The 56,707-nt window shown below is 74.5% G+C and carries 50 protein-coding genes, 1 pseudogene and 2 riboswitches (2 of these 53 only partly in view); of the genes and pseudogenes, 31 read left to right on the top strand and 20 right to left on the bottom strand.

Going from position 1 to position 56,707, the window contains the following annotated elements; genetic code table 11:
* The 9 genes from ABZW10_RS23365 to ABZW10_RS23325 form a co-directional block, all read left to right on the top strand.
* Positions 1–642 carry the 3' portion of a DUF881 domain-containing protein gene (locus ABZW10_RS23365; protein ID WP_355369015.1) on the top strand. 492 nt of this gene lie to the left of the window's left edge, so the window shows 642 of its 1,134 coding nt (coding positions 493–1,134); its start codon lies off the left edge, out of view; its stop codon occupies positions 640–642.
* On the top strand, positions 639–971 hold the full coding sequence (locus ABZW10_RS23360; protein WP_344340336.1) for a small basic family protein: 333 nt from the start codon (positions 639–641) through the stop codon (positions 969–971). The genes ABZW10_RS23365 and ABZW10_RS23360 overlap by 4 nt, the downstream gene beginning before the upstream one ends.
* A gap of 304 nt (positions 972–1,275) precedes the next feature.
* Positions 1,276–2,055: a DUF881 domain-containing protein gene (locus ABZW10_RS23355; protein ID WP_355369029.1), complete on the top strand. Its 780-nt coding sequence runs from the start codon at positions 1,276–1,278 to the stop codon at positions 2,053–2,055.
* Positions 2,056–2,170: 115 nt separating this feature from the next.
* On the top strand, positions 2,171–3,043 hold the full coding sequence (locus ABZW10_RS23350; RefSeq protein WP_355369013.1) for an FHA domain-containing protein: 873 nt from the start codon (positions 2,171–2,173) through the stop codon (positions 3,041–3,043).
* Positions 3,044–3,222: 179 nt separating this feature from the next.
* Complete coding sequence (locus ABZW10_RS23345; protein ID WP_355369011.1) at positions 3,223–3,918, top strand: MerR family transcriptional regulator; 696 nt, start codon at positions 3,223–3,225, stop codon at positions 3,916–3,918.
* An 86-nt stretch (positions 3,919–4,004) separates the two neighbouring features.
* Positions 4,005–4,481: a bifunctional nuclease family protein gene (locus tag ABZW10_RS23340; protein ID WP_030062493.1), complete on the top strand. Its 477-nt coding sequence runs from the start codon at positions 4,005–4,007 to the stop codon at positions 4,479–4,481.
* A gap of 260 nt (positions 4,482–4,741) precedes the next feature.
* Complete coding sequence (locus ABZW10_RS23335) at positions 4,742–5,404, top strand: MerR family transcriptional regulator (RefSeq protein ID WP_355369009.1); 663 nt, start codon at positions 4,742–4,744, stop codon at positions 5,402–5,404.
* A 135-nt stretch (positions 5,405–5,539) separates the two neighbouring features.
* Positions 5,540–6,244: an ElyC/SanA/YdcF family protein gene (locus tag ABZW10_RS23330; protein WP_355369027.1), complete on the top strand. Its 705-nt coding sequence runs from the start codon at positions 5,540–5,542 to the stop codon at positions 6,242–6,244.
* A gap of 52 nt (positions 6,245–6,296) precedes the next feature.
* Entirely contained in the window at positions 6,297–7,694 is a 1,398-nt protein-coding gene (locus ABZW10_RS23325; protein WP_355369007.1) for a DNA polymerase IV, read from the top strand.
* Between the two features lie 137 nt (positions 7,695–7,831).
* Here ABZW10_RS23325 and ABZW10_RS23320 read toward each other — a convergent pair whose 3' ends face one another.
* Entirely contained in the window at positions 7,832–9,322 is a 1,491-nt protein-coding gene (locus ABZW10_RS23320) for an MFS transporter (RefSeq protein WP_355369005.1), read from the bottom strand.
* Between the two features lie 156 nt (positions 9,323–9,478).
* Positions 9,479–10,612, bottom strand: coding sequence for a DUF2382 domain-containing protein (locus ABZW10_RS23315; RefSeq protein WP_355369003.1), 1,134 nt, complete (start codon positions 10,610–10,612; stop codon positions 9,479–9,481).
* Positions 10,613–10,827: 215 nt separating this feature from the next.
* A riboswitch (glycine riboswitch) is annotated at positions 10,828–10,931 on the top strand.
* A 240-nt stretch (positions 10,932–11,171) separates the two neighbouring features.
* Between ABZW10_RS23315 and gcvP the strand changes: the two genes are divergently transcribed.
* Positions 11,172–14,072 (top strand): aminomethyl-transferring glycine dehydrogenase, encoded by a 2,901-nt coding sequence (gcvP, locus tag ABZW10_RS23310; RefSeq protein WP_355369001.1) that lies wholly within the window; start codon positions 11,172–11,174, stop codon positions 14,070–14,072.
* 111 nt (positions 14,073–14,183) lie between these two features.
* Here gcvP and ABZW10_RS23305 read toward each other — a convergent pair whose 3' ends face one another.
* Complete coding sequence (locus ABZW10_RS23305; protein ID WP_266273201.1) at positions 14,184–14,375, bottom strand: DUF5999 family protein; 192 nt, start codon at positions 14,373–14,375, stop codon at positions 14,184–14,186.
* Between the two features lie 390 nt (positions 14,376–14,765).
* Positions 14,766–15,386 (bottom strand): hypothetical protein, encoded by a 621-nt coding sequence (locus ABZW10_RS23300; protein WP_355368998.1) that lies wholly within the window; start codon positions 15,384–15,386, stop codon positions 14,766–14,768.
* 363 nt (positions 15,387–15,749) lie between these two features.
* Between ABZW10_RS23300 and ABZW10_RS23295 the strand changes: the two genes are divergently transcribed.
* A complete protein-coding gene (locus tag ABZW10_RS23295) occupies positions 15,750–17,255 on the top strand; it encodes a glutamate--cysteine ligase (RefSeq protein WP_355368996.1) in 1,506 nt (501 codons plus the stop codon).
* A 122-nt stretch (positions 17,256–17,377) separates the two neighbouring features.
* Positions 17,378–18,166 carry a CPBP family intramembrane glutamic endopeptidase gene (locus tag ABZW10_RS23290; protein WP_355368994.1) on the top strand — a complete coding sequence of 263 codons (789 nt, stop codon included), beginning with the start codon at positions 17,378–17,380 and terminating at the stop codon, positions 18,164–18,166.
* On the opposite strand, the gene ABZW10_RS23285 is transcribed toward ABZW10_RS23290, so the two are convergent.
* From ABZW10_RS23285 to ABZW10_RS23260, 6 genes are all read right to left on the bottom strand, one after another.
* Positions 18,144–18,674 carry an HAD domain-containing protein gene (locus ABZW10_RS23285; RefSeq protein WP_355368992.1) on the bottom strand — a complete coding sequence of 177 codons (531 nt, stop codon included), beginning with the start codon at positions 18,672–18,674 and terminating at the stop codon, positions 18,144–18,146. The two genes, ABZW10_RS23290 and ABZW10_RS23285, sit on opposite strands and share 23 nt — an antisense overlap.
* A 111-nt stretch (positions 18,675–18,785) precedes the next feature.
* Positions 18,786–20,075: an MFS transporter gene (locus ABZW10_RS23280; RefSeq protein WP_355368990.1), complete on the bottom strand. Its 1,290-nt coding sequence runs from the start codon at positions 20,073–20,075 to the stop codon at positions 18,786–18,788.
* A 71-nt stretch (positions 20,076–20,146) separates the two neighbouring features.
* Positions 20,147–20,848, bottom strand: a complete 702-nt coding sequence (locus ABZW10_RS23275) for an alpha/beta fold hydrolase (protein ID WP_355368988.1) — start codon at positions 20,846–20,848, stop codon at positions 20,147–20,149.
* A 121-nt stretch (positions 20,849–20,969) separates the two neighbouring features.
* Positions 20,970–22,382 carry a sugar porter family MFS transporter gene (locus tag ABZW10_RS23270; RefSeq protein WP_355368986.1) on the bottom strand — a complete coding sequence of 471 codons (1,413 nt, stop codon included), beginning with the start codon at positions 22,380–22,382 and terminating at the stop codon, positions 20,970–20,972.
* A 119-nt stretch (positions 22,383–22,501) separates the two neighbouring features.
* Positions 22,502–23,164: an FMN-binding negative transcriptional regulator gene (locus tag ABZW10_RS23265; RefSeq protein ID WP_355368984.1), complete on the bottom strand. Its 663-nt coding sequence runs from the start codon at positions 23,162–23,164 to the stop codon at positions 22,502–22,504.
* A 12-nt stretch (positions 23,165–23,176) separates the two neighbouring features.
* On the bottom strand, positions 23,177–23,869 hold the full coding sequence (locus ABZW10_RS23260) for a pyridoxamine 5'-phosphate oxidase family protein (RefSeq protein ID WP_355368982.1): 693 nt from the start codon (positions 23,867–23,869) through the stop codon (positions 23,177–23,179).
* Positions 23,870–23,903: 34 nt separating this feature from the next.
* Here ABZW10_RS23260 and ABZW10_RS23255 point away from each other — a divergent pair, with 34 nt between their 5' ends.
* Complete coding sequence (locus ABZW10_RS23255) at positions 23,904–25,268, top strand: aminotransferase class I/II-fold pyridoxal phosphate-dependent enzyme (RefSeq protein WP_355368980.1); 1,365 nt, start codon at positions 23,904–23,906, stop codon at positions 25,266–25,268.
* Between the two features lie 66 nt (positions 25,269–25,334).
* On the opposite strand, the gene ABZW10_RS23250 is transcribed toward ABZW10_RS23255, so the two are convergent.
* Entirely contained in the window at positions 25,335–26,693 is a 1,359-nt protein-coding gene (locus ABZW10_RS23250; protein ID WP_355368978.1) for an NAD(P)/FAD-dependent oxidoreductase, read from the bottom strand.
* A gap of 190 nt (positions 26,694–26,883) precedes the next feature.
* Here ABZW10_RS23250 and ABZW10_RS23245 point away from each other — a divergent pair, with 190 nt between their 5' ends.
* The 3 genes from ABZW10_RS23245 to ABZW10_RS23235 all read left to right on the top strand — a co-directional run bounded on the left by ABZW10_RS23245 (position 26,884) and on the right by ABZW10_RS23235 (position 28,649).
* The gene (locus ABZW10_RS23245; RefSeq protein ID WP_355368976.1) at positions 26,884–27,639 is read left to right on the top strand and encodes a HipA family kinase; all 756 of its coding nucleotides are present in this window, start codon (positions 26,884–26,886) and stop codon (positions 27,637–27,639) included.
* Positions 27,636–28,112 carry a DUF3037 domain-containing protein gene (locus ABZW10_RS23240; protein ID WP_355368974.1) on the top strand — a complete coding sequence of 159 codons (477 nt, stop codon included), beginning with the start codon at positions 27,636–27,638 and terminating at the stop codon, positions 28,110–28,112. Before ABZW10_RS23245 ends, ABZW10_RS23240 begins: the two co-directional genes overlap by 4 nt.
* Before the next feature lie 93 nt (positions 28,113–28,205).
* Positions 28,206–28,649 carry a MarR family transcriptional regulator gene (locus ABZW10_RS23235; protein ID WP_355368972.1) on the top strand — a complete coding sequence of 148 codons (444 nt, stop codon included), beginning with the start codon at positions 28,206–28,208 and terminating at the stop codon, positions 28,647–28,649.
* Here the strand turns inward: ABZW10_RS23235 and ABZW10_RS23230 are convergent.
* Positions 28,633–30,858 carry an ATP-binding domain-containing protein gene (locus tag ABZW10_RS23230; RefSeq protein WP_355368970.1) on the bottom strand — a complete coding sequence of 742 codons (2,226 nt, stop codon included), beginning with the start codon at positions 30,856–30,858 and terminating at the stop codon, positions 28,633–28,635. The genes ABZW10_RS23235 and ABZW10_RS23230 overlap by 17 nt on opposite strands.
* Positions 30,859–30,976: 118 nt before the next feature.
* On the opposite strand from ABZW10_RS23230, the gene purB reads away from it, so the two are divergent.
* Positions 30,977–32,407, top strand: a complete 1,431-nt coding sequence (purB, locus tag ABZW10_RS23225) for an adenylosuccinate lyase (RefSeq protein WP_355368968.1) — start codon at positions 30,977–30,979, stop codon at positions 32,405–32,407.
* 19 nt (positions 32,408–32,426) lie between these two features.
* Here purB and ABZW10_RS23220 read toward each other — a convergent pair whose 3' ends face one another.
* The gene (locus ABZW10_RS23220; RefSeq protein WP_355368966.1) at positions 32,427–34,055 is read right to left on the bottom strand and encodes an MFS transporter; all 1,629 of its coding nucleotides are present in this window, start codon (positions 34,053–34,055) and stop codon (positions 32,427–32,429) included.
* A gap of 228 nt (positions 34,056–34,283) precedes the next feature.
* Positions 34,284–34,450: riboswitch (cyclic di-AMP (ydaO/yuaA leader) on the top strand.
* A gap of 3 nt (positions 34,451–34,453) precedes the next feature.
* Here ABZW10_RS23220 and ABZW10_RS23215 point away from each other — a divergent pair.
* Both ABZW10_RS23215 and ABZW10_RS23210 read left to right on the top strand, forming a co-directional pair.
* Positions 34,454–35,473: a LysM peptidoglycan-binding domain-containing M23 family metallopeptidase gene (locus tag ABZW10_RS23215; RefSeq protein ID WP_355368964.1), complete on the top strand. Its 1,020-nt coding sequence runs from the start codon at positions 34,454–34,456 to the stop codon at positions 35,471–35,473.
* 376 nt (positions 35,474–35,849) lie between these two features.
* Positions 35,850–37,412: an APC family permease gene (locus tag ABZW10_RS23210; protein ID WP_355368962.1), complete on the top strand. Its 1,563-nt coding sequence runs from the start codon at positions 35,850–35,852 to the stop codon at positions 37,410–37,412.
* A 40-nt stretch (positions 37,413–37,452) separates the two neighbouring features.
* Here ABZW10_RS23210 and ABZW10_RS23205 read toward each other — a convergent pair whose 3' ends face one another.
* From ABZW10_RS23205 to ABZW10_RS23190, 4 genes are all read right to left on the bottom strand, one after another.
* Positions 37,453–38,205, bottom strand: a complete 753-nt coding sequence (locus ABZW10_RS23205) for a DUF2470 domain-containing protein (RefSeq protein WP_355368960.1) — start codon at positions 38,203–38,205, stop codon at positions 37,453–37,455.
* 147 nt (positions 38,206–38,352) lie between these two features.
* Positions 38,353–38,760 carry a RidA family protein gene (locus ABZW10_RS23200; protein WP_355368958.1) on the bottom strand — a complete coding sequence of 136 codons (408 nt, stop codon included), beginning with the start codon at positions 38,758–38,760 and terminating at the stop codon, positions 38,353–38,355.
* 91 nt (positions 38,761–38,851) lie between these two features.
* Positions 38,852–39,604, bottom strand: coding sequence for an IclR family transcriptional regulator (locus ABZW10_RS23195; RefSeq protein ID WP_355368956.1), 753 nt, complete (start codon positions 39,602–39,604; stop codon positions 38,852–38,854).
* Positions 39,601–40,818, bottom strand: coding sequence for a sugar kinase (locus tag ABZW10_RS23190; RefSeq protein ID WP_355368954.1), 1,218 nt, complete (start codon positions 40,816–40,818; stop codon positions 39,601–39,603). The genes ABZW10_RS23195 and ABZW10_RS23190 overlap by 4 nt, the downstream gene beginning before the upstream one ends.
* Before the next feature lie 180 nt (positions 40,819–40,998).
* Here ABZW10_RS23190 and ABZW10_RS23185 point away from each other — a divergent pair, with 180 nt between their 5' ends.
* The 6 genes and pseudogenes from ABZW10_RS23185 (at position 40,999) to ABZW10_RS23160 (ending at position 48,487) form a co-directional block, all read left to right on the top strand.
* Positions 40,999–42,312 carry an amino acid deaminase gene (locus ABZW10_RS23185; protein WP_355368952.1) on the top strand — a complete coding sequence of 438 codons (1,314 nt, stop codon included), beginning with the start codon at positions 40,999–41,001 and terminating at the stop codon, positions 42,310–42,312.
* Between the two features lie 92 nt (positions 42,313–42,404).
* Positions 42,405–44,039, top strand: a complete 1,635-nt coding sequence (locus ABZW10_RS23180; protein WP_355368950.1) for a D-aminoacylase — start codon at positions 42,405–42,407, stop codon at positions 44,037–44,039.
* A gap of 178 nt (positions 44,040–44,217) precedes the next feature.
* Positions 44,218–44,841 carry a bifunctional 4-hydroxy-2-oxoglutarate aldolase/2-dehydro-3-deoxy-phosphogluconate aldolase gene (gene eda, locus ABZW10_RS23175; protein ID WP_355368948.1) on the top strand — a complete coding sequence of 208 codons (624 nt, stop codon included), beginning with the start codon at positions 44,218–44,220 and terminating at the stop codon, positions 44,839–44,841.
* Positions 44,842–45,093: 252 nt separating this feature from the next.
* A complete protein-coding gene (locus tag ABZW10_RS23170) occupies positions 45,094–46,692 on the top strand; it encodes an alpha-amylase family glycosyl hydrolase (RefSeq protein ID WP_355368946.1) in 1,599 nt (532 codons plus the stop codon).
* A gap of 139 nt (positions 46,693–46,831) precedes the next feature.
* Positions 46,832–47,080 (top strand): annotated as a pseudogene (locus ABZW10_RS23165) (hypothetical protein); the annotation flags it as partial.
* 426 nt (positions 47,081–47,506) lie between these two features.
* The gene (locus ABZW10_RS23160) at positions 47,507–48,487 is read left to right on the top strand and encodes a hypothetical protein (RefSeq protein ID WP_355368944.1); all 981 of its coding nucleotides are present in this window, start codon (positions 47,507–47,509) and stop codon (positions 48,485–48,487) included.
* Here the strand turns inward: ABZW10_RS23160 and ABZW10_RS23155 are convergent.
* Both ABZW10_RS23155 and ABZW10_RS23150 read right to left on the bottom strand, forming a co-directional pair.
* On the bottom strand, positions 48,436–49,266 hold the full coding sequence (locus tag ABZW10_RS23155; protein WP_355368942.1) for a (2Fe-2S)-binding protein: 831 nt from the start codon (positions 49,264–49,266) through the stop codon (positions 48,436–48,438). The genes ABZW10_RS23160 and ABZW10_RS23155 overlap by 52 nt on opposite strands.
* A gap of 176 nt (positions 49,267–49,442) precedes the next feature.
* The gene (locus ABZW10_RS23150) at positions 49,443–49,829 is read right to left on the bottom strand and encodes a barstar family protein (RefSeq protein ID WP_355368940.1); all 387 of its coding nucleotides are present in this window, start codon (positions 49,827–49,829) and stop codon (positions 49,443–49,445) included.
* Between the two features lie 73 nt (positions 49,830–49,902).
* Here ABZW10_RS23150 and ABZW10_RS23145 point away from each other — a divergent pair, with 73 nt between their 5' ends.
* From ABZW10_RS23145 to ABZW10_RS23135, 3 genes are all read left to right on the top strand, one after another.
* A complete protein-coding gene (locus ABZW10_RS23145; RefSeq protein ID WP_355368938.1) occupies positions 49,903–51,183 on the top strand; it encodes a histidine kinase in 1,281 nt (426 codons plus the stop codon).
* 359 nt (positions 51,184–51,542) lie between these two features.
* Entirely contained in the window at positions 51,543–51,896 is a 354-nt protein-coding gene (locus ABZW10_RS23140) for a hypothetical protein (RefSeq protein ID WP_355369025.1), read from the top strand.
* 64 nt (positions 51,897–51,960) lie between these two features.
* A complete protein-coding gene (locus tag ABZW10_RS23135) occupies positions 51,961–52,644 on the top strand; it encodes a response regulator transcription factor (protein WP_355368936.1) in 684 nt (227 codons plus the stop codon).
* 282 nt (positions 52,645–52,926) lie between these two features.
* Here the strand turns inward: ABZW10_RS23135 and polX are convergent, their stop codons facing one another.
* Positions 52,927–54,657: a DNA polymerase/3'-5' exonuclease PolX gene (polX, locus tag ABZW10_RS23130; protein WP_355368934.1), complete on the bottom strand. Its 1,731-nt coding sequence runs from the start codon at positions 54,655–54,657 to the stop codon at positions 52,927–52,929.
* A 353-nt stretch (positions 54,658–55,010) separates the two neighbouring features.
* On the opposite strand from polX, the gene ABZW10_RS23125 reads away from it, so the two are divergent.
* From ABZW10_RS23125 to ABZW10_RS23115, 3 genes are all read left to right on the top strand, one after another.
* Positions 55,011–55,886, top strand: coding sequence for a hypothetical protein (locus ABZW10_RS23125; protein WP_355368932.1), 876 nt, complete (start codon positions 55,011–55,013; stop codon positions 55,884–55,886).
* A gap of 108 nt (positions 55,887–55,994) precedes the next feature.
* Positions 55,995–56,627, top strand: coding sequence for a helix-turn-helix domain-containing protein (locus ABZW10_RS23120; protein WP_355368930.1), 633 nt, complete (start codon positions 55,995–55,997; stop codon positions 56,625–56,627).
* A protein-coding gene (locus tag ABZW10_RS23115; RefSeq protein WP_355368928.1) for an MFS transporter crosses the window boundary here: on the top strand, positions 56,624–56,707 show its beginning. It continues 1,299 nt past the right edge of the window; 84 of the gene's 1,383 nt are visible here — the first part of the coding sequence; it begins with the start codon at positions 56,624–56,626; its stop codon lies off the right edge, out of view. Before ABZW10_RS23120 ends, ABZW10_RS23115 begins: the two co-directional genes overlap by 4 nt.

The raw sequence follows: 56,707 nt of genomic DNA, 5'->3' as shown, positions 1-56,707 counted from the left end.
AACGTCGACCCGCGCGCCGGCCAGGGCTTCTCCAACAGCGGGCGGCTGCGCGACCGCGATCTGCAGCTGGTGGTGAACGGACTCTGGGCCTCGGGCGCGGAGGCCGTCTCGATCAACGGCCAGCGGCTCACCGCGCTCTCGGCGATCCGCGCGGCCGGTGAGGCCGTCCTGGTGGACAACCGGCCGCTGGTGCCGCCGTACACGGTGCAGGCGCTCGGGGACGGGCCGCGGATGGTGAGCGCCTTCGAGAACGCCATGGCGGGTCAGTACCTGCGGCTGCTGCAGGAGAAGTACGGCATCAAGTCGACGATCTCGCCGCAGAAGGGCCTCACGCTGCCCGCGGCCGTCGGCGTCACGCTGCGGACCGTCCAGCCCGCCACCCCCGAGGCCTCGCCGAGCGCGGGCTCGAGCGGCTCCGCGAGTCCGGGCGCGAGTCCGGGCGCGAGCGGGACCGGCGCCCCGAGCGGGAGCCCCACGGCCGGCGCGCCGTCGACGGGAAGCCCGTCCGCCGAGGCCTCGCCGTCGCCGAAGGCGAGCGGCAAGCGCTCGCCGAGTGCCCCGCCCAGCAGGACCACCACCTCCCACCCGCCCACCGCGACCACTGGGTCGCCCGCCGCAGCGACAGGAGCCGCTACACCGTGATTGCCGTACTGGGTCTCGTGATCGGGGTCGTCGTCGGACTCTTCGTCCAGCCCGAGGTGCCCGACGCCGTGGTGCCCTACCTGCCGATCGCGGTGGTGGCGGCGCTGGACGCGGTGTTCGGCGGCGTCCGCGCGATGCTGGACGGGATCTTCGACGACAAGGTGTTCTTCGTCTCGTTCCTCTCGAACGTGGTGGTGGCGGCGCTGATCGTCTTCCTCGGCGACCAGCTGGGCGTCGGCTCGCAGCTGTCCACGGGCGTGGTCGTCGTGCTCGGCATCCGCATCTTCTCCAACGCCGCGGCGATCCGGCGCCATGTCTTCCGTGCCTGAGCCGGACCGCGGGCGCGCGGCGGAGGAGAAAGTGGACGGATCGGCGGGAGAAGTCGTGCAGGACGAGAAGCGAGGGGAAAGGTCGGAGGTCGAGGCGGTGGGCGCGCCGGTCGAGCCCGAGGCCGAGCCCGTGGCCGCGGTCGAGCCCGTGGCCGTGGTCGTCCCGTCCGGTCCCGGGCGCGCCCCCGGGGTGACGCCCGCGCCCGCGCGTGCGCCGGAGGTGACGGCACGGACGCCCGTCCTGGACGCCGGGTCGGACGCCGTGGCGCCGGAGGCCGAGGAGGAGCCGGAGCCCGAGGACGACCTGGAGGAGCCCGAGCACGCTCCGATGTCGGTGTCCGCCCACACCGTCGACCGGCACGCCGGGCGGCGCCGGCTGATGGCCGCGCTGTGGCCGCCGCGGCTGTCGCGCGGTCAGCTGGTGGTGGCCCTGCTGCTGTTCTCGCTCGGCCTGGGCCTGGCGATCCAGGTCCGCTCGACCAACGACCACCACAGCCAGCTGCGCGGCGCGCGCCAGGAGGACCTGGTCCGCATCCTCGACGAACTGGACAGCCGTCAGCAGCGTCTCCAGCAGGAGAAGGCGGAGCTGGAGCAGTCCCTGGCCAAGTTGGAGAACAGCTCCAACCAGGCCAAGGAGGCCCAGGAGCAGACCAGGAAGAAGGCGACGGAACTCGGCGTCCTCGCCGGGACCGTCCGGGCCACCGGTCCGGGCATCGTACTGACGGTCGATGATCCCCAAGGGCAGGTGAAGGCAGATATGCTGCTGGACACCCTGCAGGAACTCCGAGCGGCGGGGGCGGAGGCGATTCAGATCAACGATGTGCGCGTGGTGGTCAACACCTACTTCACGGACGTGTCCGGCGGCGGTGTGCAGATCGACGGCAAGAAGGTCTCGGCGCCCTACCGCTTCACCGTCGTGGGGAACCCGCAGGACCTCACGCCCGCGTTGAACATTCCGGGAGGCGTGGTCCGTACCCTGGAGAGCCACCAGGCTCGCGCGACGATCTCCCCGCAGCAGAAGGTGGTCGTCGACGCCATCGTCGATCCGAAGACGCCGCAGTACGCCAAACCGGCTCCGAAGTGACCGTCACGTTCGGAGCGCCGCTCCAGCCGGCCCGATCCACGACCGGGCCCGCATCCTGTCCGAGGTTCTCACCCTGCCCCACGGGCGGGTTTGTCACACGCAAGGGGATTCGCCCGTGAGTTTCTTCTCGAAGTTGTTCGGTCGTAACAAGGGCCGCAACGCGGCCGCGGCGGAGGCGCCCACCGCGCTGCACCGCCGGGACGACGAGCCCGCCGTGCCGGGCATGCGCTCCGCCCCCGAGGGCGCGGAGTACGCCGAGCGTCCGCTGTTCCGGGACGGTGCCCAGTACGCGGGGAATCAGGCGGGCTACGGCGCGTCGGTTGACCCCTCCGGCGCCCCGCGCATAGGTTTCCCGACAGGACCCTCAACCTCTGGTGGAGGGTTTGCCCCGGACCCGTACGCCGGGCACAACCCGTCGGGTGTGCCGCGCCAGGAGGCTGTGAACATGGCTGGCCCCACTCCGTGCCCCAGGTGCGGCAACCAGAACCCGGCCTCGGCCCGGTTCTGCTCCAACTGCGGCACGGCGCTGCGCGGCGGGCTGCTGCCCGAGGGGGCGGCCGAGACCACCTCGACCATCTCGATCTCCGGTCTGGAGTCCTACGACCCCAACACCACGACCGGGACCGGCACGCCGGCGCTCTCGGCCGAGGTGCTGGCCGCGATCGACGCCCTGCCCCCGGGCTCGGCCCTGCTGATCGTCCAGCGCGGCCCGAACTCGGGCAGCCGGTTCCTGCTGGACTCCGACAAGACGACGGCCGGCCGTCACCCGCAGGGCGACATCTTCCTGGACGACGTCACGGTCTCCCGCAAGCACGTGGAGTTCCGCCGGACGCCGGGCGGCGGCTTCACCGTCGCCGACGTCGGCAGCCTCAACGGCACCTACGTCAACCGGGAGCGGATCGACGAGGTCGCCCTGAACAACGGCGACGAGGTGCAGATCGGGAAGTACCGGCTGGTCTTCTTCGCCAGCCACAACCGGGGGTACTGAAACCAACGTCGGCAGGAGCCCGAGTGAGTCCGAACAGCACTTCCTCTCCTCTCGGGGCGATCACCCCCGCGTCGTCCGGCCCCCGGCCGGACCAGGGCGCGCGGGGGGTGGTCGCGGCCCCCAGGCAGCCGCTCCGGCCGGACCGGCCCGCCGGGCGGCGGCGCGGCGGTGACGAGCTGTTGAGCATCGGCGCCGTGCTGGCCTTCCTGCGCGACGACTTCCCCGAGGTCACCATCTCCAAGATCCGCTTCCTGGAGGCGGAGGGGCTGGTCGAGCCGCAGCGCACGCCCTCGGGGTACCGCAAGTTCAGCCCGGCCGACGTCGAGCGGCTGGCCTACGTGCTGCGGATGCAGCGCGACCACTACCTGCCGCTGCGGGTGATCCGCGAGCACCTCGACGCGATCGAGCGCGGCGAGAGCCCGCCGGCGCTGCCCGGGGCCGCGGACACCCGGCCCGGGCCGCTGGAGGAGGCGGACCGGGAGCTGACCGCCTCGGCCGAGGCCTCCGCCGGGGTCCGGCTTGGCCGGGCCGAGCTGCTGGCGGCCGCCGAGGCCGGCGAGGCCGAGCTGGCCGAGTGGGAGTCCTACGGACTGGTCGCCCCCGGGCCGGACGGCGGCTACGACGGCGAGGCGCTGCAGGTCGCCCGGCTGGTCGCCGAACTCGGCCGGTACGGGCTCGAGCCGCGCCACCTGCGGGCCATGAAGGCGGCCGCGGACCGGGAGGTCACCCTGGTCGAGCAGGTGGTGGCGCCGCTGCGACGGCACCGCAACCCGCAGACCCGGGCGCACGCCGAGGCCACCGCCCGGGAGCTCGCGACGCTGTCCGTCCGGTTGCACGCCGCGATGGTCCAGGCCGGCCTGCGGATCCGTTCGTAACGGCCGCCCCTTCGTGCCCACCCCGCTGACCAGCGGCGTCGGCGCTGCGCTTTCATATCCGGGTCGGGAGCCATAGGGTTGCCTGTGTGAATGAGCTCGACGTCGTGGGTGTCCGGGTGGAGATGCCTTCCAACCAGCCGATCGTGCTGCTCCGGGAGGTCGGGGGCGATCGCTACCTGCCGATCTGGATCGGCCCCGGCGAGGCGACCGCGATCGCCTTCGCCCAGCAGGGCATGACGCCGGTGCGCCCGCTGACGCACGACCTGTTCAAGGACGTCCTGGAGGCGCTCGGCCAGCAGCTCACCGAGGTCCGGATCACCGATCTGCGCGAGGGCGTCTTCTACGCCGAGCTGGTCTTCGCCGGCGGGGTGGAGGTGAGCGCCCGGCCGTCCGACGCGATAGCGCTGGCGCTGCGCACCGGAACCCCCATCTACGGGAGCGAGGAGGTGCTCGCGGAGGCGGGCATCGCGATCCCGGACGAGCAGGAGGACGAGGTCGAGAAGTTCCGCGAGTTCCTCGACCAGGTGTCGCCGGAGGACTTCGGCGGGGGCGGCCCGCAGTAGGGCGCGGGGCGGCCCGGGGGCGCTGCGGAAGCCGGCCGGAAGGCCGAAGTGCCGTAAGCGGTGCGGCTGTTTTGCCAAAATGCCTCCACCTACCCACACTAGGGGCACGAAAAACCACTCTCCTGGGTGACGCGGTCTGTTCGGCCCGGCGTGGCGATCGTTGACGGGCCATGGGGGACTGCCTACCGTCAGGAGGGGCTGCCCGGGTGTCCGACGCCCGAGGTCTGGGTTGCCCGCAGCACGAGTGGACGGAGGTAGGCATGACCGGCACTGGCGATGAAGTGGCCACGGGAGGCCTGTGCGCCGTGCACCTGCCGCGCACCACACGAACGGTGACCGAACTGCCCCGGACGGCGGAGCTGCCGCGGGTGGGACGGTTCCCGGCGGTACAGCCCGGCCAGCCGGCTCTGGAGCGGTTCTCGCCGACGTCCGAGCTGATCGGCTACCGGGGCCCGACCGCCTGCGCGGCGGCCGGGATCACCTACCGCCAGCTGGACTACTGGGCCCGCACCGGCCTGCTGGAGCCCAGCGTCCGCTCGGTGTACCCGGCGAGCAGCCAGCGGCTCTACGGCTTCCGCGACATCCTGCTGCTGAAGATCGTCAAACGGCTCCTGGACGCCGGCGTTTCGCTGCAGAACATCCGGGTGGCGGTCGCCCATCTGCAGGCCGCCGAGATCGCCGACCTGGCCGGGCTGACGCTGATGTGCGACGGCGCGACGGTGTACGAGTGCACGACGCCCCAGCAGGTGGTCGACCTGATGAAGGGCGGCCAGGGGGTCTTCGGGATCGCGGTCGGAGCGGTCTGGCGGGAGCTGGAGCTGACCCTGGTGCGGCTGCACGGGGAGCGCACCGACACCGGCGAGACGGTGGTCGGCCAGGACCCGGCGGACGAGCTGGCGCAGCGGCGCAACCGGGCTGTCTAGGGCACGCCCCAAGGACTTCGAGGGACGCCGTGGGCCCGGACGGGGAACCGTCCGGGCCCACGGCGTCGTCGTGCCCGGTGAGCCGGGACGAGGGAGGGCAATGTGCGGCGGTTCGGTGACGGGATCCCCGGTCTGGTGGCGCGCAGGGCGGTGCGGCTCGGTCTGCGGCTGCGCCGGCGGCCGGTGCAGCGGCGGCTGTTCCAGCTGGTGACGCTCGGCTGCTCGCTGGCGCTCGCGCCGAGCGCCTGGCTGTGGCTCGCCGCGGGGGACCGGGTCGGCACGGTGGCGAGCGCGCCCCCGGCGCCGGTGGCGGTGGTGTTCGGCGCCGGGCTGTTCGACGGCAAGCCCTCGCCGTACCTTGCCCACCGGCTCGACGCGGCGGTGGAGCTGTACGGCACGGGGAAGGTCCAGGCGATCCTGGTGACCGGTGACAACGGCCGGACGAGCTACGACGAGACCGACGCGATGCGCGGGTACCTGATCGAGCACGGGGTGCCGGAGGTGCGGGTGGTCGGCGACTACGCGGGGTTCGACACCTGGGACTCCTGCACCCGGGCGCACCGGATCTTCGGGGTGGACCGGGCGGTGCTGGTCAGCCAGGACTTCCACGTCCGGCGGGCGCTGGCGCTGTGCGAGGCGGCGGGCATCGAGTCCTACGCGGTGGGGGTGCCGGAGGTGCGGGACGCGACCTGGCTGTACGGCGGGTTCCGGGAGATCCCGGGGGCCGGGAAGGCGGCGCTGAACGCCTGGCTGCGGCCGGACCCGCTGTTCCTCGGCCCGCGCGAGCCGGGCATACCGCAGGCGCTGGCGGACGCGGGGCCGGAGCAGTCGGCGCGCTGAGCGGGCGGCCGGGTTCGGCGGCGTTGTCGCACCCGTGGGGCATGATCGGCGGGTGCGGTCACTGCCGAGCATCATCCACCTCGACATGGACGCCTTCTTCGCGTCGGTGGAGCAGGCGGCCAAGCCGAGCCTGCGCGGCAAGCCGGTGATCGTCGGCGGACTGGGCGGGCGCGGGGTGGTGTCGACCGCCTCCTACGAGGCGCGGCGGTTCGGGGTGCACTCGGCGATGCCGATGGCGCAGGCGCGTCGGCTCTGCCCGAACGCGGCCTTCCTGGCCGGCCGTTTCGAGGCGTACCGGCAGGTGAGCGAGCTGGTGATGGGGCTGCTGCGGGAGCTGTCGCCGCTGGTGCAGCCGCTGAGCCTGGACGAGGCCTTCGTCGACCTGGAGGCCGGTCCGTACGGCCCGGTGCTGGCCGAGGCGGAGCACGGGACGGGGGAGCGGCTGGTGCTGGCGCTGGCGGAGGACCTGCGGGCGGACATCGAGCGGCGCACCGGGCTGACCGCCTCGGTCGGGGCGGCGGGCTCGAAGCTGATGGCCAAGATCGCCTCCGAGCAGGCCAAGCCGGACGGGCTGGTGCTGATCGAGCCGGGGCAGGAGCGGGCGGTGCTGGGGCCGATGCCGGTGCGGGCGCTGCCGGGGATCGGCCCGGCCACCGAGCAGGTGCTGCGCCGGGCGGGGCTGAACACGGTGGCCGAGCTCGCCGAGGCGGGGGAACCGGAGCTGGTGCAACTGCTGGGCAGGGCGCACGGGGCCGGCGTCCACCAGATGTCGATAGGCCTGGACGACCGGCCGGTGGTGGCGGACCAGGACGCCAAGTCGGTCTCGGTGGAGGACACCTTCGAGGTGGACCTGGCGGACCGGGACCGGGTGCTGCGCGAGGTGGAGGCGCTGGCGCTGCGCTGTGTGCGGCGGCTGCGCGGGGCGGGGCGCTCGGGTCGCACGGTGGTGCTGAAGGTCCGGCGTTTCGACTTCTCCACGCTGACCCGCTCGGAGACGCTGCGCGGTCCGACGGACGAGGAGGCGGTGATCGTCGAGACCGCCCGGCGGCTGGCCGCGCAGGTGGACATCACGGGCGGGGTGCGGCTGCTGGGCGTGGGGGTGGCGCAGCTGGCCGACTACACCCAGGAGGACCTGTTCGCGCAGGCCGTCCGGGAGGAGGCCGAGGCCGCCGGGGCCGGGGCCGAGGAGGAGCCGGAGGCGGTCGAGGAGGAGGCCGTGGCGGTGCGGCGCTGGCTGCCGGGGCAGGACGTCCACCACGCGGAGCTCGGGCCGGGGTGGGTGCAGGGCAGCGGGGTGGGGCGGGTGACGGTGCGCTTCGAGACGCCGTGGAGCGGGCCGGGGCGGGTGCGGACCTTCGCGATCGAGGATCCCGCGCTGGAGCCGGCCCGGCCGCTGCCGCTGCGCGAGGGCTGGCCGGGCGCGACGGAGGAGCGGGAGGACGACGCTTAGACGCGAAGCGGCCCCACCCGGCAGGGGGGCCGGGTGGGGCCGCGTGCGTTCCGGGCCTCGGACGGTCGCGATGCCCTCGGCGACCGTCCGGGTCCGGTCCCCGCGCCCTGTCCCTGGGCGCGGGGCCGGACGCCTCGTCAGGCGTCGGTCTTCACCGGCTCCCGGCCGGAGGTCAGGTCCGCCGCCGGGCTGCCGGTGGTCACGCTGGTGACCGGCTTGACGGAGCGGATGAGGAACGGGACGGCGCCGGCCACGGCGCAGACCACGGCGGCTGTCCAGAAGGCGTGCCGGTAGGCGTCCAGGGTGGGCAGCGAGACCGGGATCGGCAGCTTCATGGTGTCGCCGGTGAGGACGGCGGCCATGACGGCGGTGCCGATCGCGCCGCCGACGGTGCGCAGCACGGCGTTCATGCCGTTGGCGATGCCGCTCTGCTCGGCCGGGACGGCGCCGTTGATGTAGGCGGGCATCGCCGAGAAGGCGAGGCCGATGCCGAGGCCGAAGATCGCCGAGGAGAGGTAGATGTCGCCCTCGTGGCTGTGCCGCAGGGCCAGGTAGGCCATCGAGACGGCGCCGAGGACGCCGCCGAGGACCAGCGGCAGGCGCGGGCCGCGGCGGGCGATCAGCAGTGCGCCGAGCGGGGCGGCGACCATCGAGCCGAGGGCGGAGGGCAGCAGCATCACGCCGGCGTGCAGCACGGTGGCGGTGAAGCCGTAGTGGGCGAGCTTCTCCGGGGTCTGGGCGAAGTTGCTGATGACCATGAAGGAGCCGTACATGCCGAAGCCGATCAGCAGGCCGGCCAGGTTGGTGAAGGCGACGGCGGGGCGCGACATCATCTTCATGTCGACCAGCGGGTGCGCGACCTTGACCTCGATGACGCCCCAGATCAGGGCGACCACGGCGGCGACGGCGAACAGGCCGAGGGTCTTGGTGGAGGTCCAGCCCCAGTGGTTGCCCTGGCTGACGGCGACCAGCAGGGCGGAGAGCCAGCCGGCGAGGGCGATCGCGCCGAGCGGGTCGGCGCCGCCGTCCTTGTCGGTGACCGGGTCGGTGGGCACCCGCAGTGCGACCAGGGCGACCGCGATCAGACCGAAGACCAGGCCCATCCAGAAGATCGACTTGTAGCTCCAGTGCTCCAGCAGCAGGCCGGTGGCGACCAGGCCGAGGCCGCTGCCGACACCCATCGAGGCGCTGATGGCGGCGACGCCGCCGGTGACCTTCTGCTTGGGCAGTTCGTCGCGGACGATGCTGATGGCGAGCGGCAGCACGCCACCGCCGGCGCCCTGCAGCACGCGGGCGACGACCAGCCAGGTGAAGGAGTGGGTGGAGACCGCGAGGGCGGAGCCCGCGACCAGGCCGCCGAGCGAGATCAGCAGCATCGGCTTGCGCCCGCGCAGGTCGCCGAAGCGGCCCAGCAGGGGGGTCAGCACGGCGGCCGACAGCAGGTTGGCCGTCATCAGCCAGGTGATGCTGGAGCCGGAGACGCTCAGTTCCTTGGCGAGCGAGGGCAGGATCGGGACGACCGCGGTCTGCACCACGCTGAACGACAGCATCGCCAGGATGAGGGCCGGCAGGACCCGGGCGCTGCTCTGCTTCTCGGCCGCGGTGGTGGGCTGTGGTGCCTCACTCACGGTTGCTTCCTCCCGTACATAGTGAATGAACTGAAGTAACCATGCAGGGGGATACTTCAGTGTGTCAAATATTCATTGGTTAAGCCTTGGTAAAAAGGAAGGACCCCGGCCGGGGGCGGCCGGGGTCCTGCGGCAGGGCGGAGCGGGAGTCCGCCGTCAGACGAGCGGGCGGTCCGGAGCGGGCCGGGCCGGGGCCGGCGCGGCGGGCGGCGGCGAGGTCGGGAAGGCCGGCGTGGCCGCGGCGTTGTCGTGGACCTCGACCTGCTCGCGCCGCAGCTCCTCGCGGACGACCTCCTCGGTGGTGTACCGCTCGACCACCAGCCGGACCCGTTCGACCGGCGCCAGGTACTTGCGGACCACCGGACGCTCCTCGCGCAGGGTGACCTCCTCCACCGCCTCGGCGATCTCCTTCTCGTCGAGCGCGGCCCGCTCGGCCTCGCCGACCGGCACCCGTTCGACCCGGACCCGCTCGCGGACCACCGGGATCCGGCGCTCCACCTGCTCGCTGGTCACGTACTTGCGCAGCTTCGCGGTGCCGATCACGTGCCACTCGGTGGTGACGTCGAGGCGCTCCTCGCGGCAGGTGATCTCCAGCGGGCCGGTGGGGGAGGAGGCGGACGGGCCGGTCTCGGGCCGCCGCGCGGGGCGCGGCTGCGGTTCGGTGGCGGGGTGGGGCGCGGTGGGCGCGGCCGGGGGAGCGGTGAAGGTCCGCACCCGGGTCTCGGGCGTGGCGTCGGCCGGCTTGTCGAGGTCGGCCGCCCGGTGGAAGGTGAGCTGCTTGGCCGGGCGCGAGGCGTCGGTGCCGCCGACCGCTCCCGTCCCGTTGGTGGCGGCCGTCCCGTTCGGGGCCCCCGTCCCGTTCGGGACGGGCGGGCTCGCGGGCGCGGCGGTGGGGCCGGTGCCCGCGGTGGTGCCGAAGTCGAGGTCGGCCGGCTTCTCCGACGGGCCCTCGCCCGGCACCGACGGCCGGCCCTCCGCCGGGGTGTCCAGCCCGTAGTAGCGGTAGAGCTGGAGCTCCTGGGCGGGCGACAGGTGCTGGCCCACGCCGAAGTCCGGTGACTCCTTCACCAGGGACTTGTCGTACGGCACCCGCAGCTCGTCGCCGGAGAACTCGCTCGTGGTCAGGGGGACGAAGGCGTCGCGGCCGAAGATGCCGGTCCGGACGGCGGCCCACTCGGGACGGCCGGTGGAGTCGTCCAGGTACACCTCGTCGATGGTGCCGATCTTGTCCCCGTTGCGGTCCACCGCCTTGTGGCCGATGAGGTCCCGGGGGTCGATGTCGGTCTGCACTCTTTTCCTCCAGTGCGGTGAGCTCGCGGAAACGCCCGCAGGACAGCGCCACTTCACACCAAAAGCCATCAAACGGGCGCGCGCGAGCGGGATGCGGCCGGACGGGCCCGGGGCTGCGCCGACCGGGGCACGGCCGCCGACAGCGGTGAAGTCGCCGAAGGACCTGACGCACCCGTGATCGCGGTGCCTCCCGCTGGTACCCTGGGCGCGACCGCCGAGCCCGCTCGGGAGAGTCCTCGACAGCGGAAGCCGCTGGTCGTGGCGCCGAAGGAGCAACTCCTCCCCGGAATCTCTCAGGCATCCGTACCGTGCGGGATAGGTCACTCTGGAAAGCAGGGCAGGATCGCGGGCGAGGGAGCCGGCGGACCCCACCCTCACCGACGGTGCAAGCCGGCGGGGCGTCCCACGGCGCTCCGCGCGGGCGAAGCTCTCAGGTCCCGATGACAGAGGGGGAGGCCTGTCGGGTTCGTCCGACCGGGCCGCTCCGCTGTTGTCCGCAGCGGCGGGGCGCCGGGCGTGCGCACCCCCGCCGGTCCGTGACCAGGAGGCCTCGACCACCATGAACGCCCAGCCGAACTCGGGACGCCCCACGACCCCCGCGACCCTCACCGAGCTCGAACAGGCCAGCCCCTTCGAGAACCGCCACATCGGCCCCGACGCCGCCGCGCAGGAGAAGATGCTGGCCCAGGTCGGGTACGCCTCGCTGGACGAGCTGGCCACCGCCGCCGTCCCCGAGGCCATCCGCTCGATCACCGCGCTCGACCTGCCCGCCGGGCGCAGCGAGGCCCAGGTCCTCGCCGAGCTGCGCGAGCTGGCCGGCCGCAACACCGTGCTCACGTCGATGATCGGCCTGGGCTACTACGGCACCTTCACCCCGCCGGTGATCCTGCGCAACGTCATGGAGAACCCGGCCTGGTACACCGCGTACACGCCGTACCAGCCGGAGATCTCGCAGGGCCGCCTGGAGGCGCTGCTCAACTTCCAGACCCTGGTCTCCGACCTGACCGGCCTGCCCACCTCCGGCTCCTCCCTGCTGGACGAGGGCACCGCGGCCGCCGAGGCGATGGCCCTGGCCCGCCGCGTCACCAAGGTCAAGGGCGGTGTCTTCCTGGTCGACGCCGAGACCCTGCCGCAGACCGTCGCGGTGATCAACACCCGCGCCGTGCCGACCGGCGTCGAGGTGGTCGTCGCCGACCTGTCCGAGGGCATCCCGGCCGAGATCGCCGAGCGCGGCGTCTTCGGCGTGCTGCTCCAGTACCCCGGCGCCACCGGCGTGGTCCGCGACCTCGCCCCGCTGATCGAGCAGGCCCACGGCCTGGGCGCGATCGTCGCCGTCGCCGCCGACCTGCTCGCCCTCACCCTGCTGAAGTCGCCGGCCGAGCTCGGTGCCGACATCGCCTGCGGCACCTCCCAGCGCTTCGGCGTGCCGATGGGCTTCGGCGGCCCGCACGCCGGCTACCTCGCGGTGCGCGCCGAGTACGCCCGCTCGCTGCCCGGCCGCCTGGTCGGTGTCTCGGTCGACGCCGACGGCAACCGCGCCTACCGGCTGGCCCTGCAGACCCGCGAGCAGCACATCCGCCGCGAGAAGGCCACCAGCAACATCTGCACCGCCCAGGTGCTGCTCGCCGTGATGGCCTCGATGTACGCCGTCTACCACGGCCCGGACGGCCTGGCCGACATCGCCCGCCGCACCCACCGCTACGCCGCCGCGCTCGCCGAGGGCCTGCGGGCCGGCGGCGTCGAGCTGCTGCACGGCGAGTTCTTCGACACCGTCACCGCGGTCGTCCCCGGCCGCGCCGCGGAGATCGCCGCCGCCGCCCGCGCCAACGGCATCAACGTCTTCCAGGACGGCGCGGACCGGATCTCGGTCTCCACCGACGAGACCACCACCCGCGAGCACCTGGCGGGCGTCTGGGCCGCGTTCGGCGTCGAGGGCGTCGAGGTCGCGGAGGGCGCCGACGCGCTGCCCGCCGCGCTGCTGCGCGAGGACGAGTACCTCACCCACCCGGTCTTCCACAGCCACCGCTCGGAGACCGCCATGCTGCGCTACCTGCGCCGCCTGTCGGACCGGGACTACGCGCTGGACCGCGGCATGATCCCGCTGGGCTCCTGCACCATGAAGCTCAACGCGACCACCGAGATGGAGTCGGTGACCTGGCCGGAGTTCGGCCAGCTGCACCCCTTCGCCCCGGTCGACCAGGCCGAGGGCTTCCTCACCCTGATCCGCGGTCTGGAGCGGCAGCTGGTCGAGGTGACCGGCTACGACGCCGTCTCCATCCAGCCGAACGCCGGTTCCCAGGGCGAGCTGGCCGGCCTGCTGGCCGTGCGCGCCTACCACCACGCCAACGGCGACACCCAGCGCGACGTCTGCCTCATCCCGTCCTCCGCGCACGGCACCAACGCCGCCTCCGCGGTGATGGCCGGCATGCGCGTGGTCGTGGTCAAGACCCTGGTCGACGGCGACGTCGACGTCGAGGACCTGAAGGCCAAGATCGAGCAGCACCGCGACAGCCTCGCCGTGCTGATGGTCACCTACCCGTCCACCCACGGCGTGTACGAGACCCAGATCACCGAGATCTGCGGCCTGGTGCACGAGGCCGGCGGCCAGGTGTACGTCGACGGCGCCAACCTGAACGCGCTGGTCGGCCTGGCCAAGCCGGGCAAGTTCGGCGCGGACGTCTCGCACCTGAACCTGCACAAGACCTTCTGCATCCCGCACGGCGGCGGCGGCCCGGGCGTCGGCCCGGTGGCGGTGCGCGAGCACCTCGCGCCGTACCTGCCCAACCACCCGCTCCAGGCGGAGGCCGGTCCGGCCACCGGTGTCGGCCCGATCTCGGCCGCCCCGTGGGGCTCGGCGGGCATCCTGCCGATCTCCTGGTCGTACGTCCGGCTGATGGGCGGCGAGGGCCTCAAGCGCGCCACCCAGGTCGCGGTGCTGAACGCCAACTACATCGCCAAGCGGCTGGCCCCGCACTTCCCGGTGCTCTACACCGGCCCCGGCGGCCTGGTGGCGCACGAGTGCATCATCGACCTGCGCCCGCTCACCAAGGACACCGGCGTGACGGTGGACGACATCGCCAAGCGCCTGATCGACTACGGCTTCCACGCGCCGACCATGTCGTTCCCGGTGGCCGGCACGCTGATGATCGAGCCGACCGAGTCCGAGGACCTCTACGAGATCGACCGCTTCTGCGACGCGATGATCGAGATCCGGGCCGAGATCGACAAGGTCGGTTCGGGCGAGTGGGCGGCGGAGGACAACCCGCTGCACAACGCCCCGCACACCGCGGCCGAGCTGGCCGGCGACTGGGCGCACGGCTACACCCGTCAGGAGGCGGTCTTCCCGGCCGGCGTGAACCCGGCGGACAAGTACTGGCCCCCGGTCAGCCGCATCGACGGCGCGTACGGCGACCGCAACCTGGTCTGCTCCTGCCCGCCGCTGGACGAGTACGGCGTCTGACACGCAGGGCGTCCGGCACCCGACCGGTGCACGGCACACGGCAGGGCCCCGGCGGATCCGTCCGCCGGGGCCCTGCCCGTCGCGCTCGTTCCCCTGCGGCGTCCCGGCGGCTCAGACCGCGCTCGCGGCCGGACGGCGCGGGGCGATCACCCGGCCGTCGGGCAGCAGTTCACCGGTGTCCTCGAACAGCAGGACGCCGTTGCAGAGCAGGCTCCACCCCTGCTCCGGGTGACAGGCCACCGGGACGGCGGCCTCGCGGTCCTCGGACTCGGCCGACGGGCACTCAGGACGGTGCTGGCACATACGCGTACCCTCGCTTCGCTCTGCGATCCTCCCCGTGACGCGGTGTCGCCGGTGGCCGGCGGGCGTCGCCGCGGTGGTCGGATTCTGTCCGGGCGCCGGGCCAGGTGTGGACCGGCGCTCATGTGGGTAGGACAGGAGGTCCTTCCACGCTGGTTCCCAGTGTCGGCATCCGGGGGCGCGAGCGCAGCGATTTCGTGACATGCGCCACAACCCCCGGGCAGAGATCACCCGTTCAGGTGGTCGGGGGCCGTCGGCGGCACCGGACGGGCCATCCGGCGGACGACCCGGAAGGGCCATGCCGGATGACCCGTCCGGATCGGCCGTCCGAGTGACGGTGGGTCGGGCGACGGGTCGCAGGACGGGTCGGGCGGGGGTTCCGCGGGCCGGCCCTCAGTGCGCCCCGGAGGCGAGCCGGGCGGAGTCCGTCGCGCCGAGCAGCAGCGGACGGGGGTCGATCGTGGTCCGGGCGACCGGCGTGCGGGCCAGCAGCGGCAGCAGTTCGACGGCCGGGTGGGCGCGGTGCGCGGTGACGCCCATCGGTGCCGGGGCCAGCGGGATCAGCAGGTCGGTGCCGGGGGCGCCGTCCGGGCTGTGCAGCCACAGGGCCGTCGCGTACTGACCGGGGAAGGTCAGCAGCCGCGGCTGGCAGCGGAACCGGGCGGACTGGGCGAGCTGCCAGGCCTCGCGCAGCGCCCGGAGCGTGGAGTCCAGGTACGGACCGGCGGTGAAGTGGGAGAAGGTGTGGCCCTCCGCCCCCTGCACCACTTCGGCGGCGGCGGCCACCTCGGTGCCGTCCTTGATGAGGAAGCGCCACCCCGTCCGCCGGGCGGCGGCGAGTTCGGCCCGCGGCCCCTCCAGGACGTGGACGGCTAGCGGGTGCGCGGGGAGGAGCGGCCCGGTCGGATGACGCAGCGCGGCGGCGGCGGGTTGGCGCAGCGCGGTCTCCGAGTCGAGCGCGGCGAGAACCGCGCGCAGGGCACTGGGCGGGGGCTGGGGGGTCTGCAGAGTCATGGCAAGGTCGCCTCTCCGTGCGAGATCGGCGTGCGAGTGCGGCATACCGGCATGGCTGGTGCGTCGGCGGTGACGGGACCTGGGCCTTGTCCGGTTGGGCAGGATCGCGGTGCCGGCGCGGCCGTTGTCGCCGGATCTCGCGGCGATGGGCGGTCGGGCCGTGGCGCAGTGCGAATTCTACTCGAACAGGTGCACAGGGTGACCTGTTTATCACAGGCGGTGGCGCCGGGCAAGTCGGCAGATGCGCTGAAACAGCATCAGTTTCCTTGCAATGCAAGCCAATCGAAGCTTTCGGGTATCGATCTTCGGGGTGGGCATGATGCTTGCACGGTCGGGGGCCGGCCGGCTCTTGAGGAGGAGACCATGGGCGAGAAGGTCGTGGCGACCCGGGCGGACCTTTCGGACCGGCAGATGTACCGGCGCAAGCTCCAGTCCTGCCTGGACGCGCTCGGCCGGATGCTGCGCGAGGACCGCTTCGACCGTCCCAAGGGCGTCCTGGGCGTGGAGATCGAGCTCAACCTCGCCGACGAGCAGGGCCTGCCGTTGCTGAACAACGCCCAGGTGCTCACCTCGATCGGCTCCGCCGACTTCCAGACCGAGCTCGGCCGCTTCAACATCGAGGTCAACATCGCGCCGCACCGGCTCTTCGGGCACGTCTTCGAGGAGCTGCGCGAGGAGCTCGACACCGGGCTGAAGTACGCCGACCGGCGGGCCGCCGAGGCCGGTGCGCGGATCGTGATGGTGGGCATCCTGCCGACCCTGGAGCTCGACCACACCGGGCTCGACGCGATGTCCCACAACCAGCGCTACAGCCTGCTCAGCGACCAGATCCTGGCCGCCCGCGGCGAGGACATCACGCTGGACATCGAGGGCGTCGAACACCTCCAGCTGGAGTCGATCACCATGGTGGCCGAGGCCGCCGCGACCTCGCTCCAGCTGCACCTCCAGGTGACGCCGCAGCGGTTCTCCTCGGTGTGGAACGCCGCCCAGGCGATCTGCGGGCCGCAGCTCGCGCTCGGCGCCAACTCGCCGTTCCTGTTCGGGCGGGAGCTGTGGCGGGAGACCCGGCCGGTGCTCTTCCAGCAGGCCTGTGACACCCGTTCGGCGGAGCTCAAGGCGCAGGGCGTGCGCCCGATCACCTGGTTCGGCGAGCGCTGGGTGGACTCGGCGTACGACCTGTTCGAGGAGAACCTGCGGTACTTCCCGGCGCTGCTGCCGATCTGCGACGACGAGGACCCGGCCAAGGTGCTGGCCTCCGGCGGTGTGCCGCGGCTGGCCGAGATGCGGCTGCACAACGGCACCATCTACCGCTGGAACCGGCCGGTCTACGACGTCAGCGGCGGGGTGCCGCACCTGCGGGTGGAGAACCGGGCGCTGCCCGCCGGGCCGACCGTGGCCGACACGCTCGCCAACGCGGCGTTCTACTACGGCGTGGTGCGGGTGCTGGCAGAGCAGCCCCGGCCGATCTGGACCAGGCTGCCGTTCGAGCGGGCCGACGAGAACTTCCAGCAGGCGGCCCGGTACGGCGTCGACGCGGTGTTCCAGTGGCCGCGGCAGGGCCGGGCCGGGCGCGGCGGCGGGCTGACCACCGTTTCCGCCGTCGACCTGGTGCTCAACGAACTGCTCCCGATGGCCTACCAGGGCCTGGACGCGTGGGGTGTGGAGCCGGCCGACCGGGACCGCTACCTCGGCATCATCGAGCAGCGCTGTCTGCGCCGCGTCAACGGGGCGTCCTGGCAGGTCGCGACCTTCCACCGGCTGCGCGAGCAGTACGGGATGGACCGGTCGGCCGCGCTGGCGGCGATGACCCGGCGGTACATGGAGCACATGCGCGGCGGCGAGCCGGTGCACACCTGGCCGGTGGGGTAGGACCCCCGGGCCCGCCGGGCGCGCTGTGGAAGGATGATCGCTCCGGTCCGCCGACGGCCGCCCGCCGGCGCCGGAGCGCCGTCCGTCCGCCGTCCGTCCGCCGCCCGTGCTGGAGCACCCCCGTGACGACCGTCCCGACCGTACCGGAGACCGCGAAGCCGACCCGCCGCCTGCTCGGGGCGGAGCTGCTGATCGTCCTCGGCCTCTCGCTCGGGGCGAGCGGCATCAGCGCGCTGATCAGCTTCACCGGCTCGCTCACCGAGACGGTGAAGCTGGGCCAGCAGGTGGCCACCCTGAACGGCTCGCGCGCCCCCGGCCGGCCCTGGCTGGACCTGGTCTGGCAGCTCTACTACATCGGCCGCGGACTGATGCCGGTCGCGCTCGTCGGCTACCTGCTGGTGCGCGAGGGCGCGGCGCTGCGGGTGCTCGGCTTCGACCTCCGGCGGAAGCTGTCCGACCTCGGCCGCGGCGCGGCCGTCGCGGCGGCGATCGGCGGCTCCGGGCTGGCGCTCTACCTGGTCTCGCAGGCGGCCGGCTACAACCTGACGGTCGCCCCGTCCGGGCTGCCGGACGTCTGGTGGCGGATCCCGGTGCTGCTGCTGTCGGCCTGGCAGAACGCGATCCTGGAGGAGGTCGTCGTCCTCGGCTACCTGCTGCGCCGGCTGGGGCAGCTGGGCTGGTCGTGGCCGGCGCAGCTGGTGGCGAGCTCGCTGCTGCGCGGCTCGTACCACCTGTACCAGGGGGTCGGCGGGCTGGTCGGCAACATGGTGATGGGCGCGGTGTTCTGCCTGCTGTACCGGCGGTGGGGGCGGGTGATGCCGCTGGTGGTGGCGCACGCGCTGATCGACACGGTGGCGTTCGTCGGGTACGCGCTGCTCGCCGGGCACGTCAGCTGGCTGCCCACCGGCTGATCCGGGGCAGCGGCCCTGGGCGCGGCGGGCCGGACAGCAGCCGGTCGACGTGGTGGCGTTCGAGGCCCGGGCCGGGGTCGATCGTCAGCAGCAGGCGGTCGCGGCGCCAGAGCGCGTTGCGGACCAGCCGGGGCGGGATGACGTCGTCGACCCAGGCGAACGGGCGGCCGGCCGCGTACCGCAGCAGGGGCGCCCACTTGCGGGCGGAGAGCAGTTCCATCAGCGGCACGCGCGGGTCGCCGGGCTGCGGGACGTAGCCGGTGAAGCGGACGAAGGGCAGCTCGGGCAGGCCGATCGCCGGGGCGATGTGGCTGTTGGCGTGCTCCTCCCACGTCGTGGCCCACACGAGTTCGTAGGTGTGGGCGAGCTCGCGCAGCCAGGCGCCGTGCCGGGCGGAGAGCAGCACGGTGTAGCCGAACAGGGTGTGGGCGTCGAAGTCGGCCTCGGGGGCGGGGCAGACCGGGTTGAGCACGCCGTCCACGTCCAGGAACAGCAGTGGCTTGGGCATCGGGTGTCCCCCTGGTCTCATCCGTCGTCACCTGCTCGGACGTGCCGCGCCCTCCGGCGGTTTCCCGCCGGAGGGCGCACACAGGGGCGCACGGGGTGCGTGCGGGCGGTGTCAGCCGGTGCCGGTCGGGGTGGGGAGCGCGTCGGCGGAGGGCTCCGGGTCGGGGGCGGGCCGGCGCCGGGAGAGCCGGCGGACCTCCGGCTCCAGCAGCACGGCGGCGCTGAGCACCAGCGAGATCGCCGCGCAGGACCAGAGCGCGCCGGACAGGCCGAGCCGGTCGGCGACCGGGCCGGCGAGCGCGGTGCCGAGCGGTGCCAGCGAGAGCGAGCCCAGCTCGTCGTAGGCGGTGACCCGGGAGAACGCCTCCGGCGGGATCTCCTGCTGCAGCGCGATCATCCAGTTGACGCCGAAGACGGTGACGCCGACGCCGGAGAGGAACATCGCCGCCCAGAGCACCGGCAGCGGCGCGGACGCCGCCAGGGCGGTCGCCGGCACGCCGAACAGGAAGACGCCCCAGTTGCCGACCAGCAGGATCCGGCGCGGCTGCCAGCGGGCCATCAGCAGGCCGGTGACGACCAGGCCGACGCCGTAGGCCGCCATGGCCAGGCCCCAGTCGCGGGCGCCGCCGAGCCGCTCCTTGGCGACGGCCGGCCCGTACACCGCCTCGACCGCGCCGACGCAGGCGACCAGCACCGAGAACTGGAGGACGATCACCCAGAGCCAGCGGCGGGAGGAGAACTCCCGCCAGCCCTCGCGCAGGTCGCGGAGCATGCCGCCGCCCTCGGCGGGGGCGGTCGGGGCCTGCGGTTCCAGCAGGAAGCGCAGCGCGGCGGCGGCCAGGAAGCAGACGGCGTCCAGGGCGAGCACCCAGCCCGCGCCGACCGCGGCGGTCAGCGCGCCGCCGAGCGCGGCGCCGCCGATCTGCGAGCCGTTGAAGCCCATCCGGTACACCGAGAAGGCCCGGGCGGCGTGCTCGGGGGCGACGCTCTCCAGGATCATGCCGCCGGCGGCGGGGGAGTAGAACGCGTAGCCGGCGCCGGCGCCGGCCGAGAGCAGCATCAGCTGCCAGAGGGTGGGGTCGCCGGTCAGCACCAGCAGGGCGAGGGCACCCTGGGAGACGGCGCTGAACAGGTTGGCGGCGACCATGACGTGGTGGCGCGGCAGGCGGTCGGCGAGGGCGCCGCCGAGCACCAGCAGCAGGACGGTCGGCAGCAGCCGGGCGGCGGTGACGTAGCCGATGTCGCCGGTGGAGCCGCCGCCGTCCAGGATGGCGAAGGCGGTGGCGATCGGGGCGCCCGCGTTGCCGAGGCCGCTGACCACGGTGGCGGCGGTCTGGATCCGGAAGTTGCGGCTCGCCCAGGCGAGCCGGGCGGTGAGCGGAGGGGAGGGTTGGCTCTGCACCCCGTGACTATGCCGGGGCGGATCGTCCGTGTCCATCCGATATTCGGGCCGCCGGCGGACGGCCGTGGGCGTCAGCCGAGGTGGCCCCAGAGGAAGGTCAGGGTGCGCCGCCAGGCGATCTCGGCCTGCAGCGGGTCGTAGCCGCCGAGCAGGTTCTCCTCGTTCATGAAGGCGTGTCCGGCCGGGTAGAAGTGGATCTCCGGACGGACGTCGGTGGCCTCGCCGATCCGGATCGCGGCTTCGTCCACGGCGGCCATCGGGATCGAGCGGTCGTGCTCGCCGAAGTGGCCGAGCACATGGGCGGTCAGGCCCCGGTACTCGAAGTCCGGGTCGGGCGGCAGGCCGTAGAAGGGGACCGCCGCGGCCACCCGGTCGCCCTCGGCGGCGGCCAGCAGCAGGGCGAAGCCGCCGCCCATGCAGAAGCCGACCACGCCGACGGCGTCGCCGACCACACCCTCCAGGCCGAGCAGCAGGTCGACCGCGCCGCGCAGGTCCCGCACCGCCCGCTCGACCGGCAGCGCGCGCGTGAGCCGGGCCGCCTCGGCGCTGTCGTGGGTGGTCGCGCCGCCGAAGAGGTCCGGCGCGAGGACGGTGAAGCCCTCGGCGGCGAACCGGTCGGCCACGCCGGCCAGGTACGGGGTGAGGCCCCACCACTCCTGGACCACCACCAGACCGGGACCGACGCCCTGCGGCGGGCGGGCCAGGTAGCCGTGGGCCTCGCGGCCGTTGCTCGGGAAGGTCACGTTCTGCCGGGAGCCGCCCTGGTCAGGCATGGCTTCCTCTCGGGGGACGGGCCGCCGGGCGCGGCGGCGGGTCGGGGGCCGGGGGTTCGGGAGGTCCGGTGGTCCGGGGCCGGGGGTTCGCGAGGTCCGGTGGTCCGGGGCCGGCGCGGGCTCAGCCCATCTCCTCCAGGGCCCGGCCCTTGGTCTCCTTGATGCAGAAGGCCACGAAGGGGATGGAGAGCAGCGCGAAGACCGCGTAGATGACGTAGGTCGCCGACAGGTTCCAGTCGGCGAGATCGGGGAAGCTGACGGTGATCGCCCAGTTGGCGATCCACTGGGCGGAGGCGGCGACGGACAGGGCGAGCGCGCGGATCCGGTTCGGGAACATCTCGCCGAGCAGCACCCAGACCACGACGCCCCAGGAGAAGGCGAAGCAGAACACGAAGACGTGTGCGGCGACCAGCGCGACCACCGCGTGGGTGTTGTCCAGGGTCGCGGTGTCGCCGGTGCCCTCCCGGTAGGAGAACGCCCAGGCGGCGGTGCCCAGCGCGGCGGCCATGCCGATCGAGCCGGCCAGCGCGAGCGGCTTGCGGCCGATCCGGTCGACCAGGGCCATCGCGACCACCGTGCCGATCACGTTGATGATCGAGGTGGAGAGGCTGATCAGCAGCGAGTTGGACTCGTTGATGCCGACCGACTGCCACAGGAAGGAGGAGTAGTAGAAGATCACGTTGATGCCGACGAACTGCTGGAACACCGAGGCACCGATGCCGACCCAGACGATCGGCAGCAGACCGAACCGGCCGTCCAGCAGGTCCTTGAGCCGCGGCTTGCGGGCGGACTCCAGCACCGCGCGGATCTCGGCCACCCGGGCGTCGAGGTCGACGTCCTGGCCCTCGACCTCCAGCAGCACCCGGCGGGCCTGCTCCTCCCGGTGGTCGGCGATCAGGTAGCGCGGCGACTCCGGGATCGCCAGCGCCATCAGCCCGTAGACGAGCGCCGGGATCGCCTCGACCCCGAGCATCCACTGCCAGGCCTGGATGCCGCCGAGGTGGCCGGTGGACTCGCCACCGGCGGCCTGGTTGAGCGCGTAGTTGGCGAGCTGGGAGACGGTGATGCCGAGCACGATCGCCATCTGCTGGAACGAGGCCAGCCGGCCCCGGTAGGCGGTCGGGGCGACCTCGGCGATGTAGGTCGGGGCGATCACCGAGGCGATGCCGATCGCCACGCCGCCGACCACCCGCCAGGTGGCCAGCACCTCGATGTTCGGCGGGAACATCGAGCCGATGCCGCTGGCCGCGAAGAGGACCGCGGCCAGCAGCATGGTGCGCACCCGGCCGAGGTGATCGGCCAGCCGCCCGGCCGCCACCGCGCCGGCGGCCGAGCCGAGCAGCGCGATGGCCACCACGAACGCGGTCGTGCCGTGGCCCACCTGGAAGTGCTTCTGGATGCCGGTGACCGCGCCGTTGATCACCGCGCTGTCGTAGCCGAACAGGAAGCCGCCCATCGCGGCGGCGGCGGAGATGAACACGACGTGCCCGAGATGCGCCTCGCCGGAAGCCGGATGGGTGTGGGTCCTGGACACGCGCGCTCCCCGGGGTCGACGGTCCCGTCCGCACGGCCGGGCGGGCAGGGTTCGTCTCACATTCGATCAGCGCCGCGGGGCGCGCGTCGCGGTGGCTGAGCCGAACGGGTGACGGGGCGTCAGGTGGAGGAGCGGTCCCCCGGCGCGGGGGATGCGGTGCGCGCCGTACGGCGCGCGTTGCGGCGCAGCAGCTGGGTGCGGGCGCCGGCGTCCAGTGGGCGGGCGCGCTCGGCGAGCCGCTCGGCCAGGGCGTACTGCTCGGCGACCGGCTTCTTGTCGTCGTACTTGAACTTGGCGCGCACCTCGTGGACCGTCAGCCGCAACCCGGTCAGGCCGGGGAGCAGCCGGCCGAGCTCGCCCTCGCCCGGGGCCACCCGGAACCCGGGGCTCTCCGGCTGGAAGTGGGCCAGCTGGCGGTTGAGGATCTCGGCCTTGCCGGCCGCGTCCTCGACGAGGGCGGCGGTGGCGTGGAACTGCACGGAGGCGTAGAGGCTGGTCGGGGTGCCGGGCGCGGCGCGCCAGTGGCCGGGGGCGTAGGCGTAGTCGTCGGTGACCGCGAGGGTGACCTCCGGGTCCGCCCGGACGGCGGACAGCAGTGGGTTGGGCGCGGCCAGGTGGACCAGGATCTCGCCGCGGTCGGCGTCCAGCAGGAAGTGGGTGGGGACGAGCACGGGGCCGCGGCCCGGCCCGCCGTTGGCGGCGAGCAGGCCGAAGTCGCGGCCCTCGGCGAGCCAGGCGCGCCACTCGTCGTCCTCGCCGCGGTCCCAGGGGCGGATCAGCATCGGGGCCTCCGGTCAGGCGTCGGGCGCGGCGGTGAGCGTGGCGAGTGCGGCGAGGTTGGCGGGCAGCGGTACGGCGGTGGAGGCGTCCGGCACGGGCGTGCCGTAGCCGGTGGTGACCGGGACGACGCCGGCCCAGTGCGGCAGGGCGAGGTCCTCGGGGTCGTCGTGGGCGAGGTCGGCCCTGGTCTTGGCGGAGACCTCGTCGAGCTCCAGGCGGATCACCGCGGTGGCGGCCAGTTCCTTGGCGTTGGCCGGGCGCACCTCGGCGGAGCGGCCCGGGAGCACCTGGTCGACCAGCGCGTCCAGCGCGACCGTCAGCTCCTCGGGGTCGGTGACCTGGTGCGCGGTGCCGTGGGCCACCACCGAGCGGAAGTTGAGCGAGTGGTTGAACGCCGACCTGGTCAGCACCAGGGCGTCGACCAGGGTGACGGTGACGCAGACCGGCAGCCCCTGCTCGCCCTTGGCCCCGCGCAGCGGCCGGCTGCCGGTGGAGCCGTGCACGTAGAGGCGGTCGCCGACCCGGGCGTGGATGGTGGGCAGCACCACCGGCGCCCCGTCGGCGACGAAGCCGAGGTGGCAGAGGTACGTGGCGTCCAGGATCGCGTGGATCGCCTCGCGCTCCCAGCTGGCGCGGTCCTTGTAGCGGGTGGGAGTGGTGCGCGGGGTTCGCGGGTAGGACGTGCCACCGTTCGGCGTGGTCGACATGACAACCTCTATGTACTAGTGCATAATCTATTTTGTGCTAGGAGAGTATCGGATCACCGGACGGCGTGCCAGCGATATCGCGGCCGAGGTCGAGCGGGGCGTCAGCACCGGCCACCTCGCCCCCGGGACACCGCTGCCGCCGCTGCGCGACCTCGCCGCCGAGCTCGGCGTCAACCCCAACACGGTGGCCGCCGCCTACCGGCTGCTGCGCGATCGCGGTGTGATCGAGACCGCCGGCCGCAAGGGCAGCCGGATCCGTCCGCGCCCCGCCCACACCCCGCGCGACCAGCTGCGCCTGCCCGTCCCGGCGCACGCCCGCGACCTCTCCGACGGCAACCCCGACCCGGCGCTGCTGCCCGACCTCACCGCCGCCCTCGCGTCCGCCGCCGAGGCCGCCCGCCGCGCTCCGGTCCGCTACGGCGACCCGGCCGCCGACCCGGAGCTGCTCGCCCTGGCCGGCGCGGCCTTCGCCGCCGACGGCCTGCCGTCCGGGCCGCTCGCCGTCGCCTCCGGCGCGCTGGACACCATCGAGCGGATCCTGGTCACCCGGCTGCGCCAAGGTGATGCCGTCGCCGTCGAGGACCCGGGCTGGGGCAGCCTGCTCGACCTGCTGGCGGCGCTCGGCCTGCGCACCCTGCCGGTGGGGCTCGACGACGCGGGCCCGCTGCCCGGCTCGCTCGCCGAGGCGCTGGAGGCCGGCGCGCGGGCGGTGGTCGTCACCAGCCGGGCGCAGAACCCGACCGGCGCCGCCCTCACCGCCGGGCGGGCCGCGGAGCTGCGCGCGGTGCTGGCCGGCCGTCCGGACGTGCTGTTGATCGAGGACGACCACGGCCAGGGCATCGTCGACCAGCCCTACCACCCGCTGGCCGGCGCGGGGTCGGCGCACTGGGCGGTGGTGCGCTCGGCGGCCAAGGCGTACGGGCCGGACCTGCGGCTCTCGGTCGCGGTCGGGGACGCGGACACCGTCGGGCGGCTGCTCGGACGCCAGCGGCTGGGGACCGGCTGGGTCAGCCATCTGCTCCAGCACACGGTGGCCGAGCTGTGGCGCGCCGACGCGGCGCCGGCCGCCCGGGTGGCCGCCGCCTACCGGGCGCGCCGGGAGGCGCTGATCGGCGCGCTGGCCGAGCGGGGGATCGCGGCGCACGGGGCGAGCGGGCTGAACGTCTGGGTGCCGGTGCCGGACGAGGCCGTCGCGCTCGCCGCGCTGGTCCAGCGCGGCTGGGTCGCGGCGCCCGGCGCGCGCTTCCGGCTGCAGTCGCCGCCCGGGCTGCGGATCACCGTCGCGCGGCTCGACCCGGCGGACGCCCGGCGGCTGGCCGACGACCTGGCGGCGGTGCTGGGCGGGGCGGACGGGACCGCCGGGCCCGGCGCGGACGGCACGGTGTCGCGGCCGGTCTGACCAGGGACGTCGACGGCCGGCCGCCCTCCCGGCGCGGTCGCGTCGAGGGCGGCCGGCCGGGGCGGGTCAGCCCTTGGCGAGCAGCGCCTGGGCGTGCTCCCTGACCTGGTCCTTCGACAGGTAGGCGTCGGTGTACTCGAAGTCGCGCAGCCGGGCGGGCTGCCGGGCGAGGAAGCCGGTCCGCACGAAGTCGTCCCCGGCGGTCGCGTTGAGCATCCAGCCGGCGCCGACCCGGAACTTCGCCACATTGGTGCGCATCGCCATCAGGTGGTAGCCGCGCGCCACCAGCTGGGCCGGCACACCGCGCAGCTCCACCCCGACCGGCTTGGAGACGGCGTCCTTGCCGCCGAGGTCCACGACCAGGCCCAGGTCCTTGTGGTAGTACGGCTCCAGCGGCTGGTTGCGCAGCGCCGCGATCACGTTGTTGGCCACCGCCCGGCCCTGGCGGGCCGAGTGCTGGGCGGTCGGCGGGCAGACCGCGCCGTCGCCCTTGGCGAGGTCCGGCACGGCGGCGGCGTCGCCGAGCGCGAAGACGCCCTCGTACTGCGGTACCCGCATCTCCGCCGTCACCGCGATCCGCCCGCGCACCGTCTCGGCGTCCAGGGTGGCGATCAGCGGGCTGGCCGCGACGCCGGCCGTCCAGATCAGCGTCCGGCAGGGCAGCACCCGGCCGTCGGTGAACTTGACCGACTCGGCGCCGACCTCGGCCACCGAGACGCCCAGCGACACCTCGATGCCCCGCTCGCGCAGCACCTCCAGGGCGGCGGTGCCGAGGGTGTCGCCCAGCTCGGGCATCAGCTTCGGCGCGATGTCGATCAGGTGCCACTTGATCTGCCGGGCGTCCAGCCGCGGGTAGCGCTGGGTGGCCGCGGTGGTGAGCCGCTGCAGGCAGGCGGCGGTCTCGGTGCCGGCGTAGCCGCCGCCGACCACCACGAACTGCAGCCGGGACTCGCGCTCCTTCTGGTCCGGGGAGGCCGAGGCGAGGTCCAGCTGGGCGATCACGTGGTCGCGGACGTAGGCCGCCTCGGCGAGCGTCTTCATGCCGCGCGCGTAGTCGGTCAGGCCGGGGATGTCGAAGGTGCGGGTGACGCTGCCGGGGGCCAGCACCAGGTAGTCGTACCGCTGCGCCACCACCTCGTCGGTGATCTTGCGGACCACGCAGACCTTGGAGGCCGGGTCCACGCCGATCGCGCCGCCGGGGACGATGTGGGTGCGCCGCAGCGAGCGGCGCAGCGAGACGGCCACCGACTGGGGGGTGAGCACACCGGCCGCCACGTGCGGCAGCAGCGGCAGATAGAGCTGGTAGCTGAACGGGGTGACCAGGGAGATCTCCGCCTCCGCGGGGGAGAGCTTGCGTTCCAGCCGGCGCGCGCACTCCAGTCCGGCGAAGCCGCCGCCCACGATCAGGATCCGGGCTCGTTCCATCGTGCGTCCCTCACAGTGCAGGTCGGTACCGCACGGCGCGGCACAGTGCTGCCGGCCGTGGTGGTCGGGTGCCCCGATTACTGTCCGCCACACTCGCACGGAGCAGCCGGGGCTGCCACCGGGAGGACCCGGGCGGGCGAGCACGCCGAGGGACACCCGCCCCGTGCATATGCCCGCTAGGCTGTCCGCCGTGCTCCCCGAGGTGACGGCGGTCCGTTATGTGACGCCACTGCGAGAAGGCGGCTCGATGCCGGGCCTGGTCGAGGCCGATGACCGGCGGCTCTACGCCCTGAAGTGGGTCGGTGCCGCCCAGGGCCGCAAGGCGCTGGTCGCGGAGGTGCTGGCCGGTGAACTCGGCCGGCGGCTCGGCCTGCCGGTGCCCGAGCTGGTGACCGTCGACCTGGACCCGGTGCTGGCCCGCAGCGAGCCGGACCCGCAGATCCAGGACCAGATGCGGGCCAGCGGCGGGCTCAACCTGGGCATGGCCTTCGTCAGCGGCGCGCTCAACTTCGACCCGCTCTGCTTCGACGTGGACGCCGGGCTGGCCGGGCAGGTGCTCTGGTTCGACGCGCTGATCGGCAACGTCGACCGCTCCTGGCGCAACCCCAACCTGCTGGTCGCCACCGGCGGCCTGCGGCTGATCGACCACGGCGCGAGCCTGATCTTCCACCACCACTGGGCGGGCGCCGCCGGCTGGATCCGCCGTCCGTACGACGCCTCCGACCACGCGCTGCTGGGCGCGGAGCCGGACCTGCTCGCGGCCGACAAGGCGCTCGCCCCGCTGGCCGAGGCGGCGATCGAGGAGGCGGTGGCGCAGATCCCGGACGTCTGGCTGGCGGACGAGCCCGGCTTCGACTCGCCCGAGGCGGTGCGCGCGGCGTACCGGGCCCAGTTGACCGCGCGACTGGCCGGTCCGCGCGACTGGCTCCCGGAGGTGTCCGCATGACCGACTTCCGTCTGTCCGACCCGTTCGGCCACGGTCTGTCCGAGTCGCGGCTCGCCGACCCGGCGGCGGCCGATCCGGCGCCGCCGGTCCGGGCCGAGCTGCACGACTACGAGTACGCGGTGATCCGGGCGGTGCCCCGGGTGGAGCGCGGCGAGTGCGTCAACGTGGGCGTGCTGCTGTACTGCCGGCAGAGCTCCCACCTGGCCGCGCGGACCCACCTGGACCAGGCGCGGCTGCTGGCGCTGGACCCGGTCGCCGACGTGTCCGCGGTGCGGCGGGCGCTGCAGGGGATCGAGGCGGTCTGCGCGGGCGGGCCGCAGGCGGGCCCGGCCGCGGCGGACAGCCCGGGGCAGCGGTTCCGCTGGCTCACCGCCCCGCGCAGCGCGGTGGTGCAGCCGGGGCCGGTGCACACCGGACTGACCGCCGATCCGGAGACGGAGCTGCGGCGGCTGTTCGACCAGCTGGTGCTCTGAGCGCGCCGGTTCCCGGGTCCGGCGGTTCGGCCGCCGGACCCTTGCCGTGCTCAAATCTTGAGTTACTGAAGCAGTCGGTCGTAGGCTGACCTCATGGGTTCGACGACGACCACGACCGTACCGACCAACGCCGAGCTGATGGAGGCGCTGGCCGCCGTCGGCGGTGCGTACTTCCAGGACTTCGCGGCCGCCGCGGCCCGGCACGGTCTCTCCTCCTCGCAGGCCAAGGCGCTCGGCGCCGTCCAGGAGCCGGTGCCGATGCGCGCGCTGGCCGGGCGGCTCGGCTGTGACGCCTCCAACGTGACCGGCATCGTCGACCGGCTGGAGGCGCTGGGCCTGGCCCGCCGGGAGGCCTCGGCGGGCGACCGACGGGTCAAGATCGTGGTCATCAGCGAGCAGGGCCGGGAGATCCTGGCGCGGATCCGCGGCGAGATGGGCCGCACCCACCAGGCCTTCGAGAGCCTCAGCGGCGAGCAGCGCGCGGCGCTGCACTCGATCTGCCTCCACGTCCTCCCGGTGCTCAGCGGACGCCAGTAGGCCCGGCGCGATCGTCGGGGTCGTCCGCCGTCGCGAGGGCGGGTGGCAGCGGGGTGTGGTGCAGCAGGGTGAGGCGTCGGGTGGCGCGGGTGAGGGCGACGTAGAGGTCCGCGGCGCCCTGGGCGAGCAGGCCGGCCGGGTCGACCAGGACGACCGCGTCGTACTCCAGGCCCTTGGCCTCCCGGACGGTCAGCGCCCCCAGGGCGGTGGCGACGGCGTCCGGGGCGATCACCCCGAGGGTGCCGGGGCCGGCGGGCAGCGCGGCCAGGGCGGCGGCGTAGTCGCCGTCCGGAACGGGGACCGGGCGCGGGCGTTCGGAGGTCTGCCGGACGGCCTCCGGCGGTTCCTGGCCGGGGGAATGGGCGCGCAGCACCGCCGCCGCCGGTGCCATGATCGCGGCCGGCGTCCGGTAGTTGACGGTGAGCCGCTCCTCGCGCCAGCGGCCCGGCAGTTCGCGGTCCAGCATCTCGGCCCAGGACGAGCGGGCCCCGGCCGGCGAACCGGTCTGGGCGAGGTCGCCGACGATGGTCAGCGAGCGGGTCGGCACCCGGCGCAGCACGGCGCGCCAGGCCATCGCGGACAGCTCCTGCGCCTCGTCGACCACCACGTGTCCGTACGCCCACTCGCGGTCGGCGGCGGCGCGCTCGGCGGTGGTGCGCTCCGGGCCGGTGTCGCGGAAGCGCTCGGCGAGCAGCCCGGCGTCCAGGGTGGCGTCCTCCCGCTGGCCGGTGACGGTGAGCACGCCCTCGGCGTAGGCCAGTTCCTCGTCCAGCGCCCGTGCGGCGGCGCGGGAGCGGGCCCGGGTCGCGGCGCCGTCCTCGCCGAGGAGTTCGGCCGCCTCGTCGAGCAGCGGGACGTCCCCGATGGTCCACGGCGCGCCGGCCGGGCGCAGCACCGCGGCGCGCTGTGCGGGGGAGAGGCCGGGGGCCGCGGCGGCCAGCAGGGCGGGGTCGGAGAACAGCCGGTCGACGAGTCGATGCGGTGTCAGAACCGGCCACAGGGAGTCGAGTTCGGCGCGGATCCCGGGCTGCTCCCAGAGCTCGCGCGGGGCGTGGCGGGCCTCCTCCTCGTCGTACGGGCGGCCGAGGGAGAGCGCCTGCGCCACCGCGAGGGCGTCCAGCAGGGTGCGCAGGAAGAACCCGCGGGCCCGGTTGTGCGGCAGCCGCAGTCCGCGCGCGGCCGTCCTGGCCTCGGCGCAGACCCGGTGGGGCAGGCGCAGGTGCGCGCCGAGCAGCAGGTCGCCCGCGGGCAGCCGCTGGTGGGCCTCGACGGCGCGCCGCACCGCGTCCGCCATCCACGGCCCGCCCTTGACCACCGCGGCGGCCGGCCCGTCCTCGACGGTGGCCCGGACGCCGGGGAACAGCTCGCCGACGGTGCACAGCACCACCTCGGTCTCGCCGAGCGCGGGCAGCACCTGGTCGATGTAGCGCAGGAACGCCGGGTTGGGGCCGAGCACCAGGACGCCGCGCCGCTCCAGCACCGCGCGGTGGGTGTAGAGCAGATAGGCGGCGCGGTGCAGGGCGGTGACCGTCTTCCCGGTGCCGGGGCCGCCCTGGACGACCAGGGCGCCGGGCAGCGGGGCGCGGATCACCCGGTCCTGCTCGGCCTGGATGGTGGCGACCACGGTGGCCATCCGGCCGGTGCGCTCGCGGTCGAGGGCGGCCAGCAGCGCCGCCTCGCCGACCAGGCCGCGCCGGCCGTCCTCGTCCAGGCCGGCCAGGTCGAGCGCCTCGTCGTCCAGGCCGGTCAGGGTGCGGCCGCTGGTGTGCAGGTGGCGGCGGCGGACCAGATCGCCCGGGTCGGCCGGGGTGGCGGTGTAGAACGGGCGGGCGGCGGGGGCGCGCCAGTCGATCAGTACCGGCTCGAAGGACTCGTCCAGCTCGTCGGTGAGGCCGATCCGGCCGATGGAGCGGACGGTGCCGTCGCGGTGGTCCAGACGGCCGAAGCACAGGCCGCGTTCGACGGCCTCCAGCCGGGCGGCGCGGCGGGCGGCCTCGGCGGCGCGCAGCTCGCGCTCCAGCCGGGCCTGGTGGGTGCCGCCCGGGCCGACGTCGCGGCCGGCCGCCGCGAGGGTCCGGCGGGCGCGCTCGCGGGCGGCGTCCAGATGGGCGTAGAGGCCGGTCAGCCGGGCCTGTTCGGTGCGCAGCGCCTCGGCGAGGAGGGCGTCCGTTCCGGTCGGAGGAGGGGGAACCGCTGGAGATCCGTTCACGGGTGTGGTATCCTTGCGGTGAGGAGTTTATGGGACGCTTTGTGATGATGGCTCAAGTGCCCCAGCCTACCCGAGCCCGGGCCGTTCCGGCTGACCTCGGCTGTTAGGCTTGCGAAGCGTGAGCGCGAAGCCCCAGATCCCCAATGTCCTGGCCTCCCGGTACGCCTCGGCGACCCTGGCCCAGCTGTGGTCCCCCGAGCACAAGGTGGTGCTTGAGCGCCACCTCTGGCTCGCCGTCCTGAAGGCCCAGCAGGACCTCGGTGTCGAGGTGCCCGCCACCGCCGTCGCCGACTACGAGCGGGTGATCGACCAGGTCGACCTCGCCTCCATCGCCGCCCGCGAGCGGGTCACCCGGCACGACGTCAAGGCCCGGATCGAGGAGTTCAGCGACCTCGCCGGCCACGAGCAGATCCACAAGGGGATGACCTCCCGGGACCTGACCGAGAACGTCGAGCAGCTGCAGATCCGGCAGTCGCTGGAGCACGTGCGCGACCGCACCGTCGCCGTGCTGGTCCGGCTGGGCCGGATCTCCGCCGAGCACGCCGAGCTGGTCATGGCCGGCCGCTCGCACAACGTGGCCGCGCAGGCCACCACCCTGGGCAAGCGCTTCGCGTCGATCGCCGACGAGCTGCTGGTCGCCTTCCGCCGCCTGGAGGAGCTGATCGCCCGCTACCCGCTGCGCGGGATCAAGGGCCCGGTCGGCACCGCCCAGGACATGCTCGACCTGCTCGGCGGCGACACCGACAAGCTCGCCGAGCTGGAGCGCCGGGTCGCCGCGCACCTCGGCTTCGACAACGTGCTCACCAGCGTCGGCCAGGTCTACCCGCGCTCGCTGGACTTCGAGGTGCTGACCGCCCTCGTCCAGCTGGCCGCCGCGCCGTCCAGCCTGGCCAAGACCATCCGCCTGATGGCCGGCCACGAGCTGGTGACCGAGGGCTTCAAGGAGGGCCAGGTCGGCTCCTCGGCGATGCCGCACAAGATGAACACCCGCTCCTGCGAGCGCGTCAACGGCCTGGCCGTGATCCTGCGCGGCTACGCGTCGATGACCGGCGAGCTGGCCGGCGACCAGTGGAACGAGGGCGACGTCTCCTGCTCGGTGGTCCGCCGGGTCGCGCTGCCGGACGCCTTCTTCGCCTTCGACGGCCTGCTGGAGACCTTCCTGACCGTCCTCGACGAGTTCGGCGCCTTCCCGGCCGTGGTCGAGGCCGAGCTGGACCGCTACCTGCCGTTCCTGGCCACCACCAAGGTGCTGATGGGTGCGGTGCGCGCGGGCGTCGGCCGGGAGACCGGGCACGAGGTCATCAAGGAGCACGCCGTCGCCTCGGCGCTCGCGATGCGGGCCGGCGCCCGGGAGAACGAGCTGCTGGACCGGCTGGCGAACGACGAGCGGATCCCGCTGGACCGGGCCGCGCTGGACGCGCTGCTGGCCGACCGGCTGTCCTTCACCGGTGCGGCCGGCGCGCAGGTCGCCGAGGTCGTCCGCCGGATCGAGGCCGTCGCGGCCGCGTACCCGGAGGCCGCCAAGTACGCGCCGGGCGACATCCTCTGACGGATCGTCGGTTCTCTTCTCAGGGCCCCGTCGCCGAGGAGGCGGCGGGGCCCTCGCCGTGCTCGGCCGGGACGGCGGCGGGGTGCCCGGGGTCGAGCGGCGGGCCGTTGGTGGGGCAGGTGTAGCGGCAGTCCGGTTCGGCCACCGGGCGCTCGTCCGCCGGGGCCAGCACATTGCCGTGGACGGCGACCAGCGCGGTCAGCCCGCCGGCCACCAGGAGCCCGGCACAGATCAGCATCGCGGTGCGGAAGGCGGAGTCGACCGCGTGCGGCACCCGGTAGGCGTCCCCGCTGAGGCCGGCCAGCGCGGGCAGCGCGGCGACCGCCAGCAGGCCGGCCGCCCGGGCGGCGGCGTTGTTGACGCCGCTGGCGATGCCCGCGTGCCGCACGTCCACCGCCGCCAGCACGGTGGCGGTCAGCGGTGCGACCAGCAGCACCATGCCGAAGCCCATCACCGAGACGGCGGGCAGCACGTCCGTCCAGTACGAGGCGCCGGGGCCGATCCGCAGCATCAGCAGCACGCCCACCGCGCAGAGCATCGGGCCGACGGTGAGCGGCAGCCGGGGGCCGATCCGTTTGCCCAGCCGGCCGGCCCGGGCGGACAGCACCAGCATGATGACGGTGATCGGCACCAGGGCCAGCCCGGAGACCAGCGGGGAGAAGCCGGAGACGATCTGCAGCTGCACCACCAGCAGGAAGAAGACGCCGCTGAACGCCGCGTAGACGGCGAGGGTGACCAGGTTCACGGCGGTGAACAGCCGCGAGGAGAACAGGCCGAGCGGTAGCATCGGCTCCGGGGTGCGGCGCTCGACGGCGATGAAGGCGGATCCGAGCAGCAGTCCCGCCGCCCCGGTGACCCAGACCACGGGGGACAGCCCCTTCCCGGCGGCGGTCAGCGCATAGGTGACGGCGCCCAGCGCCAGGGCGGCCAGTGCCGCGCCGAGTACGTCGAAGCGGCCGGTCGCGGACTCGTCCCGGCTCTCCGGCACGTGCCGGGCGGACACCGCCACCACCAGCGCCGCCAGCGGCAGGTTCAGCAGGAAGATCCACCGCCAGCCGGGACCGTCCACCAGCCAGCCGCCGAGCAGCGGGCCGACCGCCGCCGACACCCCGCCGAACCCCGACCAGAGGCCGACGGCCGCCGAGCGGTCGTCCGGGTGGAAGACCGCCTGGAGCATCGCCAGCGAGCCGGGGGTGAGCAGTGCGCCGCCGATTCCCTGCACGGCGCGCGCGATGATCAGCACCTGGATGTTCGGCGCGGCGGCGCAGGCCGCGGAGGCGGCGGCGAACCAGACCACGCCGAGCAGGAAGATCCGGCGCCGTCCGTAGCGGTCGCCCAGCGCGCCGCCGAGCAGGATCAGGCCCGCCAGGGTGAGCAGATAGGCGTTGAGCGTCCATTGCAGGGCGTCGAGTTGGGCGCCGAGATCGGCGCCGATCCGGGGCAGCGCGACGTTCACGACGGTCCCGTCGAGCATCGCCATGCTGGAGCCGAGCACCGTTGCCAGAAGTACCCAGCGACCCTGCGCGGTGCCCAACCGCAGGGTGCCGGCCTCGGAGGTGGCCACGGCCCATGGTGCGTCCCGTGGGGCCCACGTGACAAGGGTCACCGGGGGTGTGTCGGGTGGTGGCCTCTCCGTAAGTGATCGCATACGTACTGGTTTTCATATGGGCGCAGGGTTGCGGATCACGTGCGCACCGTCAATGGATTGTGTGCGTACTGTGCATGCATTCCGAGCGGAGCGTCACGGCAATGCGGACTTTGGTCCCGGGTCGCGTAGATCGACATTGCTTCACCCGAACGGATGAGTTTTAGTTCAGCGACCGCCCGGCGTCAGCCCGGGTGGCCACCGGGTGGAACGCCTAGTCCTGCCGCTGCCCGGTGGTACGCAACGAACTCTGTACGGCAGGAGCGGGGGACCCACAGGTAAGTCGCCGGACCGGTATTTCCCGCGGTCCGGCTTGGGGTGAAGCCGCCTTTATCGGCGGCCGGGCAACTCCAGCCCGAACCCGACAGCTCACCTCGCAGGCGTCGGAGAGGACCTTTCGCATGCCCGCACAGGCTCGTCGTATCGCCCTGCCCCGCGCCGCTCGCATCGGCATCGCCACCGCCGTCACCGGTGCCGCCTTCGCCCTCCCGCTGGTGACCACCGTCACCGCCCAGGCCCACGAGGTGCCGGCCGCGAAGCCCGCCGCTCCGGCCGCCCAGGCCGCCCCGGCCGCTGCTCCGGCTGCTCAGGCCGCCCCGGCCGCTGCTCCGGCTGCTCAGAGCGCCCCGGCCGCCCCGGTCGAGGAGAGCTACAAGGTCGTCGGCGGGGACACCCTGTCGAAGATCGCCGCCGCGAAGCACGTCGACGGTGGCTGGCAGGCGCTGTACGAGCACAACCGCTCGGTCGTCGGCGCCAACCCGAACCTCATCTTCCCGGGCCAGAAGCTCGCGCTCGGCAGCAAGGCGGCTCCGGCCGCCAAGCCGGCCGCGCCCGCCGCCCCGGCCACCAAGTCGGCCGCTCCGGCCGCGAAGCACACCGCTCCGGCTGCCAAGCCCGCTGCTCCGGCCGCCAAGCCCGCCGCCCCGGCCACCACGCCGGCCGTCCCGGTCGGCAAGCCCGCCGTCCAGCCGCTCACCGCCCCGGTGGTCACGACCCCGGTCGTCGCCGCCACCTCCGGCTACACCACCCCGGTGGCCAACCCGAAGCTCGGCACCGCCTACGGCGTGGCCGGCTCGATGTGGTCCTCCGGCCACCACACCGGCGCCGACTTCATCGCCTCCACCGGCACCCCGCTGCGCGCCGTCGCCAACGGCACCGTGGTGAAGGCCGGCAACGGCGGCGCCTACGGCAACGAGGTCGAGATCAAGCTCGCCGACGGCAAGTACGCCCAGTACGCGCACCTGTCCTCGATCGGCGTGAAGATCGGTCAGACCGTCACCGTCGGCCAGCAGATCGGCCTCTCCGGCGCCACCGGCAACGTGACCGGCCCGCACCTGCACTTCGAGATCCGCACCGGCTCGGAGTACGGCTCGGACATCAACCCGATCGCCTACCTGCGGGCGCACGGCGTCGCGATCTGACCCTCGGGTCGGATCACACCCACCACCGCTGGGTGCGGGGCGAAACGACTCTCCCGGAACGGTCATGTCGGGTGACCGCTCGACCGGGTGATCGCCGCACCTCAAGCGGACCGACGGGCGCGGGACACGCCCGTCCGGCCGGCCCGGCTCGCGAGACCTCTCTCGCGAGCCGGGCCGGCCGCCTTCGTACGCGGTCGCGGCCGGGCCGGTTCCGCTCGAACGCGGCAGCCGGTGGTCGAACAGGTCGTCAACCCGGTGGTGGTGACGCCGGGTCGGCTTGTTTTGCGGGTCGGTGCGCCGCGCCCCGATGCTGTCGGGTTGGCACCGCCCGACCGGTCCGGCGGGCGGCACGGGCACGGCGGGTGAAGGGGGCCGGATGGCCATCCAGCGCGGGGACGCGGTCGGGAACACGGTCGGGGACGCGGGGGTGGAGCGGCTGAAGGCCGACTCGGTCGGCCTGGCGGGCGTGGTGTTCATGGCGGTCGCCACGGCCGCGCCGATCACCGCGATGACCGGCAACCTCCCGATCGTCGTCGGCCAGGGCAACGGCGCCGGCGCGCCCGCCGCGTACGTCTTCGCGACCCTGGTGCTCACCGTCTTCTCGGTCGGCTACGTGGCGATGGCCCGCCACATCACCGCGGCCGGGGCGTTCTACGGCTACATCTCGCACGGGCTCGGCCGGGTCCTCGGGATGGCCTCGGGGCTGCTGGCGGTGCTCGCGTACATCGTCTTCGAGGCGGCGGTGATCGGCTTCTTCGCGTACGCGCTGCGCGGGCTGGTCGCGGCGCAGCTGGGGGTGGAACTGCCCTGGGGCTGGTACGCGGCGGCGGGACTGCTGGTGATCGCGGTGATGGCCTGGTTCGACCTGCACCTGACCGCCCGGGTGCTCGGGGTGGCGCTGGTGCTGGAGATCGCCGTGCTGGGCGCCGTCGCGCTGGCGGTGCTGTTCACCGGCGGCGGACCGGACGGGATCGTCGGGGAGGCGCTCGATCCGCTGAACGCCTTCCGCGGTGTGGACGGCACGGGGACCGGGGGTGCCGGGCTGGGACTGTTCTTCGCGTTCTGCTCGTGGGTCGGCTTCGAGTCCACCGCGATGTACGGGGAGGAGTCCCGCGACCCCGAGCGGGTGGTGCCCAGGGCGACGCTGATCTCGGTGGTCGGGGTCGGTCTCTTCTACGTCCTGGTGTCGTGGATGATCGTCTCCGGCAACGGCGCGCGGCACGCGGTGGACGTCGCGGGCGGCCTGGTGCCCGGCAAGGACGGCAACAGCCTGTTCTTCGACCCGCTCGGCGCGCACCTCGGCGGCTGGGCGGTCACGGTCTTCCGGTGGCTGGTGGTGAGCGGCTCCTTCGCCTGCGCGATGGCCTTCCACCAGTGCGCGGCCCGGTACCTGTACGCGATCGGACGCGAGGGGTTCATCCACCGGGCGCTCGGGCGCACCCATCCCCGGCACGGCTCGCCGCACGTCGCCTCGCTGGTCCAGTCGGTGATCGCGGCGGCGCTGGTGGCCGGGTTCCTGGCGGCCGGGATGGACCCGTACACGCATCTGTACACCCTGCTGGCCCTGCTCGGGACGATGGCGATCCTGATCGTGCAGACGCTCTGCTCGTTCGCGGTGGTCGGCTACTTCCACGTGCTGGGCCGTCATCCGGGGACCGCGCACTGGTTCCGGACGCTGGTGGCGCCGCTGGTCGGCGGGGTGGCGATGGCGGGGGTGGTGGTCCTGCTGGTGGTCAACCGGGAGGCCGCCGCCGGTGCGGCCGCCGGCACGCTGCTGTTCCGGCTGATCCCGTTCCTGGTGATCGGCACCTTCCTGGGCGGGATCGGGCTGGCGCTGTGGATGCGCGCCCGCCGTCCGGACCGGTACGCCCGGATGGGGCGGATCGTCCTGGCGGACGCGGCGGAGCGCTCCGACGGCGCGGCACCGGTCGGGGCCTGACGGTGCATCAGTGGGTGCTGCTGCCTCGGCGGTTGGCGGCTCAGTGGCGGCGGGTGGGGAGCGCCTGTTCGGCGGCGGTCACCAGTTGGTGCACCCGGTGGCCGAACTCGTCGGCGTCGCGGGCGGGTTCGGGGAAGACCAGCCGGACGTCGCGGTGGCCCTGCGGGTGGTCCAGGCGCAGCACCAGGCCGTACCGGTCGAGGGCGAGCGGTCGGACGGCGGGTCCTGCGGCGAGCAGTGCCGGGTCGACCAGACGGGTGAGCAGGTCGAGCGCGTCCCGGTGGCCGTCGGCCAGGTGGGTGAGCAGACCGGCCTCGAAGCGGGCGAGCGGGTCGGGGGCGGCGGCCGCGAGGTCGGCGCCGGTGATCGCGGTGGTGCCGTACGGGGTGGAGAGCACCGCGTGGGCGACGTCCAGGCGGAGGTGGACGCTGAGGCCGTCGTCGGCGAGGTGGGTGAGGTGGAGCCGGCCGGCCAGGGTGAGGCGGCCGCGGACCCGGTCGCGGACGGCCACCGGGGCGATGTCGGTGAGGTCGAGCACGACGGCGAGGCCGTCCTGTTCGCGGGCGGCGGCGACGGTGAGCGGGGCGTCGAGCGGGGCGCGCAGTCGCAGCCGGGAGCCGTGCACCGAGACGGGGGTGGTGAGTTCGTGGTGCTCGCCGTTGGCCCGGAGGACGACCGAGGAGGTGGCGGTGAGCAGGCTGCCGATCCGTTCGGCGGCGCTCGGCTCGGCGGCGGCCGCTTCGGCGGTCCCGCCGGCCGGGGTGGTCGCGGCGTCGAGGGGGTGCGGGCTCATGGGTTCGGGACCTCCGGCTGGCTGCCTGCCTGTTGGTTAGGTGAGCCTAACCTAACGATGTGGGGGGTGGCAGGGCAAGGCGCCGGGTGGGCGGAAACACGAAGGGCCCGGACGCGAGGTCCGGGCCCTTCGACGGTGACGGCGGGGTCAGCCGACGACCGCCTGGGCGTCGATCTCCACCAGCATCGGCTCCTGCGGCAGTTCGACGAAGATCGTGGTGCGGCACGGCTTCACGCCGCCCGGCTTGACGTTCTCCTCGATGAACTCGGCGTAGACCTCGTTCATCAGCGGGAAGTCGGCGCGCTTGGTGAGGTACACGCGGAACATCACCACGTCCTCGATGGTGGCACCGCCCGCCTCGACGATCGCCTTGACGTTCTCCAGCGTGCGGCGGGTCTGCGCCTTCACGTCGCCGTGGTACAGGTACTCGCCGGTGGCCGGGTCCTGCGGGCCCTGGCCGGAGACCTGGAGGATCGGGCCCTTGCGGACGCCCTGGGAGAACATCCAGGCCGGGGCGGGGGCGCCGTCGGTGCGGATCTCGGTCTTGTCGCTCATGCGGGTTCGCTTCCTCGGTGGGGTGCGGTCGGGGATTCGGGGGTTCGGGGGTGTCGCGGGGTTCTTGGACGGTGTCGCGGGTGCGGCGGGTTCAGGGGTGGTTCGGGGGCTGGCCGCAGTCGGCGGAGATCGCCCGGGTGGTGGCGAGCAGCTGCGGCAGCAGTTCCAGCACCTGCTCGTACGGGAGGACGACGTCCGGCACGGAGATCGAGGCGGCGGCCACCACCCGGCCGCTGGCGTCCCGGATCGGCGCGGCCACGCAGTTGATGAACGCCTCGTGCTCGGCGTGGTCCTGCGCCCAGCCCTGGGCGGCGACCTTCTCCAGCTCCGCGAGCAGTGCCTCGGGCGTGGCCAGGGTGCGGGGGGTGTGCGGGACGAAGTCGATCCCGGCCACCACCCGGCGCCGCTCCGGCACGGGTAGGTCGGCGAGCAGCACCTTGGAGACCGCGGCGCTGTGCAGGGCGGCGCGCAGACCGATCCGCGAGTACATCCGCACCGGGTGGCGGGAGTCGTACTTGTCGATGTAGACCACCTCGCCGCCCTCGTACGCGGCCAGGTGCACGGTCTGGCCGGTGGCGGCGTTCAGCTCCGCGAGGTGCGGGGCGGCGATCCGGCGCACCCCGCGCTGCTCCAGGGCGAGGCCGGAGAGGGCGAAGAGGCCGGCGCCCAGGTGGTAGCGGTAGCCGGCGTCCCGGTAGACGAATCGTTCCTCTTCGAGGGACTGGAGCAGTCGCAGCACGGTCGTCTTGTGCACGCCGAGCACCTCGGCCAGCTGGTCCAGGGAGCGCTCGCCCTCGCCGAGCTCGGCGAGGATGCGCAGGGCGCGGGTGACGGTCTGGCTCATGGTGCTCCAAGGGCCGGGGCGGCGGCCGGTCGAGGGTCGGCGGCACCGCCCCCGGGGGCGGCGGTCTCCGTGGTGCGCGCGGGGGCGGTCGGGGCGGACAGGACAGGAGACACGATGCCATCCGCCGATACCCGGGTGGCCGCCCAGTCCTCGGGTGCGGCGTCGAGCAGGGCGGCGACCACCGCGGCGGGCGGCAGTTCGGCCTGGTCGCCGTGGGCGGTCAGCGCGCAGGCCGCGCTCAGGTGGCCCAGTCGCAGCCGGCGGCGCTGGTCGAGGCCGCGGACGGTGCCGGCCAGGTAGCCGGCGGCGAAGGCGTCGCCGGCGCCGGTCGCCTCGACCACCTCGACCGCCAGGGCCGGCTCGCCGACCGCGCTGCCGTCGCGCCCGATCGCGGTGACCAGACGGGCGGCGTCCTTGACCACCAGGGTGGCGGGGGAGGGGAAGCGTCGGCGCAGCTCCTGCGGGTCGCCGGTGCCGAAGGCGGTCTCGGCCTCGTCGGCGCCCAGCAGCAGCAGGTCGGCGGCGTCGAGCAGCGGCGGCAGCACCGAGGGGTCGCGCTCGCGCCAGAGCGCGGGGCGCCAGTTGAGGTCGAAGCTGACCAGCCGGCCGGGGCGGCGGTCGGCGAGCAGGGCGCGGAGCAGCGCGAGGCAGTCGTCGGAGAGGGCGGCGGTGATGCCGGACAGGTGCAGCAGCCGGGCCCCGTCCAGCAGCCGGGCGGCGGCCGGGTCGGTCAGCAGGGCGGGCGAGAGGGCGGCGGCGGCCGAGCCGCGCCGGTGGTAGTGCAGCCGGCTGCGGCCCGGACCGAGGTCGTGGCGCTCGCCGGTGGTGCCGCCGACCTCCTTGAGGTAGAGGCCGGTCGGGCGGTGCGGGTCGACGGCCACCGCGGAGACGTCCACGCCGCGGGCGGTCAGCTCGCCGAGCAGGCGGCGGCCGAAACCGTCGTCGCCGACCCGGCTGATCCAGGCGCTCGGCACCCCCAGGGCGGTCAGGGCGCCGGCCACGTTGGACTCGGCGCCGCCGACCGAGAGGCTGAAGGTCTCCACCGACTCCAGGGGGCCGGGCCGGTCCGGGAGGAGGACGGCCATCGACTCGCCCACGCAGACGGCCACCGGGGCAGGTCCGGAGGAGCCGGGGGCGGACGGGGTGGACGGGGCGACCGTCGGACGGTCGGGCTGTGGGGTGCCCGGGCTCACGGCGGCGTCCTGGCGTGGCATCTGCTGGGCTCCTCGGAGTGCTGCGGCCCGGCCGGGTGGGGGGTGCTGTGGCGAGCCTGCCTGACCCGCCGGTGGCGGGCGGCTGTCGTTGACCTTCGTCCGGCGCCGATGCTAGAACCGTGTTGCCAGCATGTGCAACCCTCATTGCGTATGTTGCAACATGGCAGATGGAGGAAGACGGTGGACCAGACCTTCGCAAGCAGCGGTACCGGCCCCGGCCCTGGCCTCGACACCCGAGCGGTGGCGGCCCTGGCCGAGGAAGTGCTCGACTGGCGGTTCAAAGCGCTGCCACCGGCCGCCGCCGGCCTGACCGTCCGCCAGTACCTGGCCACCGGCCCCACCCTCGCCGACCTCGGCACCCCGCTGCTCACCCTCGACGCGGGCGCCCTCGACCACAATCTGCGCACCATGGCCCGCTGGTGCGCCGACGCCGGTGTGGCGCTCGCCCCGCACGGCAAGACCACCATGGCGCCCGCGCTCTGGCAGGACCAGCTGGCCGCCGGCAGCCACGGCATCACCCTCGCCAACCTGCCGCAGCTGCGCGTCGCCCGCGCCTTCGGCGTGCGGCGGGTGCTGCTCGCCAACTCGCTGCTCGACCCGGCGGGCCTGCGCTGGCTGGCCGGTGAGCTGGCCGCCGACCCGGACTTCGCCTTCGCCTCCTGGGTGGACTCGGTCGACAGCGTCCGGCTGATGGACGAGGCGCTGCGCGCGGCCGGCGCCGAGCGCCCGGTCGAGGTGCTGGTCGAACTCGGCGGCCCGCGCGGGCGCACCGGCGCGCGCACCGTCGACGCGGCGGTGGAGATCGCCGAGGCCGTCCGCAGCGCCCCGACCCTGCGGCTGGCCGGCATCGGCGGCTACGAGGGCGCGCTGGCGCACGACGCGAGCGAGGGCGGCCTCGCCGCCGTCCGCGGCTACCTGCGGTCGCTGGCCGAACTGCACGGGCGGCTCGCCGGCCGGTACGCGGACGGCGCCGCGCCGGTCGTGACGGCGGGCGGCAGCGCCTACTTCGACCTGGTGGCCGAGGAGCTGGGCGCGCTGCCGGAGGCGTTCGTGGTGCTGCGCTCGGGCGCGTACGTGGCCCACGACGACGGCTTCTACCGGGGCATCTCGCCGCTCGCCCGCGGGGCCGGCCGCGACGGCGGGGCGCTGCGCCCGGCCCTGCACGGCTGGGCCCGGGTGGTGTCCAGGCCGGAGCCGCAGCTGGCGCTGCTGGACGCGGGCAAGCGCGACCTGCCGTTCGACGAGGGCCTGCCGGAGCCGCAGCGGGTGCGGGGCGGCGCCGAGCTGACCGGCACGGCGGCGCGGATCACCGCGCTCAACGACCAGCACGCCTTCCTGCGCGACGCGGGCGACCTCGCCCCGGTCGGCGCCGTGCTGCGGCTGGGGATCTCGCACCCGTGCACCGCGTTCGACAAGTGGGCGCTGATCCCGGTGCTGGACGACGCCTCGGCGGCCGAGCCGAAGGTCACCGGCCTGGTCAGGACGTTCTTCTGATGGGCGGCGAACCGGCTGACGGCCGGGCGGGGGCTCGCGGGGAAGCGGCTCGCGGGGCAGCGGCTCGCGGCGCGGGGGCTCGCGGTGCGACGGTGTTCCGGGGCGCCACGGTCGTCGACGGCACGGGCGCCGGGCGGTACCGGGCGGACGTGCGGATCGCCGACGGGATGATCGTCGAGGTCGCCGGTCCCGGCACAACGGCGGGTGGTACAACGGCGGGCGGCGCGGCGGCGGGCGGCGCGGTCCGGGTGGTCGACGCGGACGGGCTGGTGCTGGCCCCCGGTTTCATCGACATGCACGCCCACTCCGACCTGGCCCTGCTGCGCGAGCCCGAGCACCCGGCCAAGGTCACCCAGGGCGTGACCTGCGAGGTCCTCGGCCAGGACGGCCTGTCCTACGCGCCGGTCGACGACCGCACGCTGCCCGCGCTGCGCCGCCAGATCGCCGGCTGGAACGGCGACCCGGACGGCTTCGACTGGGACTGGCGGACCGTCGGCGGCTACCTGGACCGGCTGGACCGGACCGGCCCCGCCGTCAACGCCTGCTACCTGGTGCCGCACGGCTCGCTGCGGATGCTCGCCATGGGCTGGGAGAACCGCGCCCCGAGCGAGGCCGAACTCGACCGGATGCGCGAGCTGTTGGCGCAGGGCCTCGCCGAGGGCGCGGTCGGCATGTCCAGCGGCCTGACGTACGCGCCCGGCATGTACGCCAGGACCGAGGAGCTGGTCGAGCTCTGCCGGGTCGTCGCCGGCTACCGCGGCTTCCACGCCCCGCACCAGCGCTCCTACGGCGCGGGCGCGTTGGAGGGGTACGCGGAGATGGTCGAGATCGCCCGACGGTCCGGCTGCCCGCTCCACCTCACCCACGCCACGATGAACTTCGGCGTCAACGAGGGCCGGGCCGGCGAACTGCTGGACCTGGTCGACCGCGCGCTCGACGACGGCGTGGACCTCACCCTGGACAGCTACCCCTACCTGCCCGGCTCCACCACCCTGGCGGCCCTGCTGCCCGGTTGGGCCACCGAGGGCGGCCCGCAGGCCACCCTGACCCGGCTCGTCGACCCGGCCGCGCGCGAGCGGATCCGGTACGAGGTGGAGGAGAAGGGCAGCGACGGCTGCCACGGCGTGGTCACCGACTGGGCCACCATCCAGCTCTCCGGCGTCGGCACCCCCGAACTCGCCGACGCCGTCGGCCGGACCGTCGCCCAACTCGCCGACGCGCAGGGGCGCAGCGGCACCGAGGTCTTCCTCGACCTGCTGCTCCGCGACCAGTTGGCCACCACCATCCTCCAGCACGTCGGCCACGAGGAGAACGTCCGGGCGATCATGCGCCATCGCGCGCACACCGCCGGCAGCGACGGACTGCTCGTCGGCGCCCGGCCGCACCCGCGTGCCTGGGGCACCTTCCCGCGCTACCTGTCCCGCTACGTCAGGGAGTTGGGCGTACTGACGCTGGAGGAGGCGGTCGCCCGGATGACCGGCCGGCCGGCCGCCCGGCTGCGCCTGCACCGGCGCGGGCGGATCGCCGCCGGGTACCACGCCGACCTCGTCCTGTTCGATCCCGACCGGGTCCAGGATGCCGCCACCTTCGAACAGCCCCGGCGGCCCGCCGTCGGCATCGAGCACGTCTACGTCAACGGCACCGCCGTCGTGGAGCAGGGCCGCACCACCGGTGCGCGCCCCGGCCGGGCGCTGCGCCGGACCGGTCGGGGGGCGGAGGCCGTATGAGGCCCGGACGCCATGACGCCGAGTGGTCCGTGAATTCGAGTGAATGGATGGAAACCCTGTGAATCCCGCGAACCCGAGTCCTGCGAGCCCCGTGAGCCCCGTGAGCGCTGTGGGCGCTGTGAACCCGAGCCCCGCCGACCCGGGTCCGGGCCGTCGGACGGCCCCCGACGCGGCCGTCGTGACGGAGACGCGGGCCGCGCTCGCCGCCGAACCGGTGATCGCGGTCGTCCGCGCCCCCCGGATACCGGACGCCGCCGCGCTCTGCGCCGCACTGGCGGAGGGCGGCATCACCTGGACCGAATTCACCTTCACCACACCTGATGTGACGATCCATCTGGAAAAGGCGGCGCAGGCCGGCCACCGCGTCGGCGTCGGCACGGTGCTCACCGCCGAGCAGGCCCAAAGCGGCCTCGCCGCCGGCGCGACGTTCCTGGTCACCCCCGGTCTGCGCGCCGAGGTGGCGCACGCCGCGCACGCGGCCGGGGTCCCCGTGGTGCTTGGCGCGCTCACCGCGACCGAGGTGGCCCAGGCGGTCGACCTCGGCGCCGCGGCCGTGAAGATCTTCCCGGCCCGGGCCTTCGGACCCGGCTACTTCAAGGACCTGCGCGGGCCGTACCCGGACGTCCCGCTGGTCGCCTCCGGCGGCGTCAACGCGGGCAACGCGGCGGAGTTCCTGGCGCACGGCGCGCTGGCGGTCTGCGCCGGGACGGACGTGGTGGCGCCGGAGGTGGTCGCGGCCGGGGACTGGGCCGAGATCACCCGGCGGGCGCGGGCGTTCACGCAGGCCTGCGCGTCCCGCTGACGGACTCGCCCGGCGGCCGGCCCCGGTTGTGGTGGGCCGGGCCACCGGGCGGCAGCGGTGGCGGCGGGGTGGCGGGAACGGTGGCGGCGGGGGCGCGGGGGAGTGGAAGGGGCTCGGGAGGGCGCACGGTCGGGCCGGGCGCTGCTTCCGGGAACCGCGCGACGGTCCAGGAGTGGCCGGGCCGGACTGTTGGGGCGGCCGGGATTCGACGAGAATCGGTAGCCCCCCGGCACCCGGCAGGAGGATCCACCCATGACCTCGACCCGCCCCGGCCCCGACTGGCTGACCGACGCCGTGCTCTACCAGATATACCCCCAGACCTTCGCCGACTCCGACGGCGACGGCATCGGCGACTTCGCGGGCATCACCGACCACCTCGACCACCTCGCCTGGCTGGGCGTGGACACGGTCTGGCTGAACCCGTGTTTCGCCTCGCCGTTCCGCGACGCGGGGTACGACGTCACCGACTACCTCACCCCCGCCCCGCGCTACGGCACCACCGAGGACCTCGCCGCCCTCGTCGAGGCGGCGCGCCGCAGGGGCATCCGGGTGCTGCTGGACCTGGTCGCCGGCCACACCTCCGATCAGCACCCCTGGTTCCGCGCATCGGCGCAGGACCCGTCCGACCACCGCTACATCTGGTCGGAGCGGCCGGTGGAGGGCTTCGTCGCCTCCCCGGGCGAGCGGACCGGCTGGTACCGGCCGAACTTCTTCGACTGCCAGCCGGCGCTCAACTTCGGTTACGCGCGCGGCAATCCGGACGAGCCCTGGCGCCAGTCGGTGGACGCCGAGGGCCCGCGCGCCAACCGCGCCGCGCTGCGCGCGATCATGGCCCGCTGGCTCGGCCTCGGCGTGTCGGGCTTCCGGGTCGACATGGCGTCCTCGCTGGTCAAGGACGACCCCGGCTTCGTCGAGACCGGCAAGCTCTGGACCGAACTGCGCGACTGGCTCGACCGCGACCACCCGCAGGCGGCCCTGTTCGCCGAGTGGGGCGACCCGGCCGCCGCCGTCACCGCCGGCTTCCACGCCGACTTCCTGCTCCAGTTCGGCGGCACGGATGACGGCCTGCCGCTGCGCTCGCTGTGGAACAACAACGCGGGGACGGTGAAGGAGTACTGGAAGCAGGGCCCGTGCTACTTCGAGGCCGAGGGGCGCGGAACACCGCAGGTGTTCCTGGACGCCTGGCGCTCGGCGGCCGAACTCACCGAGGGCACCGGGCACATCGCCCTCCCCACCGCCAACCACGACTTCTCCCGGCTGGCGACCGGTCCGCGTTCCGCCGACCAGCTGGCCCCGGCCTTCGCCCTGCTGCTCACCTGGCCGACCCTGCCGGCGGTCTACTACGGCGACGAGATCGGCATGCGGTTCGTGCCGGACCTGCCGGACACCGAGGGCAGCGGGCTCACTCCGACGTACAACCGGGCCGGCTCGCGCACCCCGATGCAGTGGGCGCCCGGCCCGAACGCGGGCTTCTCCACCGCGCCCGCCGAGCGGCTCTACCTGCCGGTCGACCCGGACCCGCACCGGCCGGACGTCGCCACCCAGCGGGCCGACCCGACCTCGCTGCTGCACACCGTGCGGCGGCTGATCGCGCTGCGCCGGGCGCACCCGGGGCTGGGCGCGCGGGGCTCGGTGGAGGTGCGGCACGCCGGGTACCCGCTGGTCTACACCCGCGCCGGGCGGTACCTGGTGGCGGTCAACCCGCGCCGGGATCCGGCGGTGGTGCCGGCGGACGTGGCGCTCGGCGGGCACGGCCGGGCTCGGCCGCTGGACGTGCAGGGCGTGCGCGTCGGCGCGGGGGGCGAGCTGCAGGCGGACGGGTTCTCGTACGGCGTGTTCGAGCTGGGGTAGCGCCGTAGGGGGCGGGGTGGCGCCGTGCAGGCGGCGGCGGGCGGCGCGCTGGACGTCAGCACGCTGCCGGACCGCGCGACCGCCGAGCAGCGGCTGCTCGACCGCGACCTGGTCGGCGCGTTCGTGCCGGACGCCGGCCATGATGGTGCTGTTCGTGATGCTGAACTTCACCAGCTCGGGCGGTGTCTACCGGTCGGACCTGCAGAACGGGTTCTTCGGTGGGCTGCACTCCTTCTGGACCGGCGCCGGCTTCCTGGAGGGCGCGCGCAGCCTGCTGTACTTCGACGGCGGCGCCGGGTTCGGCGGGGACGTGCTGGTGCTGGTGCTCTGGCTGGTGGCCGCGGGTGTGCTGGTGACCGGTGCGGGGCTGTACGAGAGGCGCGGCCGGGCGACGGGCGAGCAGGCGGGCGGTGAGGCCGCGGGTTCCGGCACCGAGGAGTTCGGGACGGAGGAGGTCGGGACGGAGGAGTTCGGGACCGAGAACTCCGGGGCCGAGGAGGAGATGGAGGAGTCGGCGGTCGCGGTCTGACCGTTCGGGCGCACGCGCGGTCGTGGGACCGTGGGAGCGTGGGACGCCGCACTGCTTCACCGGGTGCCAAGGGCATCGGCGCCCGGTGGGGATCAGGGGCCCGCGACCGGTTCTGGACAAGCCGGTCGCGGGCCCCGCCGTCGCTGCCCGTCAGGGCGCCGGGCGTCGACGCGCGGCCGACCGGGCGATCCTCGCGGCGGCACAGCCCGGCGCCGCCGGGGCCACCGGGCGCGCGTGCTGTGCTGACGAGGGCCGCCATCCGCCGTCCCCCTGAGGAGTCCCGCCGTGCCCCGACCGTTCCGCCGCGCCGCCCGCCCGGCCCCGGCCGCCCTGCTGTCCGGTGCCCCGGCCGCCGTCCTGGCGCTGGCGCTGCTCGCCGCCACACCGGCCGTGGCCGTGGCACCGCCGCTCTCCGACCCCCGGATCGTCGCCCACTTCGACATCGCCCAGCACCTCCAGCCCGAGAACATCGCGGTGGAACCCGACGGCTCGGTGGACCTCACCTTCTCCTTCGCCCGCCAGGTCGGCCGCGTCGACCCGGGCGGCCGCCTCACCGTCCTGGCCACCCTGCCCGAGCCCGCGCACCCGGCGACCCCCGTGCTCGGCCACGCCGCCGTCTCCGGACTGGTCCGCGCCCACGACGGCACGCTGTACTTCGGCTACGCCACCGGTACCGCGGACCTCACCGGCATCTGGCGGCTCTGCCCCGGCGGCGCGCCCGAGCGGATCGCCGCGCTCCCCGCGGACAGCCTGCCCAACGGCCTCGCGCTGGACGCGCCCGCGGGCGTGCTGTACTCCTCCGACTCGGCGCTCGGCCTGGTCTGGACCGTCCCGCTGGACGGCGGCGCCCCGGCGGTCTGGTCGGACGACGCCCTGCTCAAGCCGGTCAGCGCCTTCGGCGCCAACGGCCTCAAGGTGCACCGCGGCGCCGTGTGGGTCGGCAACACCGACACCGGCTCCCTGCTGCGCATCCCGGTGCGCCCGGACGGCGCGGCCGGTCCGGCGGAGGTCCGCGCCGACGGCCTCGCCGGGCTCGACGACTTCGCCTTCGTCGGTCCTGGTGACGACCTGCTCGCGGCGCTCAACCCCGCCAGTGAGGTCGTGCACCTCGGCCCGGACGGCTCCCGGCACACCGTCCTCGACGCGGCGGACGGCCTCTCCAACCCCACCGCGGTCGGCATCGGCGGGGACACGGTGTACGTGCCGAGCGCCGCCTACTTCACGATGGCCGACCCGAACCTGCTGGCGGCGACGCTGGAACGCTGACCCGGGCCGGGCCGGCGCACATCCGCGGGCCCGGTTCGGCGAACACCCGGGGGGCGGGTGAAGCAGCAGTCGCCGCAGACGCCGGCCTGCGGGCCGACCCGGTAGTACAGGCAGCAGCTGGTGCGCCGGAACGCCGCGCCGGTGGGCGTCCCGGTGAGCGTGCCGGTTCCGGCCAGCGGCGGACGGTCGAGCAACTCGGCGACGAGTGCCCGGGCCGGGGGGACGTGCGGGGCGTGGGCGTCCAGCATCCGCAGCGCGCCGGCCAGGGCGGAGGCCGCGTTGCCGCGCAGGAGCCCCTCGGAGAGCGGGACCACGGACCGGACGGCCGCCGCCAGGTCCGCCAACTGCCCCTCGACGACGGTCCGCCGGACGCGGTCGGCGAGCGGGGCCCGGTCGGCCGGGGCGGCCGGCTCCGGCGGGGGCGAGTACGGCAGCCACAGGTCGATCGGCCCCTGCTCGGGGACCCGGACCCAGGCCCGCTCCGGCCCGAGGTCGGGCACCTCACCGAGCAGGACGGCCGCGCCGAGGCCCACCGAGCAGAACCTGGCGGCCAGACCGAGGTGCAGGATGGACGCCGCGACCCGTGGCTCGGCGGTGCCCAGGCGCCGGGCCACCTCCCGCACCCGTCGGGCCAACGGCCCGTCCGGGCCCGGGGCGTAGAACTCCCGTAGCGGCCGGAAGCCCGGTGGCGGGGCCTGGGCGGGCCCGGTGGCGGCGTCCAGGGCGAAGTACGGGCCGACGGCGGCGAGCCGGCCGTAGTCGGGCGGCGCTTCGCTCATCGGGGTGGTCCTCCGCTTCGGTCTCCGTGTCCGTGTCCGTGTCCGTGTCCGTGTTCCGTGTTCCGTGCGCGTGCCCGCGCTCCGTGCTTCGGTGTTCCGTGCTCTCGGCCGGGGCGCCGGTGCCGGTCCGGACGAACGGTACCGTGCGGGCGGCTTCGGGCGCGGCTTCGGGGACGTCACAGGAGCCGCAGGACGCCCGGGGCGCGCTCCTCGAAGATCGTGACCAGCCAGTCGAACACCGTCGGCCCGCGTCCCGCTCGCGCCTCGGCCAGCTCGGCGGCCACGGCCGGGCGGTTCGTGGGGTGGCAGCGCGCCAGCCGGAGCTCCAGCTGACGGGCCGTCTCGGCGTGGCCCAGGTGCTCGCGGGAGGCCCGGTGGTCGTGCCACTCCACCACGAAGTCGTCGTCGTCCGGCGTGCCGAACCCGCCGCCGAGGCAGTCGGCGAGGGCGTCGAGGTTCCGGCCGAAGTAGCCTCCGGGGCCGTTGACCGCCTCGCCGATCGCGCGCCAGAAGTCGTCCGTCGTACCGATCCGCGTGCCGTCCAGCACGTACACCTTCGTCATGGCTTCGGAGGATACGGGCCGGGCCCGGGAGGGGGCGAAGGGCGGTGGGCGGCCGGACCGTAGGCTCGGAGCCATGCCTGTCGAGTCCGGCCCGGTGCCGTCCACACCCGGTGCGTCGTCCGCTGTCGGCGCGCGGTTGCGCAGGCCCGTGGGGGCGGTGGCGGCGTGCGCCGTCCTGCTGCCCGTCGTACTGGCGCACCCGGGGCAGCGTGCGGCCGCGCTGCTCCTGGCGTCCCTGGCCGCGGTGGTGGTCCTGACGGCCGTGCTGCCCTGGCCGTGGCGGCGGGTGACGCTCGCGGGGGCGGCGGGCGGTGTGGCGGCGCTCTCGCTGCTGCTCGACCTCGCCTACTCGGGCCCGTACCGGCTGTCCGCGTTCTGGCTGCCGTTCGAGTGGACGGCGCTGGTGGTGCTCGCCGGGCGGGTGGCGCGGCGCTCCCGCGGCCGGTGGGCGGGTGCGGTCGGCACGCTGGCGGTCGCGGCGGTGGCGGCCGTTCCGCTGCGCTGGACCCTGCGGACGCCGGGCGCGGCCTGGGCCGGTTCGCTGGCTGCCGTGCTGCTCTCGCTGCTTCCGCTGACCGTGGTGGTCGGGGTCTGCCTCTACCTGCGGGTGCTGGACGCGCGGCGCGAGCGGGCGGTCTCCCGGGCCCGGCGCGAACAGCGGCTGGAGGTGGCGCGCGGGCTGCACGACTTCGTGGCGCACGAGATCACCGGCATCGTGCTGGAGGCGCAGGCCGGGCAGCTGCCGGGCCAGACACCGGAGGAGACGGCGGCCCTGCTGCGCCGCCTGGAGGAGGCCGGGCTGCGGGCACTGGACTCGATGGACGCGATGGTGGGCGCGCTGCGGGAGCCGCGCGAGGACGGGGGCGGCGTGCACGCCGGGGCGGGCACGCCGGGGGCGACCCGCGTGTACGGGCTGGCTGACCTGCCGGAGTTGGTGGAACGTTTCGGCACGACCGGGCCGACCCGGGCCCGGCTGGAGGCGGCGCCGGAGGCCGTGGGCCTGCTCTCCGGGGAGGCCGAGGCCACCGCGTACGCGGCGGTACTGGAGGCACTGACCAATGTGCGGCGGCACGCGCCAGGAGCCGGGGAGGCGGTGGTGCGGGTGGAGGTGCGGCCGGGCGGCGGCGGGGATCCGGGAGCCGGCGGGGGCGTGGTGGCCGCGGTCGTGGTGTCGGTGAGCGACGACGGCGGGGGCGGCTCCGGGGTCAGGGGCCTGCTCCGGCGGCGACCGGGCAGCGGCGGTACCGGGCTGGTGGGGCTCGCCGAACGGCTCGCCGCGCACGGCGGCACGCTGGAGGCGGGGCCGCTGCGGCCGGCGGGGTGGCGGACCGGCTGCGAACTGCCCGTCAGGTAGGCCGATCGGCAGGGGTGGCGGGGGAAATCGCTGGTCGAAGATCTGCCGATCGGCAGATGGCGGCGGCGCGGCGGGAGGGGATGCTCGTAGCCGTGACCGACGCGCCCGTCGAAGGAGAAGCCGCCATGACCGCCATGACCGCCATGACCGCCGTGCCCGCCGTGCCCGCCGTGCCCGCCGTGCGTGTTGTGCCCGCCGTTCGCGCAGAACCTGTTGTGCCCGCCGATCCGAACCGGCTCGACGCGGCCGTCGCCGCGCCGGCTTCCGTCCGGGGCCGTCGAGGTCGCCGTCGCCTCGGGCCCGGACGGCGGCCGGGGCCGGGCGCGGGCCGGATACCCGTCGCGGGTGCGGCCTTGGCGGTGACCGTTCTGCTGACCGCCGTCGCCGGCTGCGCCAAGGCGGGGGACGCCGATCCCGAGTCGACGGTCTTCACGTTCAGCGGCAGCACCCTGAACGTCGTCGCGCTGCACCACGTGCCGACCGACCTGGTCGCGGCGGACCGTCAGGACGTCAAGGTGACCCGGTGGTTCAAGGCGGACGGGATCGGCAAGGAGCGGAGCAGCTGGGTACTGGAGGAGAACACGCTGACCCTGGAGGCGAGTTGTTCGGGTTTCGCCAACTGCGACGCGCGGTTCCGCGTCGAGGTGCCGTTGAACACGGCCGTGCTGCGCGACGGGAAGAAGACCGACCTCAAGGGCGCCGGGCCCGCCTGAGTCCCGGCCTCTCGGAGCGGCGCGCGTCACCGCCGTCTGTCACCGCCGTGCGAGACTGCCGTGCGTGACGAGTCCGAACCCGGAACCCATCCGCACGCTGATCGCCGACGACCAGGAGGCCGTGCGCCGGAGCGTACGGCGGATCCTGGACGCCCAGCCCGACATCACCGTGGTCGGCGAGGCGGCCGACGGCGTCGCCGCGCTCGAACTCGCGGCGGAACTGCGCCCGGACGTCGCGCTGGTGGACATCCGGATGCCTCGGATGGACGGGCTGGAGCTGACCAGGCGGCTGGCCGCTCCGGGGGCGGTGACACCGGTGCGGGTGGTGGTGCTGACCACCTTCGACCTCGACGAGTACGTCTACCCGGCGCTGCGGCACGGGGCCTCCGGGTTCCTGCTGAAGCGCTCCGGTCCGGCGCTGCTGGCCGAGGCGGTTCGCGCGGCGGCGGGCGGGGAGAGCCTGATCAGCCCGTCGGTCACGGTGCGGCTGCTGCGGCACATGGCCGCGCCCCGGCGGATGGACCGGCGCTCCGCTCCGGCGGCGCCGCTGACCGAACGCGAGGTGGAGATCGCCGGCCAGGTCGCGGCCGGGCGGACCAACGCGGACATCGCCGCCGAGCTGTTCATCTCCCCGGGCACGGTGAAGACCCATGTGGCCAGCATCCAGCGCAAGCTCGGGGTGCAGAACCGGGTCGGCATCGCCGTGCACGCGTGGGAGATGGGCTACGCGGTGCCGCCCGCGCAGTGACGCGGCTGACGGTCGGTGGTCGGTGGCGGGGCGTGCGGAACCTGCGAGGTGGAGGCTGGCCTCCGGACGTGACGTCCTCCGGCCATGTGGTTCGATCGTCGACCGAGGTACCAGCGGCAGACCCTGATCCGTCTCGATCTGTCGCCACTGCCTCCTGCGGTCGAACTTCCTCGACGACCCCGCAGGTCCACTACCATGATGCGCCCGGGATGGTGGATGCACCAGAGGCTCCGGGAAGATTTCTCCTGAACCATCCCGAGTTGCCCGAATCGGGCGGGCGGGTCAGTCGCGCAGCGCGTCCTTGCGCAGGAACCGCTTCAGGCGCTGCCACGGCCAGGTGTTGATGACGTCCTCGGCGGTCAGCCAGGCGCGCTGCGCCGTGCCGATCCCGTACCGGGGGTAGGCGAGGTGCGGGGTGGCGTGCGCGTCGCTGTCGATCGCGAACTTCACGCCGTGGCGCTTGGCCCGGAGCACGTCCTCGTCGCGCAGGTCGAGGCGCTGCGGCGAACTGTTGATCTCGACGGCGGTGCCGGTCCGGGCGGCGGCCGCGAACACGGCGTCCAGGTCGACGTCGATCGGCCCGCGCCGGCCGATCCGCCGGGTGGTGAGGTGGCCGATGACGTGCACGTGCGGGTTCTCGCAGGCCCGGATCAGCCGGCGGGTCTGGGCGTCGCGGTCCGCGCCGAAGTGCGAGTGGACCGACGCCACGCAGACGTCGAACCCGGCCAGGAACTCGGCCGGCCAGTCCACGGTGCCGTCCGGTCCGATGTTCAGCTCGGTACCGTGCAGCAGCCGCATCCGCCGGTGGCGCCCCGCCAGTTCGCGCAGCCGCTCGCGCTGGGCGAGCATCTTCTCGTCGGTCATCCGCTGCATCACCAGGTCCGGGGCGTGGTCGGTGACCGCGAAGTAGGCGTAGCCGCGGGCGGCCGCGGTGTCGATCATCTCCTCCAGGGTGGCCAGGCCGTCGGTCAGGTCGGTGTGGGTGTGCAGGTCGCCGCGCAGGTCCGCCTCGGTCACCAGCTCCGGCAGTTCGCCGCGCAGGGCGGCCTCGATCTCGCCCCGGTCCTCGCGCAGCGGTGGCGCGATCCACGGCAGGCCGAGTGCCGCGTACACCTCGTCCTCGCTCGCCGAGACGATCTTGGCGCCGCCCTCGGCCTCGAACAGCCCGTACTCGGAGAGCTTCAGCCCGGCCCGGACCGCCATCGTCCGGAGCTTGATGTTGTGCGCCTTGGAGCCGGTGAAGTACACCAGCGCCGCGCCCCAGTCCTCCTCGGGGACCACCCGCAGGTCGACCTGGATGCCCTCCGTGGTGCGTACCGAGGTCTTCGTCGGCCCGCTGCCGATCACCTCGGCCGCGTAGGGGAGTCCGGTGAGCGCGGCCATCAGGGGCGCCGAGTCCTCGGCGGTGGCCAGCACGTCGATGTCGCCGACCGTCTCGCGCATCCGGCGCAGCGAGCCCGCGTACGCGCAGCGGGTGCACCCGGGGACGGCCCGCAGTGCCGCGACGAGCTGGTCGGCCAAGGCGGTCGCGGTGTCAAGCAGGGTGCGGCCGCCGGACTGCCGCATCAGCTCGATGCCGTGCAGGATCTTCTCGCCGCTGCGCTCGCCCAGGCCGGGCACCTCGCTCAGCCGGTCGGCGCGGATCGCCTCGGCGAGCTCGTCGACGGAGGCGATGCCGAGGTCGCGGTAGAGGGCGAGGGCGCGCTTCGGGCCGACGCCGGGGATGGACATCATGGCGCGGACGCCGGCCGGGATCTTGGCCCGGAGCGATTCCAGGGCCTCGATCCGCCCGTCGGCGAGGTACTCGGCGATCTTCTCGGCGGTGGACCTGCCGACGCCCGGGATCTGCTGGAGTCCCTTGACGTCCAGGCCGTCGATGTCGTCGGGGTGGCCGCCGACCGCCCGGGCGGCCTTCTCGTAGGCGCGGGCGCGGAAGCCGTCGCCACCGGTGATCGAGATCAGGTCGGCGTACTCCTGGAGCAGCTCCCTGACCTTGTCGTTGAGCCGGGCCATGGGGTCAGTCTAGGTTCGCCGGGCGGAGCGGGCCGGGCGGAGCCGGCCGGACCCCGAGGGTGGCGGCGGCGATGCGGCGGTGGCCGGGCGGCGGGGTGGGCGGCGGTGCGGGAGACCGGCGGGCAGTGGTTTTGGGGGCGCACGGCGCAGGGCGCGCGCCGGTGTGGTGCTCCCGACGGTCGGCGGGGGACGGCCCCGCTGGTCGGAGGGGTGGCAGTGCCCCCAGGGGCCCGAGAGCCGGATTGTCACCCGGGCGGCGGGGACGCAGGCTTGGCCCAGGGCCGGGGAGACGGCCCGCACCGGGCCGCCGCGGAGGCGGTGGATCCGGTCCGCGCGGGACGAGGGGCAGGACGATGGCAGGCGGGAAGCTCTGGGGCTACGTCGCGTCGGGCGCCCGGGCGCTGGGCGGCCTCGGTCCGCTCGGGCGGTCCGGGGCGCTGGCGGGCGCTCGGCTGCTCAAGGGGGTCGGCGGGGGCGGGCGGCCGGAACCGGTCGGGCGGGCGGGGGCGCTCGGCGGCGCGGTCGCAACGGTGGCCGCCGGTGGTCACGGGCGTTCCGGGCCCGGCGGGATGGCCGGGCCGCAACCGCTGTCGCGGCCGGAGCTGGAGCGGTTGCGCTGGACGGACCGGGCCGGTGGGTGCGTGCCGGACGCGCGGCACGTGCAGCCGGCCGAGCTGGTGGGGCGGGTGCTGCGGGGCGGCGGCCGGGCGTCGGCGGTGACCGTGCGGGTGCCGGTGGGGCTGCCGGTGGTGGTCGCCGACTCGGTGCGGCTGGAGGCGGCGCTGGCCGGGCTGGTGGACCACGCGATCCGCCGCAACCCGCCGGGTACGCGGGTGCTGGTGCGGGCCGACGCGCTGCCGGGGCCGGCCGGTCGGCCCGGCGGCGGGGGAGCTTCCGGCGGGTCCGGCGGGTCGGGCGGTTGGGGCCGGGCGGAGTTCGCGGAGGTCTTCGGCGGGCCGGATCCGTGGGCGGCGGAGCCGGCCCGGGTCGAGCTGCGGGTGGTCGACCGGGGCTCGTCGGAACCGCCGGAGGCGCGGCGGTGGCTGTTCGGCAGGGCGTACGGCGGCGGTGCGGGCGGTGGGCGTGCGGGTGGGCCGGAGGGCGGGTCCGAGCGGGTGGGTCCGTCGATATCGGGCCTGGTCAGGTCGGCCGGGGGCCGGCTGGAGGTGGAGCAGACGCCCGGTGGCGGGCTCACGGTGGTGGTGGTGCTGACGGTCGCGCGGGACTGACGGCGGCCCGTGCGGACCCGGCCGTCGGCCGGCGCCCCGTTTGAATCCGCAAAGAGTTCTTCGCAAAAAGCCTTTGCGAAGAGTTCTTTGCGGTTCTATGGTGCTGCCATGACCGATGACCGCAGGTGGCCGCACGGCCCGGATCCGCAGACCGATGTCGTGATCGACGCCAAGGGCTTGCGGGCCCTGGCCCATCCCGTGCGCGTGCAGCTGATCGGGCTGCTGCGCAAGAACGGCCCGTCCACCGCCACCAGGCTGGCCGAACAGCTGGGGCTGAACTCCGGTGCGACCAGCTACCACCTGCGCCAGCTCGCGGCCGCGGGCTTCGTCGCCGAGGACACCGAGCGGGGCAACGCCCGCGACCGCTGGTGGAAGTCGGTCCATCAGGTGACGTGGTGGACCGACACCGAGCTCGCGGAGCAGGATCCCGAGGCGGCGCTCGGCTATCTGCGCTCGATCGTGGCGGCGCACACCCTGACCGCTCAGACGGCGCTCAACGCGTACGAGACCATGCCGGTCGAGTGGCGGAACGCGCTGGACCTCAGCGACATGGTGCTTCAGCTCACCCCGGAGGAGGCCCGGGCCCTGGCCGGAGACCTCTCGGCGGTGATAGCCCGCTACCGCCGGATCACCCCGGGGGCGCCCGTGCCTGAGGGCACGGACCGGGTCGCCGTGGTCGTCCAGGTGCTGCCGGAACCGCAGAGCGGCGCGGACGCGAACGAGGCGGAGGGGCGATCATGACCGCGCGGACCACGGTTCCCTCCGCGGGCGCCGCTCCGGAGGTCGGGCCGCGCAGCCTGCGGCCGCTGGCCGGGGTGCTG

This window comes from Kitasatospora sp. NPDC004723 (assembly GCF_040609255.1).
Lineage (GTDB): Bacteria > Actinomycetota > Actinomycetes > Streptomycetales > Streptomycetaceae > Kitasatospora.
Note: the sequence above shows the minus strand (reverse complement) of the source record. Positions and strands in the feature narration are given on the sequence as shown.

Bases quoted from the DNA above. Each gene is read 5' to 3' on its own strand.
- ABZW10_RS23125 (WP_355368932.1), top strand. From the start codon at position 55,011: ATGGCAGGCGGGAAGCTCTGGGGCTACGTCGCGTCGGGCGCCCGGGCG.
- ABZW10_RS23145 (WP_355368938.1), top strand. From the start codon at position 49,903: ATGCCTGTCGAGTCCGGCCCGGTGCCGTCCACACCCGGTGCGTCGTCC.
- ABZW10_RS23250 (WP_355368978.1), bottom strand. From the start codon at position 26,693: ATGGAACGAGCCCGGATCCTGATCGTGGGCGGCGGCTTCGCCGGACTG.
- ABZW10_RS23170 (WP_355368946.1), top strand. From the start codon at position 45,094: ATGACCTCGACCCGCCCCGGCCCCGACTGGCTGACCGACGCCGTGCTC.
- ABZW10_RS23205 (WP_355368960.1), bottom strand. From the start codon at position 38,205: ATGAGCCCGCACCCCCTCGACGCCGCGACCACCCCGGCCGGCGGGACC.
- ABZW10_RS23215 (WP_355368964.1), top strand. From the start codon at position 34,454: ATGCCCGCACAGGCTCGTCGTATCGCCCTGCCCCGCGCCGCTCGCATC.
- ABZW10_RS23150 (WP_355368940.1), bottom strand. From the start codon at position 49,829: ATGACGAAGGTGTACGTGCTGGACGGCACGCGGATCGGTACGACGGAC.
- ABZW10_RS23265 (WP_355368984.1), bottom strand. From the start codon at position 23,164: ATGCTGATCCGCCCCTGGGACCGCGGCGAGGACGACGAGTGGCGCGCC.
- gcvP (WP_355369001.1), top strand. From the start codon at position 11,172: ATGAACGCCCAGCCGAACTCGGGACGCCCCACGACCCCCGCGACCCTC.
- ABZW10_RS23155 (WP_355368942.1), bottom strand. From the start codon at position 49,266: ATGAGCGAAGCGCCGCCCGACTACGGCCGGCTCGCCGCCGTCGGCCCG.
- ABZW10_RS23300 (WP_355368998.1), bottom strand. From the start codon at position 15,386: ATGACTCTGCAGACCCCCCAGCCCCCGCCCAGTGCCCTGCGCGCGGTT.
- ABZW10_RS23235 (WP_355368972.1), top strand. From the start codon at position 28,206: ATGGGTTCGACGACGACCACGACCGTACCGACCAACGCCGAGCTGATG.
- ABZW10_RS23260 (WP_355368982.1), bottom strand. From the start codon at position 23,869: ATGTCGACCACGCCGAACGGTGGCACGTCCTACCCGCGAACCCCGCGC.
- ABZW10_RS23220 (WP_355368966.1), bottom strand. From the start codon at position 34,055: ATGCGATCACTTACGGAGAGGCCACCACCCGACACACCCCCGGTGACC.
- ABZW10_RS23335 (WP_355369009.1), top strand. From the start codon at position 4,742: ATGACCGGCACTGGCGATGAAGTGGCCACGGGAGGCCTGTGCGCCGTG.
- ABZW10_RS23195 (WP_355368956.1), bottom strand. From the start codon at position 39,604: ATGAGCCAGACCGTCACCCGCGCCCTGCGCATCCTCGCCGAGCTCGGC.
- ABZW10_RS23200 (WP_355368958.1), bottom strand. From the start codon at position 38,760: ATGAGCGACAAGACCGAGATCCGCACCGACGGCGCCCCCGCCCCGGCC.
- ABZW10_RS23240 (WP_355368974.1), top strand. From the start codon at position 27,636: ATGACCGACTTCCGTCTGTCCGACCCGTTCGGCCACGGTCTGTCCGAG.
- ABZW10_RS23285 (WP_355368992.1), bottom strand. From the start codon at position 18,674: ATGCCCAAGCCACTGCTGTTCCTGGACGTGGACGGCGTGCTCAACCCG.
- ABZW10_RS23275 (WP_355368988.1), bottom strand. From the start codon at position 20,848: ATGCCTGACCAGGGCGGCTCCCGGCAGAACGTGACCTTCCCGAGCAAC.
- ABZW10_RS23120 (WP_355368930.1), top strand. From the start codon at position 55,995: ATGACCGATGACCGCAGGTGGCCGCACGGCCCGGATCCGCAGACCGAT.
- ABZW10_RS23305 (WP_266273201.1), bottom strand. From the start codon at position 14,375: ATGTGCCAGCACCGTCCTGAGTGCCCGTCGGCCGAGTCCGAGGACCGC.
- ABZW10_RS23295 (WP_355368996.1), top strand. From the start codon at position 15,750: ATGGGCGAGAAGGTCGTGGCGACCCGGGCGGACCTTTCGGACCGGCAG.
- polX (WP_355368934.1), bottom strand. From the start codon at position 54,657: ATGGCCCGGCTCAACGACAAGGTCAGGGAGCTGCTCCAGGAGTACGCC.
- ABZW10_RS23210 (WP_355368962.1), top strand. From the start codon at position 35,850: ATGGCCATCCAGCGCGGGGACGCGGTCGGGAACACGGTCGGGGACGCG.
- ABZW10_RS23190 (WP_355368954.1), bottom strand. From the start codon at position 40,818: ATGCCACGCCAGGACGCCGCCGTGAGCCCGGGCACCCCACAGCCCGAC.